The organism is Cognatilysobacter xinjiangensis (genome assembly GCF_014651995.1).
Taxonomy (GTDB): domain Bacteria; phylum Pseudomonadota; class Gammaproteobacteria; order Xanthomonadales; family Xanthomonadaceae; genus Cognatilysobacter; species Cognatilysobacter xinjiangensis.
The window spans coordinates 1-56,383 of record NZ_BMXY01000004.1 but is presented as its reverse complement, the minus strand read 5'-3'; the positions used below and the strand labels follow the sequence as shown (position 1 = coordinate 56,383).

Here is a 56,383-nt window from a genome sequence, read left to right as displayed (position 1 = left end):
GATGCGCTCGGCGGAGACGCCGTACTCGTCGGCCAGCTCCTGCAGCGTCACCTTCGCTTCGCTGTCGAGCCAGCGGCGCTTGATGATGTCGCGCGAGCGCGCGTCGAGTTCGGCGAGGCCTTCGCGCAGCACGCTGAGTTGGCTGCCTTCCTCGTCCTCGCGCTCGTACAGCTGCGAGGGGTCCTCGCCCTGCGCCGCGAGATACGCGACCGGGCTCGGCGGGCCGTCCTCGTCGCCGTCGTCGGGCATGTCGAAGCCGATGTCGCGGCCGGACAGGCGCGACTCCATCTCCAGCACCTCGCGCTCGGAGACGTTGAGGTCGGCGGCAACCGCGCGCACCTCGTCCGCATTCATCCACCCGAGGCGCTTCTTGCTCTTGCGCAGGTTGAAGAACAGCTTGCGCTGCGCCTTGGTCGTCGCGACCTTCACGATGCGCCAGTTCTTCAGGATGAACTCGTGCATCTCGGCGCGGATCCAATGCACCGCGAACGACACCAGGCGAACGCCCTGGTCGGGGTCGAAGCGCTTTACCGCCTTCATCAGGCCGATGTTGCCTTCCTGGATCAGGTCGCCGATGCCGAGGCCGTAGCCGTTGTAGCCGCGGGCGACGTGCACCACGAAGCGCAGGTGCGAATGCACCAGCTCGCGGGCGGCGTCGAGGTCCTCGTGGTCGCGGTAGCGGCGCGCGAGCGCCTGCTCGTCGTCGACGCTCAGCACCGGGATGCGGTTGACCGCACCGATGTAGGCCTCGAGCGAGCCGAGCGGGCTCAGCGCCGCCATCGAGGGCACGGGGAGGTTGTTGGTGACGAGAGCAGTGGTGGCTGTCGTGGTCATAGGCTCTAGGTTAGCAGTCGGGTACTTGGACTGCTAAAGGGTCCGGAAGTTCCGAAGCGTTGCATTCATGGCACGAATAACAGCGAATCATGCCGATCGACCCGTTCACTGCGGGTAAAACCGGCCGCACCGGCCTGAACCATGTCCATGCGGGCGTCGAAGCGGCTTTTCCAGCCATGACCCATGGCAGGGGTCGGCCACGGCCGCCGGCGGCCACTACACTCGATCCCGCATGACGACGCGATCCAGGCCGACCTCCTTCGACATCGCCTACCGGGCCGGCGTATCGCAGGCGACCGTCTCGCGCGTGCTGCGCGGCGGCGCGCGGGTGAGCGAGGAGACGCGCCGGCGGGTCGAGGCGGTGGTCCGCGAGCTCGGCTACCGGGTCGACCGTCGTGCTTCCGGCCTGCGCACGCGCAGCTCGGGCCTGCTGGCGCTGCTGCTGTTCGAGTCGGCCACGTCCGACGGGCCGCGCGTCGACCCGGCATTCCTGGCGCTGCTGGGGCCGATCAGCCGGGCCTGCGAGGCGCGTCACCGCGAACTGCTGGTGGCGGTCCGCCAGCGCTCGGACGGGTGGGAAATCGATTACGGCGACCCGACGCGGGCGGATGGGCTGATCCTGCTCGGTGACGGCGAAGACCACGCCGCGTGCGAGCGGCGGGCGGTGCTGGCGCGTTCGGGCATCCCGATGGTGGGCTACGCGGCACCGCCCGGGCACGGCGTGGCGACGGGCGGTGCCCTGGTCGACGAGTTGATGCGGAAGATCGGTGGCGGGACGCCGGTGCCGCCGGCAGCCGCGGAACCGGCGCCGGCCTGAGCCCGACCATGCAGTGAATGCCGCCTCGATCAGGCGGCTAGACGCGCGTTCGGGCGACGTCACGGTACCGGCGCCGCGACGCCTCGCATCGCCCGCGTGCCCAAGCTGAAGACTGCCGACGCCGCGACCCCGGCCGGCAGCGGTCCGCGTCTATGATGGCCGCATGATCCTGCAGCTCTCCCTGGACCACGCGCCTGTCACCCTGCTGCTGGTGTCGGCGGCCGCCATCGCCGTGCTCGGCGGCGTCTGGCTGGCGCGGGCGCTGTCCCGTCCGGGCCGCCGCGCGCGCTGAGGCGCCGCGTCAGGCCGCGCGCAGGACGGCCGCCTCGCGCGCGAGCCGTGCGATGCCGTCCCAGTCGCGCGAAGCCAGCGCATCGGTCGGCACCATCCACGAGCCGCCCACCGTCGCCACGTTCCTCAGCGCGAGATAGCCGCGGGCCTTCGACGCGTCGATGCCGCCGGTAGGGCAGAAGCGCACGTCGGCGAACGGGCCGGCGAAGGCCTTCAGCGCCGTGATGCCGCCCGCCGCCTCGGCGGGGAAGAACTTGAAGCGCCGGTAGCCGCGCTCCATGCCGCACATCAGCTCGCTCGCGGTCGCGACGGCCGGTATGAATGCGAGCGCGGTGAGTTCGGCGGCTTCGTACAGCGCGGGCGTGGTGCCCGGCGCGATGCCGAAGACCGCGCCCGTGGCCTCGACGGCGCGGAAATCCTCCGCGCGCAGCATCGTGCCGGCGCCGACGATCGCATCCGGCACCTCGTCCACGATCGCGCGCATGGCGTCGAGCGCCACCGGGGTGCGCAGCGTCACCTCGAGCACGCGCAGGCCGGCGTCGACCAGTGCGCGTGCCAGCGGCACGGCGTCCTCGACGCGGTCGATGGCGAGCACGGGCAGCACGGGCGCCTGCGCGAGGATGTCATCCACGCGCGTGGCGCGGGTTTCCGGTGTCCAGATCATCGTGTGTGCTCCAGTCGGTCGCGCAGCGCGGCGGCGGCACCCAGGAGGCCGGGCTGCGGATGGGTGACGACGTGGATCGCGACGTTCTCCACGTAGGCGGCGAAGCGGCCCTTGGCGAGGAAGCGTTCGCGGAACGCGCTGCGGCGAAGGAACGGTACGAAGCGCGGCACGATGCCGCCGGCGATCATCAGGGCATGCGCGCCGTGGGTCAGTGCGATGTCGCCGCAGACCGAGCCGAGGATCGCGCAGAAGCGTGCAAGCGCGCGGCGCGCCGAGTCGTCTTCGCCTTCGGTGGCGAGACGGACGATGTCGGCCGGCTCGCGCAGCGCGTCGCCGCCGGCATCGCGCAGCACCGCGTCGATGCGCGCGAGGCCTTCGCCGCAGAGCACGCGCTCGTTCGACGTACGCCCGTACAGCGCATCGACGCGGGCGACGATGCGCCGGTCCTCGTCGTCGATCGGCGCGAACGTCGCATGCCCGCCTTCGGTTTCGATGGCCTGCCAGCCGCGCGTCGCGTCGCCCAGCAGCAACGCGACGCCGAGGCCGGTGCCCGGGCCCATCACGGTGACGGGTGATGCGGGCGGCAGCGAGGTATCGCCGTAGAGAGGCACGACATCATCCGCCGCAAGCGCAGGAATCGCCCGCGCGACGGCACCGAAGTCGTTGAGCACGCACAGGTGTTCGAGGCCGAGTGCGCGCTCGAGCTCGCTGCGTCGGAACGACCAGGCGCGGTTGGTCATGCGCACCTCGTCGTCGCCCTTGATCGGCGAGGCGATGGCGAAGGCGGCGTGGCTCGGCGTGGCTTGCACACCGTCGAGGTAATGCACGCAGGCCTCGTGCAGGCTCGCGTAGTCGCTGCCGCGCAGCGCCTTCATGTCGTGCAGCCGCGGCGTGGGCGAATCGAGCTCGACCAGCGCGAAGCGCGCGTTGGTGCCGCCGATGTCGGCGACCAGCCCGACCGCCGTCATCCGGCGAGTTCCCGATCGCTCGCGTCGAGCAGCGCGCACGCGCCCTCCTCCGCGCTGCCGACTTCGCGGCGCATCAGCGCGAACAGCTCGCGGCCCATGCCGGTGCGGTTGGCGGAGAGGTCGGTGCGATGCGGCGTACGTGCGGCGAATGCGCCTTCGTCGACGAGCACGTCGACGGTGCCGGCGTCCGAATCGATGCGCACCACGTCGCCCGGCTGCAACCGTGCGATCGGCCCACCGTCGGCCGCTTCAGGCGTGAGATGGATCGCCGCGAGAACCTTGCCCGATGCGCCCGACATGCGGCCATCGGTGAGCAGCGCGACCTTCTGGCCACGGTCCTGCAGCACCGACAGCGTCGGCGTGAGCTTGTGCAGCTCCGGCATGCCATTGGCCTTCGGGCCCTGCCCGCGCACCACGGCGATGAAGTCGCCCTCGAGCAGGCCGGCGCGGAATGCGTCGAGCAGCGCTTCCTGCGCCTCGAACACCTGCACCGGCGCTTCGATGACACGATGCTCCGGCGCGACTGCCGACACCTTCACCACCGCACGGCCGAGATTGCCCTGCAGCCGGCGCAGGCCGCCCTCGGCATCGAACGGCTCGGCGAGCGATCGCACGACCGACGGATCGCGCGACTGCACCGGTGCATCGGCCCACTTCAGCTGCGTGCCATCGAGATACGGCTGCCGGGCCTGGTCGCGCAGGCTGCCGCCGTGCACCGTCCGCACGTCCTCGTGCAGCAGGCCGCCGTCGAGCAGTTCGCGGATCACGAAGGCGACGCCGCCCGCGGCCTCGAATGCGTTCACGTCGGCCTCGCCGTTCGGATAGACGCGCGCCAAGAGCGGCGTCACGCGGGAGAGTTCGTCGAGATCGTCCCAGTCGATGCGGATGCCGGCCGCGCGCGCGATGGCGACGAGGTGGATCGCGTGGTTGGTCGAGCCGCCGGTCGCGGCGAGGCCGACCATCGCATTGACGATCGAGCGCTCGTCAACGACGTCGCAGAGCGGCGTGTACTCGTCGCCCAGTGCGGTGATGCGCAGAACACGCTCGGTGGCGGCGACGGTGAGCGCGTCGCGCAGCGAAGTGCCCGGGTTGACGAAGGCGGTGCCCGGCATGTGCAGGCCCATCACCTCCATCAGCATCTGGTTGGAGTTCGCGGTGCCGTAGAACGTGCAGGTGCCGGCGGTGTGGTAGCTGGCGGCTTCGGCGTCGAGCAGTTCGTCGTAGCCGACCTTGCCCTCGGCATGCAGCTGGCGGATGCGCGCCTTCTCCTTGTTCGGGATGCCCGATGGCATCGGCCCCGCGGGCACGAGGATGCACGGCAGGTGGCCCCAGCTCAGCGCGCCGATCAGCAGCCCCGGCACGATCTTGTCGCAGATGCCGAGCAGCAGCATGCCGTCGAACATGTCGTGGCTCAGCGCGATCGCGGTGCCGAGCGCGATCGCGTCGCGCGAGAACAACGACAGCTCCATGCCGAAGCGGCCCTGCGTGATGCCGTCGCACATCGCCGGCACGCCGCCGGCGACCTGCGCGCTTGCGCCGTTCGCGCGCGCGATCGCGCGGATCAGCACCGGGAAGTTCTCGAACGGCTGGTGCGCCGACAGCATGTCGTTGTAGCTGGTGACGATGCCGATGTTCGGGCCGACCTGCCCGCGCAGGTGGGGCTTGTCCGCGCCGGCCGCGGCGAAGCCGTGCGCGAGGTTGCCGCAGCCCAGCGCGCCGCGCGCCGGGCCGTCGTGGCGCATCGAGGCCATGCGGGCGAGATACGCGGCGCGCGTGGCAGCGCTCCTGTCGCGGATGCGCTCGGTCACGCGCTCGACGGTGGGATGCAGGGACATCTCAGGGACTCCAATGGATATGCACCGTCGCCTCCGGCGCATGCAGCACGGCAGCGACCGGCCGCTCGAACGCGTCCGGATCCGCCATCGCCGCTGCGAGTACGTCGCGCTTGGCATCGCCCGCGAGGGCGAGGTGCAGCGCGCGGGTGCGCAGCAGGCGCGCGGCAGTGAGCGAGATGCGTGCGAATGGCGCTTCGACAGGCAATGGATCGGGGTCGATGCGCAGCGCATCAAGCGTTGTCGACGGATCCAGCCCCGCCGCCAGTTGCCCGGCGTTCGGGAACAGCGACGCGGTATGCGCGTCGCCGCCCATACCGAGGACCACCGCGTCGAACGGCTCCTTGTGCCCGGCAAGCATCGCGGCGGCGTAGCGCTCCGAGCGCGCGGGATCGCCGTCGTGCGTGGTGAGCGCTTCGATGCGCACGGCGGTTCCGCCGAATATTTCCCGCAACTCGCGCACGTTCGAGCTGGGGTGATCGTGGGGCACGCAGCGCTCGTCGGTGGGTATCAGCACGATATGCGCGGGGCCGGGCGTGTCGCGCCAGCGCCTGGCGAGCGCACGATAGGCCGGCAGGGGCGTGCGCCCGCCGGCGAGCGCGAGCAGCGCGCGTCCACGCGTGGCGAGCGCGGCCTGCACCGCGGCGTCCAGCTCGCGTGCCAGCGCGGCCGCCAGTGCGTCCCCGTCCGGATAGGCGTGTTCGACCCAGGCCATCGTCATTCGCGCCAGCTGTGTCCCTTGCGGTCGATCAACGTCGCCGCCGCGCTCGGGCCCCAGGTCCCGGCCGGATACGGCTTGGGCAGCATGCCGGTGGCACGCCAACCGTCGTGGATCGCATCGACCCACTGCCAGGCGGCCTCGGTTTCGTCGCGACGCACGAAGAGCGTGCCGTTGCCTTCGATCGCATCGAGGTACAGCCGCTCGTACGCGAGACGGCGGCGATGTGCGGCGAATTCCTCGTGCATGTCGAGGTCGAGCTCGACCGGCGAGAGCTGCAGGCCGCCGCGGTCGAGGCCCGGCGTCTTGCTCATCACCTGCAGTTCGATGCGTTCCTCCGGTTGCAGGCGGATCACCAGCGCGTTGGGCTGCGGCGCGGCGCCGAAGATCGAATGCGGCACCTGGCGCAGCTGCAGGTAGATCTCGGTCGATCGGCGTGGCATGCGCTTGCCGGTACGCAGGTAGAACGGCACGCCGGCCCAGCGCCAGTTGTCCACCTGCGCGCGGATGGCGACGAAGGTTTCGGTGCGGCTCGCACGTCCCAGCTCTTCCAGATAGCCCGGCACCGCCTGCCCCGCGATCGCACCGGCCGCGTATTGCCCGGCGACCGTCTCGGTGGCGACTTCGTCGCGCCCGATCGGCCGCAGCGAGCGCAGTACCTTGATCTTCTCGTTGCGTACCGCCGTCGGGTCGAAATGCGAGGGCGGCTCCATCGCGACCAGGCACAGCAGCTGCAGCAGATGGTTCTGCAGCATGTCGCGCATCGCGCCGTAGTCGTCGTAGTAGTCGCCTCGGCCTTCCACGCCGACGGTTTCGGCGACGGTGATCTGCACCTGCTGGATGTGCCGCGCGTTCCACAGCGGCTCGAACAGCGCGTTGCCGAAGCGCAGCGCGAGAAGGTTCTGCACGCCGTCCTTGCCGAGGTAGTGGTCGACGCGGAAGATCCGCGCCTCGTCGAACACCGCGGCCACCGCGTCGTCGATCGCGGTCGCGCTGGCGAGGTCATGGCCGATCGGCTTTTCCAGCATTACGCGCGTGCCGGGGCCGGCGAGGTCCATCGCGCCCAGCGCGCGGCAGATGTCGCCGTAGAAACGCGGTGCGGTGGACAGGTGGTAGACCGCGTCGCCGCCCTCGCGCAGCGCGTCGATGCGCTGACCCAGCGTGGCGAACGAGGCCTCGTCGCCGAGCGTCGCCGGCACGTAGTGCACGCGTTCCAGCAGGCCACGCAGCTCGGCGTCGTTGAGATCGCCGGCCGGCACGAAGCGGCCGATGGCCTGTGCGACGTTCTCGCGGAAGCCCGCGTCGTCGAACTCGCTGCGCGCGCTGCCGAGGATGCGCAGCCCGGGCGGCAGCAGCCGCTCGCGGTGCAGGCCGTACAGCGAGGGCAGCAGCATGCGCTGTGCGAGGTCGCCGGAGGCGCCGAAGATCGTCAGCAGCGAAGCGGGGCTGGGGCTCATGGACGCTCGTATCGAAACGAAGGGCCAGCCTAGCGGGCCGGCCATGAAGAAATCGGCGCCGGCCGTACGGCCGCTGCCTGGCATGTGTCGCGCCGCTCAGGCGCCCTGCCGCGCGTCGAGCATCGGCTGCAGCCCTGCAAGCGACGGCAGCGACCAGTCGATCGGCGTATGCCCGCGCCGCGCGATGTACTCGTTCGCCGCCGAGAAATGCCCGCAGCCGATGAAGCCGCGATGCGCCGACAGCGGCGAGGGATGCGGCGCCTTCAGCACACGATGCCTCGACATGTCGATGCGCTTGCCCTTGGCCTGGGCGTAGCTGCCCCAGAGCAGGAATACCAGCCCGTCGCGCTCGCGGTTGAGCACGTCGACGACATGGTCGGTGAAGCCTTCCCAGCCCTTGCCCTGGTGCGCGCCGGCACGGCCGGCTTCCACCGTCAGCACCGCATTGAGCAGCAGCACGCCCTGCCAGGCCCAGGGCAGCAGGCAGCCGTGGTCGGGCCGCGCGATGCCGAGGTCGCGCTGCAGCTCCACGTAGATGTTCGCGAGCGACGGCGGCACCGGCACGCCCGGACGCACCGAGAACGCGAGGCCGTGCGCCTGCCCGGGGCCGTGGTACGGGTCCTGGCCGAGGACGACCACGCGCGTGGCATCGAACGGCGTCGCATCGAAGGCGGCGAAGATCTGCGGCCCCGGCGGGAACACCTGCGCGCCGGCGCGCTTGCGCTCGCGCAGGAAGGCCGAGAGCTGCTGCATGTCCTCGCGCAGCAGGTAATCGCCGACATGCGATTTCCAGCCGGGTTCGAGCTTGATCTGGTCGGCGTTGGGCATCGCGCTATCGTCGGGCGTCGCCCGTCGCGGCGCAACGAACGGCTCAGGCTTCGACGGGCAGTCGCGACAGCCGCAGCTGGAACAGCGTCTTGGTCACCAGCAGGCGCTCCTCGATCGGCTTGAGCACCAGGTCGTTGGCGCCCGCACGCAGCAGTTCGCTCTGGTTCTGCGGATTGGCGTCGCCGGTCATGACGAGGATCGGCAGGCGGCGCTTGCCGTAGCCGAACTGCACGCGCAGGCGGCCGAGCAGGTCGTGGCCGGACAGCTCGCCCTTGAGGTAGACATCCGTGAGCACGAGGTCGGCGCCCACGTCGTCCTCGCCGCGATGCGCGTCGAAATGCGCGAGCGCTTCCTCGACGCCGATGAAGTGCAGCACCTTGAGCCCGTGGCGCTCGAGCATGCGCTTGGTGGCCACGGCAACGACCTTGCTGTCCTCGACGTAGAGCACGCGCGCGCCCGGGATCGGCTCGGGATGCACGTAGCCGCGGATGAAGGCGGCCAGCGCGTTGTGGCCGAGCGCCTTGTCGAAGTAGTCGGTGACGTCGTCGGTGAACGCGCGCGATTCCAGGTGCGACTGCGCATCGCCGGAAACGACGATGACCGGCACGTATTTCTGTCCCGCCGCCTCGCGCACGGTGCGCGCCAGCGCGATGCCGTCGCCGTCGGGCAGCGCGAGCGCGGTGGTGACGAGATCGACCGGGCCGCTCGCCAGCGCCTCGCGCGCCTGCGCGACGCTCTCGCAGGCCACGACGTCGACGCCCGGCACCTCGCGCTGCAGTACGTCGGCGATGAGCTTGCGCACCAGTCTGCTGCCGTCGACCACCATGATGCGGGCCGACGAGGCCGGGAGATGGCGAAGGTCCTGCGAGTGCTCCGTGCTCAAAGATCAGTCGCCGGTCGAGCGGGTCTGCCTCAGATAGTGACCGGTCACCAGCCCCGCGCCAAGCCAGCCGAGCACGCCCGCGCCCAGAACTGCGACGGCGGCCCGGATCGGGTCGAAGCCCTGCAGGCGGAACCCGCTGCCATACGCCTGCGCGAGATCGGCGATCGGCGCGCGCAGTGCCAGCTCGGCGCCGGTCAGCAGGCCGAGCGCGATCAGGCCCGAGAGCAGGCCGTAGCAGGCGCCGAGATACAGGAAGGGCCGACGCACGAAGCCATCGGTGGCGCCGAGCAGTTGCAGCACCTCGATCTCGTCGCGACGCGACTGGATGTCCAACCGCACCGTATTGCCGACCACCAGCAACCCGCCGAGGCCGAGCAGCACCGCGAGTACCCAGGCGATGCGCTCGCCCAGCAGCAGCCAGCGGTCGAGGCGCTGGCGCCAGGCCGCGTCCTGCTGCACGGCGTCCACGCCCGGCAGCGCCTGCAGCGAGGCGGCGAGCGCCGCGTCGTCGCCACGTGGCGTGACGCGCAGGAGATGCGGCAACGGGTTGTCGCCGAGCGCGTCGGCCGCGGCCGCGAGGCCGCCGGTTTCGCGCAGCTCGCGCAGGCCCTCATCGGCGCTCCGCAGCTCGACGCCCGCGACGTCGCCACGCGCGCGCAGCTGCGCGGCCAGCGACTGCGCCCGGTCGAGCGGCGTGCCGGGTTCGAGATACACGCCCACCTGCCGCGATTGCTGCACGTCGCCGGTGAACTGCGAAAGATTCGACAGCACGGCCCACAGCCCCAACGGCAGCGCGAACGCGATCGCCATGACGCCGACGGTGAGCCCGGTGGCCCACGGCTTGCGCAGCATGCGGCCGAGGCTCGCGACCAGACTGTAGACGTGGTGGTCGAACCAGCTGCCGATGCGCGAGCGCGTGCGCACGGCCTCGGTACGGACGGCCTTCGTGCTCATTCGGCGAGGTCTCCCGGCGCGATGTCGTCGACCAGCCGGCCGTGGTCCAGCACCAGCACGCGCTTCTTCATGCGCCGCACCAGCGCGAGGTCGTGGCTGGCCACCATCACCGCCGTGCCGCGCATCGACAGGGATTCCAGCAGCGCCATGATTTCGGTCGACAGCGCGGGATCGAGGTTGCCCGTGGGTTCGTCGGCCAGCAGCAGCTTCGGCTCGGCGGCGATCGCACGCGCGATGCCCACGCGCTGCTGCTCGCCCGCACTGAGCTGGCGCGGCAACGCGCGACCGCGATCGCCGAGGCCGACCTTCTCCAGCGTGGAGCGCACGCGCTTGGCGATCTCCGCGCGATGCATGCCGCGCAGGCGCAGCGGCAGCGCGACGTTGTCGTCGATGCTGCGGTCGGCGAGCAGGCGATGGTCCTGGAACACCACGCCGACGTCGCGGCGATGCAGCGCGATGCGCCGCCCGCCGAGCTTGCCGATGTTGCGGTCGGCGAAGATCACCGCGCCGCGCGTGGCGCGTTCGGTGAGGTGGATCAGCCGCAGCAGCGTGCTCTTGCCGGCACCGGAGTGACCGGTGACGAACAGCATCTCGCCGGGCGCGACGTCGAAGCTCACGTCGACGAGCGCATCGCGCCCGCTCGCATAGCGCTTGCCGACGTTGTCGAAACGCAGAAGGCTCATGCGGCGGAGTATCGCAGATGCACCGTCGCCGCCCGCGCGGCGCCGCAACGAAAACGGGCGAACCCGAGGGGCCGCCCGTCGTCCGACGCGAAGTCGCCCGATCAGTGCTGCGTGCGCGGCCCGCGCGTGACCAGCGACTTCAGCCCGCGCGCCACGCGGTGCAGCAGGCCCGGTTTCTTCGCCGCGGACGCCGGCGCGTCCGCATTGGCACGCGAGGCTTCGAGCTCCGCCTTCGCGCGCGGCGTGCGCGGCTGGGTCAGCGTGGAACGTGGCTCCGACGATGCGGGGCGCGGCGACGCGGCCTGCGCGCCGTTCTCCGCGACGGCGCCGTCCACCGGCTTGCCGCGACGACGGCGACGACGCTTGCGCGGCGCCAGCTCCTCGCCGGTGACCGGATCGATGCGCGGCGGACGCGGCGGCTTCGGCGCGGCGTCGGCAATGGCGGGCGTCGCCTCGACGGCATCGACCGCACCTTCCGGCTTCGGCGCACGCGGGCGACGCTCGCCCTCGGGCTTGGGTCCGCGCGGACGGCGCTCGCCGTCGCGGCCGGCCGAACGTCCACCGCTGCGCGGCTTCACGCCACGGCGCGCGTCTTCCTCGGCCTTGGCCTCGCGCGCCTCGCGGAAGATCGCCGACACGCTCTCCTCTTCCTCGCCTTCCACCTTCTCGCGCACCGGGCGCGGCAGCGCGACCAGCATCTCCGGCGTCACCTGCTCGGTCGGCAGCTTCTGCTCGATGTAGGCCTCGATGTCCGGCAGGCTCATCGCGTAGCGCTCGCAGGCGAAGCTGATCGCATCGCCCTCGGCGCCCAGGCGCGCGGTGCGGCCGATGCGGTGGACGTAGTCCTCGGCATCGAACGGCAGGTCGTAGTTGTAGACGTGCGAGACGCCGTCGATGTGCAGGCCGCGCGCGGCGACGTCGGTCGCGACCAGGATCTCGAGCTGGCCGGCCTGGAACTTCTTCAGCAGCGACTCGCGCTTCTTCTGTGGCACGTCGCCCGAAAGTACGCCGACGCGGTAGCCCGCGCGCTCCAGCGCACGCGCCACGCGCTCCACGAACGCCTTGGTGTTGACGAACACCATCGTGCGCGCGCCTTCGCTGCGCGACAGCAGCGCGATCAGCAGCGGGATCTTTTCCTCGTCCGACGGGTAGTACACCTTCTGGCGCACGCGCGCGGCAGTGATGGTCTCGGTCTCGACGACCAGCTTCTCCGGCTCGTTCATGTGCTCGTAGGCGAGCTCGAGCACGCGATGGCTGAGCGTCGCCGAGAACAGCAGCGTCTGTCGCGTGGTGCGCTCGGGCATGCGGCGCAGCAGGAAGCGGATGTCCTTGATGAAGCCGAGGTCGAACATGCGGTCGGCTTCGTCGAGCACGCACATCTCGCAGGCGTGCAGGCTGACCACCTTGTGCTGCTTGACGTAGTCGATCAGGCGGCCGGGCGTGGCGATGATGACGTCGGCGCCCGACTGCAGGATCGCGCGCTGCTTGTCGTAATCGACGCCGCCGTAGACCAGCGCGAACTTCAGGCCGAGGTCGGAGCCGAACTTCACGGCGTCCTTGTGGATCTGGATGGCCAGCTCGCGGGTCGGCGCCAGGATCAGCGCGCGCGGATCCTCCGGCTTGCGGTCGGCCAGCGCCGGGCGCGTGAGCAGCCGGTTCACCACGGCGACGAGGAAGGCGAGCGTCTTGCCGGTGCCGGTCTGCGCCTGGCCGGCGACGTCGCGGCCGGCCAGCGCCAGCGGGAGGGTGAGGGCCTGGATCGGCGTGCAGCGCGTGAAGCCGGCGGCTTCAAGGCCCGCGAGCAGCGCGGGGTGCAGGTCGAACGAGGAGAAGGTGACGTCGGTTAAGGGTTTGTCGCTCATCAGGATCCGGCGCGCCGGTGGGCGCTTGCGTAGGAGACGGCGGCCGGAAGACGGCGGCCGGCAAGGCGTCCGGGCGCGCGTGAGGGCGGCGACGGGGTGCATCCGCGGAACACTGCGGATGCGGCCGGACGGTCGTGCGGGGCTTGCGCCACCGCGTAGGGCCCCCAAGTGTAGCGCATGCCTGCACGGCGCCCGTGCGACCATGTCGGCCGCGCCCCGATCCGAGGAGACCTGTTCAGTGAGCGACAAGATCAAGCATGTCGGCGACGCCGACTTCGACCGCGAGGTCCTGCAGTCGGCCGAGCCCGTGCTGGTGGATTTCTGGGCGCCGTGGTGCGGTCCCTGCAAGATGATCGCCCCGGCGCTGGACGAGCTGGCCGCGACCTACGACGGCCGCGCGAAGATCGTGAAGGTGAACGTCGACAACGAGCGCCAGACGGCGCTGAAGTACCACGTGCGCTCGATCCCGATGCTGCTCGTTTTCAAGGACGGCCAGATCCACGGCCAGCAGATCGGCGCGGTGGGCAAGGCCCAGCTCGCGCAGCTGATCGACAAGGCGCTCTGAAGCGCCGCGGTCGCGCCGACGGCGTGACCCGCCCGTGAACCGGTGGACGGCGTGCCGCGCGATGCCGCCGTCTCTCCGGTAAGGTGACTCCCGACCCCGTCCGGCCTTCACGCGGCACAGCCGCTCGACGCGGTCGAATGCCTCCGCCCGAGCGCTTGCACGCCTCGTCGCGGCGGTGCTAGTTTCCTGCAGGCCCGGCGCGTTCGCGCTCGCCGCACCCCTCTGATTCTCCGAATCGATCCGATCCCGACCTCGCCCGCGCATCCGCGGGCGCTCGCCGCTTAGCGAGGAATTCCGCTTGTCCGACCAGACCCCCGACGCCGGCGAAGTCGCCGAGAAGCGCGTGCGCAAGACGCGCGTGGCCAAGGCCGACGCCGCCGACACCGCGCCCGCCGTCGCCACCCCCGTCGCCGAGGCGCCTCGCGCCGAAACGCCGCAGCCGGAGGCGCCGCGCGCGCCCGCCGACGCCCCCGCCCGCACCGAGTCCGCGCCGCGCAACGACGCAACGGCCGCCGAGGCCGCGCCGGTCGCCGGCGCGCCCGAGCCGTCCACCTCCGGCGAGTCCACCCCGTCGTCGCAGAACGGCGGCCAGCAGGGCCCGCAGGGCGAAGGCGGCCAGCGCATGAGCCGTCGCGAGCGCTTCAAGAATCGCCGCGAGCGCCAGCGCGAGCGCCAGCGCGACGGCGGCATGACCGACGAAGGCGCCGGCAACGGCGAGGGCTTCGTGCCGCGCCCGCACCCGCAGGTGCCGGAAGGCTTCCCGACCTATTCGCTCGGCGACCTCAAGCGCATGCCCGCGCCGAAGCTGCTCGAGATCGCCGACCAGCTCAACATCCACGAGGGCGTCGCCCGTGCGCGCAAGCAGGACGTCATCTTCGCGCTGCTGAAGGTGCTGACCCGCCACGGCGAAGGCGTCGCCGCCGACGGCGTGCTGGAGATCCTGCCGGACGGCTTCGGCTTCCTGCGCGCGGCCGAGGCGAGCTACCTCGCCGGCCCGGACGACACCTACATCTCGCCGTCGCAGATCCGCCGCTTCAACCTGCGCACCGGCGACCACATCGCCGGCCGCATCCGCTGGCCGAAGGACGGCGAGCGCTACTTCGCGCTCAACATCGTCGACACCATCAACGGCGAGCCGCTGGAGGCGTCGAAGAACAAGGCGCTGTTCGAGAACCTCACCCCGCTGTTCCCGCGCCGCAAGTTCCGCCTCGAGCGCGGCGACGGCAGCACCGAGGACATCACCGGCCGCATCCTCGACCTGATGGCGCCGCAGGGCAAAGGCCAGCGCGCACTGATCGTGTCGCCGCCCAAGGCCGGCAAGACCATGCTGATGCAGCAGGTCGCCAGCGCGATCACCTACAACCATCCGGACGTGCACCTCATCGTGCTGCTCATCGACGAGCGCCCGGAGGAAGTGACCGAGATGCAGCGCACCGTGCGCGGCGAGGTGATCTCGTCGACCTTCGACGAGCCGGCCGCGCGCCACGTGCAGGTCGCCGAGATGGTGATCGAGCGCGCCAAGCGCCTGGTCGAGCACAAGAAGGACGTGGTGATCCTGCTCGATTCGATCACCCGCCTGGCGCGTGCTTACAACAACGTCGTGCCGAGCTCGGGCAAGGTGCTGACCGGCGGCGTCGACGCCAACGCGCTGCACCGCCCGAAGCGTTTCTTCGGCGCCGCGCGCAACGTCGAGGAAGGCGGCTCGCTGACGATCATCGCCACCGCGCTGATCGACACCGGCTCGAAGATGGACGAGGTGATCTACGAGGAGTTCAAGGGCACCGGCAACTCGGAAGTCCACCTCAACCGCCGCATCGCGGAGAAGCGCGTCTACCCTGCGATCGACATCAACCGCTCGGGCACGCGCCGCGAGGACCTGCTGATCGAGCCGGAGCTTCTGCAGAAGATCTGGATCCTGCGCAAGCTGCTGCACGGCATGGACGAGATCGGCGCGATGGAGTTCCTGCTCGACAAGATGAAGAACACCAAGTCCAACGACGAGTTCTTCAGCTCGATGAAGCGCTGAGGCGCGGATCGATGCCAGAAAAAAGCCCCGCTTCGGCGGGGCTTTTCACATCAGAGCGTGCCGTCGCCGATGCGGCGGTAGCGCGATTTCGGCAGGCCGAAGCTGCCGTTCTCGCCGACATCCTCCACGCCCGGAATGCGGTCAGCCAAGGCCGGCGCCAGCCAGGGAATGGGGCGGCCGAGCGTGCGCGCTTCCCACGTCCAGCTGCCCTGCTCGGGCGTGCCCGCGTTGCCGATGGTGTAGACGAACGCGATGAACCCGGTAAGCGGTTCCGCATCGCCCGGCGCACGGGGCGCGAGCGTCAGGTCGAACTTCCAGCGGCGCATCGCGCGCACGCTCGCGGCCTCGAGGTCGGCCACGTAAGGCGCCAGGCGACGATCGCTGCCCTTGACGTTGTAGAGCGCGGTCTCGCGCGCGACCGCGTCGAGGACCTGCCCGTCCTCATCCATGCGCACGGCGACGAGAACGCGTCCGCTGACGCCCGCCCGCAGGGATGCGGTCGGATACTGCGGTGCCACGCGACGCGCGACCTTAGCCGACAGGATGCGGCTTTCGGATCCGCCTCCATCGTGTTCGCGCCCGTCGGCCTCGTCGGGGAAGGTCAGGTGCTCGATCTTCATCTCGAACGCGCCGTCCTCGCGCGGCACCGCGGCGAGCGACAGCCGCACCGGCGCGATCGCATTGACGACGCGGCCATCGACGACGACGGGCTCGAAGCGCCAGCGCATGACCATCGCGCGCAGGCTTTCGGCCAGAGAATCCTTGATGACCGTGGTGGGCGTGAAACCGACGACGGCGCCGCTTGTTTCGATCTCGAGCTTGCCGTCGACGCGCGTGGCGAGCACGGGTTCCTCGATTACGACGTCGGCGAGCCGCGCGGCATGGGCCGGGGCGATCGCGACAAGAAGCGCGAAGGCGAGCATGAGGTTGCGCATGGGTTCCTCCCTGAAGTCCCGCGGAGCATAGCGTCAGCCGGCGGCCGTTTCCCGGTCGACCACCACCCGATCCCGCCCCCGGCGCTTGGCTTCGTACATTGCGGCGTCCGCGCGCGCCAGCCACTCGGCGTTGGACTCCCCTTTGCGCAGCACCGCGCCCCCGATCGACACGGTGACCGCGCGGCCGCCCGCGCGCAGGCGCGTCGACACAGCGGCGCACAGGCTCTCGGCGAAGGCCTGCAGGTCGTTGACGCCGGTACCGGCGAGCAGCAGCACGAATTCCTCGCCGCCGAAGCGGAACAGACGGTCGCCGACGCGGCAGTACGACTGCACGAGCCGCGCGAACTCGACCAGCGCGTCGTCGCCCGCGTCGTGGCCGAGCGCGTCGTTGATCGCCTTGAAGTGGTCGAGGTCCATGACCACCAGCGCGGCGGGCACGCGATGGCGATGGAAGGCCTCGGCGGCGATGCGCAGTTCCTTGTCCATCGCACGCCGGTTGGCGACGCCGGTCAGCGGGTCGCGTGCCGCCAGCGCTTCGAGCTGGTCGCGCTGCAGTTGCGTGCGACGCGCGAATACGTAGGCGATCACGCTGGTGACGGCGGCGCTCGCCAGGTACATCAGGCGGTGCGCCATCGAATCGAACGCATGCGGCTCGAGCATCATCAGAAGCATGAGGGTCGAGGCCGCGACCAGTGCGCGGCTCCAGCGCAGCAGCAGAAAATACGAGGCGATCACCGGGTAGGACCACAGGGCGCCGGCGAGGTCGAGTACCCGTGCGATCAGCAGCAAGCCGATGGTGGCCACCGTGACCAGGAACAGGCTCGCGCGCTCGAGGTCGCCGCCGCGCCAGGCGTAGAGCCCGACGCCGCCGAGCGCGATGACGATGGCGCCGTCGAGCAGCGCGGCATCGGCATCGCCCTGCACCAGGCGGTAAACCGCGAAGGGCAGCACGCCGAGCAGGCCCGCCGCGCAGAACAGCACGACGACGGAGAACTGGAGCTCGTTGCGCAGCCGTTGCAGCGACATCGGGCCTCCCATACCGGATGACGGGATGCCGGCCCCTGTACCGGCCGTCGCAGGCTAGCGTGCCCGGTGCCGCGCCCGGGTGAGGGATGTCCGGGCGCGGTCGAGGGCCTAGGATGACCGGGTCCCGGATCCGGAAAACCCCATGCACGGCGGCGGCCTCGAACTCGCACTGGTGTTCCTGCTCGCCGCGGTTGCGGCCGCCCCGCTGTTCCGCCGTCTCGGCCTGGGCGCCGTGCTCGGCTATCTCGTCGCCGGCGTGCTGCTCGGGCCGCAGGCGCTGGGCGTGGTCGCCAATGCGGCGCCGGTGCTGGGTGCGTCGGAGATCGGCGTGGTGATGCTGCTGTTCGTGCTGGGCCTGGAGTTATCGCCGTCGCGGCTGATGGTGATGCGGCGGCCGGTGTTCGGCGCCGGCAGCGCGCAGATGGCGATGTGCGGGCTCGCGCTGGCGCTGGTCGCGCGGCTGGCCGGCCTGCCCTGGACGGCGGCGATCGTGGTCGGCCTCGCGCTCGCGCTGTCGTCGACCGCAGTGGGCCTGCAACTGCTGGCCGAGCGCCACGCGGTGCACAGCCAGCACGGTCGGCTGGCGTTCGCGATCCTTCTGTTCCAGGACCTCGTCGCGATTCCGCTGCTCGCGGTGGTGCCGCTGCTCGGCCATCACAGCGATGCGGACGCGATCGACCTGCGTGCGATCGGCGAAGCCGTCGGCGCGCTGCTCATCGTGATCGGCGGCGGGCGCCTGCTGCTGCGGCCGGCGTTCCGGCTGGTCGCCAAGAGCGGCATGCCGGAGGTGTTCACCGGCGCCGCGCTGCTCACCGTGCTCGGCGCAGCATGGCTGATGCAGCAGGCGGGGCTGTCGCCGGGCCTGGGTGCGTTCCTCGCCGGCGTGCTGCTGGCCGATTCCGAGTTCCGCCACGAGCTCGAAGCGCAGATCGACCCGTTCAAGGGTCTGCTGCTGGGCCTGTTCTTCATGGCCGTGGGCATGAGCATCGACATCGCGCGCGTGGCGGCCGAGCCGCTGCGCATCGCCGCCATGGTCGCGGGCCTGCTGGCGGTCAAGTTCGTGCTGATCACGCTGACCGGCCTTCGCCCGGGCCGGCTCGGCTGGCGCGACGCGCTGCAGCTGGCCGGCGTGCTCGCGTTCGGCGGCGAGTTCGGCTTCGTGGTGTTCTCGGAAGCCGCGCGCGCCGGGCTGATCGATGCCGCCACCCGGGACCGCCTCGTCGCCACCATCGGCCTGTCGATGGCGCTCGCGCCGCTGCTGCTGCTGTTCGTCGGGCGCCTGCTGCGCCATGCGCCGAAGGCGACGCCGCGCGCCTTCGACCCTATTCCCGACAACGGGCCCAAGGTGCTTATCGCCGGCTTCGGCCGCTTCGGCCAGATCGTCGCGCGCCTTCTCGGCGCGCAGAAACTGCCCTTCATCGCCATCGAGCCCAGCGCCGACCAGGTCGACTTCGTGCGTCGCTTCGGCAATCCCGTGTACTACGGCGACCCGAGCCGCTCCGAACTGCTGCGCTCGGCCGGCGCCGAATCCGCGCAGGTGTTCGTGATCGCGCTGGAAGACCCGGAAGCTTCGGTGCGTACCGCGCGCGCGGTGCGCCAGCTCTATCCCGACGCGATCGTCTACGCCAGCGCGCGCGACCGTCGCCACGCATGGGAGCTCATGGACCTCGGCGCCAAGGCCATCCGCGAGACCTTCCACTCCAGCCTGTACACCGGCGAGCGCGTGCTGGTCGATCTCGGCCTCGATCCCGAGACGGTGCATGCGCAGGTCAAGGGCTTCCGCGAGCACGACGAGCGCCTGCTGCGCGCGCAGTACGACGTGCGCGACGACGAGGCCGCGCTGATCCAGACCTCGCGCGATGCGCGCCGCGAGCTAGAGGAACTGTTCAATGCCGACGCCGGCGAAGGCGTGCTGGGCGGCATGCTGCGCGGGCGCGGCAAGGCGCCCGCGTCGTCGAACTGACGGCTCGCCGGTCCGGCAAGCGGACCCGAGCCAGCAGTACCTCAGGCGATGCCGTGCTGCACGCGCAGTTGCGCGATGCGCGCGGCGACGGCCGCGTCGATGCGGGTCTGCTCGGCCTGCGCGAAGATCGTGCCAAGCACGCGCTTCTCGTCCTCGTCGAGGACGCGATCACGCTCGGCGAGTTCGAGCAGGCGATCGAGCTCGGCCATGTCGAGCAGGCCGTCGTTGCCGAAGACGTCGATCGAGGCGAGTGCGATGTCGAGGTGGCTGCGCGAACCGCTCATGGGACGTCCTTGTTCGGGTGATTGAAGGTGGCCGAGTATGCGCGCGGCGCGCGAGCGGCCGTCAACGATCGCGCAGGAAGCGCGCCATCGAGATGTCGCGCGGCGAGGTGGCCGGTGCGAACTCGGCGGCGATGTCGACGAAGCCGCGCATCAGCGCGATCTCGCGCGGGCTGCGGTTGAGCGAGTCGCGAAGATCCGGGTCGGCGCCCGCCTTCAGCAGGTGCTGCACCACGCGCGACAGCCCGTGCAGCGCGGCCAGGTGCAGTGGGCCGAAGCCGCGCGGATCGCGCGCGTCAAGGCGCACGTCCTGCGCGAGCAGTTGATCCAGCGCGGCGAGCAGGACGTCCTCGTCCACCGCGGTGCCGGGCTCGGCGCGCGCGCCGAGCAGCAACAGCAGCGGCGTGACGCCGTTGGCGGCCTGGTCGGGCTCGACGCCGGCGAGCACCAGTGTGTCGAGCAGCGCGACCACGCGTGCGCGGTCGCGCGCGGTGAACGCGTACAGCGCGGCGCAGTGCAGCGCGTTGCGGCCCTGCGCGTCGACGGCCTGCACGTCGGCGCCGGCGGCGATCAGGCGCATCGCGAGTTCGGGCAGGCCGAGCGCGCTCGCCACCATCAGCACGGTGACGTCGCCGGGCAGGCGCTGCTCGAGCGCGACGCCGGCCGCGACGAGGCGATCGACGATGTCCAGGTGCCGCATCGACACCGCGGCCGACAGCGGCGTGGCGCCGGACTGCGCGGCGAGGCCCGGATCGGCGCCGCGCTGCAGCAGCAGCTCGACCACCGCGCGATGCCCGCCACCGGCCGCGCGCAGCAGCGCGCTGCAGCCCTGGCGGTCGACGGCGTCCACCGGCAGGCCGAGGTCGAGCAGGCGGCGCACGGCCTCGTCGTCGCCGGCCATCGCGGCGGCAGGCACGTCCTGCGCGCGCAGCGGGCGGCGCGGCAGCGGCCAGCTGCGCCAGTCCAGCCAGTCGGCGATGTCGCGACGGCCGGCGGCCAGCGCAACGCCCAGCGGCGTCTGGCCGTCGGTCGCGCGCAACTCGGTGCAGGCGCCATGCGCGATCAGGCGCTTGACGATGTCGACGCGGCCGAGCGCGGCAGCGAGGTGCAGCGCGCTCATGCCGCGGCTGTCGCGCGCATCGAGGCCGGTACCGATCTGCAGCAGGCGCTCGATCAGCGGCAGCCAGCCCAGGCGCACCGCGAGGGTGATCGCGGGATCGCCGCCGCGCGATGGGCCGAACGGATCGACACCGCGATCGAGCAGTTCCAGCGCGAGGCGCTCGCCGTGCACGTCGCCCGGTACGCAGGCGGCGAGGAATCGCGCGAGGCCACCGCGGCCCGCGGGCGACACGCCGGCGTCTAGCAGGCGGCGCAGCGCCGGCAGCGCAGCGGGGCCGCGGCCCAGCAGCACGAACAGCGCGGTCTGGCCCTGCCCGTCACGAACATATGGATCGGCGCCGCGCGAGAGCAGCCAGGCGACGTTGCGCGGGTCGGCGACGATGTCGTCGTCGTGCAGCAGCAGGCCGAGATCGCCCGGCGTGAGCAGGCGCACGATGTCGTCGAGCCCGCTGCGGCCTTCGCGCAGCCCTTCGCGCAGCAGCGCGATCGGCGCGCGATCGGGCAGCGGCGCGTCGTCGTCGTCGCGCAGCGCGGCCGGCAGGCGGTAGCCGGCGTCGAGCGCGGCGACCAGCGCCCAGCGGCCCGACTCGGCGGCCCGGTCGACCGGCCGGCGGCCCTGCCTGTCGGCCTGCGCGGGATCGGCGCCGAGTGCGATCAGCCGCGAGACCAGTTCCGACGTCGCACGATCGCTGTCGCAGGCCAGCGAGAGCAGCCCGCGACCCTCGCTGTCCACGCGCGCGGCCTGCGCGGCGCCGCCGTCGGGCAGCTGGCGCAGCAGTTCGTCGACGACGTCGAGATGGCCGCCGCGCACGGCTTCCATCAGCGGCGTGCGTCCGTTCGCGTCCGACAGCGTCGGATCGGCGCCGGCCTCGAGCAGCGCTACGACGATCTCGATGTGGCCCGCATGCGCGGCCACGTGCAGCGCGCTGCGGCCCTGGCGGTCGCGCGCGTCGACGCGGGCCCGGCTCTTGAGCAGCAGCACGACGCCGGCGGGATCGTCGTCCTCGCTGCCCGCGGCGGCGAGCAGCGCGGGCTGTCCGCCCGGCGGCTCGGGCCGCGCGCCGCGCTCGAGCAGGAAACGGGCGACGCGCCAGTTGCCGGCGGCGCAGGCCATGCCCAGCGGCGACAGGCCCTCGTTGTTGAGGACCTCGAGCTCGGCGGCGGCATCGCGCAGCAATGCGGCCACGCCCGGATCGGTGCTGCGCGCGGCGAAGTGCAGCGCGGTATTGCCGTCGGCGTCCTTCGCGCGCGGATCGGCGCCGTTGGACAGCAGCGTCATCACGGCCTCGGGGCGGCCGTGCCAGCTGTCGCGGGTGGCGGCCAGCAGCGGCGTCATACCGGCATGCGCGGCGTTGATGTCGACGCCTGCCGCGATCAGCGCTCGCAGCAGGCGCAGGTCGGGCAGCACCGCGGCCAGAACGGGCAGCGCGCGCTGGTCGCGGTCGCCGGGCGTCGGGAGCGCGCGCACGTCCGCGCCGGCATCGATCAGCGCGAGCGCACGCTCGACGCGCCCGCCGCGCGCCGCGGCATAGAGCTCGCGCGCGAGCGCCTGCGGATCGGCGGCCTCGGCGCGTGCCGGCAGCGGCTCGACCGGCGCGGCCTCGATGTGCACGTCGTCATCGGGTGACACCACGTGCGCGACGGCACGCGCCGGCGCGAATCGCTGGATCAACAGGTGCAACGCCGGCGTGGCGAACGCCAGCGCGATCGCGATGCCCCAGCGCGCCGGGCCCTGCAGCAGGCCGGGCCAGGCCAGCAGCAGCACGCCCAGCGCAGGCAGCAGCACGCAGGCGGCGATGCCGAGCCCGCGCCAGGCGCCGCGGTCGACGTCGTCGCGCACGGCCCAGTGCGTGCGCAGGTCGCCATCGCGCTCGGTGCCCGGCCACACGGGCCACGTCGGCCACAGCAGAAGCCAAGCGATGCCGACCGCGAGGCTGGTCGCGATCGCCGCCGACAGCGAGCCGCTGCGCAGCAATGCATCCAGCGGCCAGCCCACCAGCGCGGCACTGCCGGCGGTGGCCGCCGACCACAGCGCGAGCACGGCGAGCGCATGACGCGTCGACAGCCTGCGCACGTCGCCGCGGCGCAGCGCGAGGCCGAGCGCGGCGAGCGGTTGCGCGAGCAGCAGGCCGAGCGCCGCCGCCGGCAGCGCCACCACGGCGACCGCCGCCAGCGCCACCGCCGCGACGATCAGCGCGATCGCGCGTGGAGCCCGTCGATCAGGCATCGCGGCTCCGGTAGAACTCTTCGGCGTCGTAGGCGGCCGCGTCGGGCGGCGGCGGCATCTGCAGGAAGAAGCCGCGCGTCGCCAGCGCCTCGCGCACCTGCACGGGATTCGCGCGTGCCAGCCGGCGCTCCGGCGTCAGCTCGATCTCGAGCACGAACTCCAGCCCGCCCAGCTGCGCGCGCACCGGCTCGGGCAACGCGTCCAAAGCGTCGCGCGCGGCGAGGTAGACGTAGGTATCGGCCTTGCGAAGGCTCTTGTAGACGTAGGCGTGCATCGCGACGACGCTCGGTGCGGGCGTCGGCACAGCATACCCGCTGCGCCGCGCGCTTCCGTCGCGGAATCAGTGGTAGCCGGCGTCCGCGGAGACCTTGCCGGCGAACACGCGGTACGACCACCACGTGTAGCCGAGGATGGCCGGCAGCAGGATCACCATGCCGACCAGCATGAAGCCCTGCGAGGACGGCGGCGAGGCGGCGTCCCAGATGGTCAGGTTGGGCGGGATGATGTTCGGCCAGAGCCCCAACACCAGCCCGACGAAGCCGAGCACGAAGAAGCTCAGGGTGAGGATGAACGGGGTCGCGTCGCGGCCCTCGCGCAGCGAGGCGCGCCACAGCCACAGAGCGTTGGCGAGCGCGGCCACCGGCACCGGCGCGAGCCACCAGAAACTGCCGCCCTCGAACCAGCGCGCCATGATCCGCGAGTCGAGGAACGGCAGCCACGCGCTGACCAGCCCCATGAACGCGACCACCACCAGCACCAGCGGCCGCGCCATGTAGCGCGAGACGCGCTGCAGGCGGCCCTCGGTCTTGAGGATCAGCCAGGTGCTGCCCAGCAGCGCGTAGCCGAACACCAGCGCCACGCCGGTGAGCATCGCGAACGGGCTGAACCAGCCGAACGCGCCTTCGACGTAGCGCCCGTCGCGCAGCGGCATGCCTTCCACGATCGCGCCGAGGATCACCCCCTGCGCGAACGCGGCGAAGGTGGAGCCGGCGGCGAACGCGCCGCCCCAGAAGCGTTTGGCGCGCGTGGCCTTGAAGCGGAACTCGAAGGCGACGCCACGGAAGATCAGCGCGATCAGCATCAGCAGCACCGGCAGGTACAGGCCCGAGAGCGCGACGCTGTAGGCGACCGGGAACGCGGCCAGCAGGCCGGCGCCGCCGAGCACCAGCCAGGTCTCGTTGCCGTCCCAGATCGGGGCGGCGGTGTTCATCATCAGGTCGAGGTCCTGCGAATCGCGCGCGAACGGCGCGAGCACGCCGATGCCGAGCACGAAGCCGTCGAGCAGCACGTACATGATCACGGCGAAGCCGATGATGAAGAACCACACCACCGGCAGAACGGTGACGGCGTCCATCAACGGGCCTCCCGGATTTCTTCGTCGTCGAAGTCGTCGCCCACCGACAGCGGGCGCTTCGGCCGCCGTTCGCCGTCGTCGGCCTGCGGGCCCGGATCATGCGGCACGGGGCCATGCTTGACGAGCTTGACGATGTACCAGATGCCCGCGCCGAACACGATCGCGTAGACGATGCCGAACGCGGCGAGCGAGGCGATCACGCTGCCGGCCTCCACGTTCGGGCTGACCGCCTGCGCCGTGCGCAGCAGGCCGTAGATCACCCAGGGCTGGCGGCCGATCTCCACCACGTACCAGCCGGCCAGCAGCGCGATGAAGCCGCTGAAGGTCATCGCACGCCAGAAGCGCAGCAGCGCGCGCGATTCGTACAGCCGCTTCCTGCGCAGCGCCCACAGCGAGGCCGCCGACATCAGCAGCATCAGCATGCCCAGCCCGACCATCACGCGGAACGACCAGAACACCGGCGCCACCGGCGGGCGGTCCTCGCGCGGCACTTCCTTGAGGCTGCGGATGTCGCCGTCCCAGGAGTGCGTGAGGATGAGGCTGCCCAGGCGCGGCACCGCGACCTCGTAGTGATTGCGCTCCGCTTCGCTGTCGGGCAGGCCGAATACCACCAGCGGCACGCCTGCGCCGGGCTGCGTGGGCTCCCAGTGGCCCTCGATCGCGGCGAGCTTGGTCGGCTGGTGCTCGCCGACGGCGAGGCCGTGCAGGTCGCCGACGAATATCTGCAGCGGCACGGTGATGCCGGCGAACAGCACCGCCATGCGCAGCATCCGCTTGGCCGCCTCGACGTGCGTGCCGCGCAGCAGATAGCCCGCGCTCACGCCGCCCACCACCAGGCAGGTGGTGATGAACGCGGCCAGCGCCATGTGCACCAGCCGGTACGGGAACGAGGGATTGAAGATGATCGCCCACCAGTCGGCGGGCTCGAAGATGCCGTCTGCGGTGATCGTGTAGCCCTGCGGCGTCTGCATCCAGCTGTTGGCCGACAGGATCCAGAACATCGAGATCAGCGTGCCCAGCGCCACCATGCAGGTGGCGAAGAAATGCAGCTTCTCCGACACCCGCTTGTGGCCGAACAGCATCACGCCGAGGAAGGTCGCCTCGAGGAAGAACGCGGTGAGCACCTCGTAGCTCATCACCGGCCCGAGGATGTTGCCGGCCTTCTCGCTGAGCACCGCCCAGTTGGTGCCGAACTGGAAGCTCATGACGATGCCGCTCACCACGCCCATGCCGAAGCTGATGGCGAAGATGCGCAGCCAGAAGAAGTAGATGTCCTGCCAGACCGTGTCGCGGGTGCGCAGGAAGCGCCAGTTGCAGAACGCCAGCCAGCTGGCGAGGCCGATGGTGAAGGCCGGGAACAGGATGTGGAACGAGATGACGAATCCGAACTGGATCCGTGACAGCAACAGCGCATCCATCGAGGGCTCTCCCTACGATCGTGGTCGTCTATTCGCCGGCGTATTGTGCGCCTGTCGCTGGGCGATGTCAGTGAAGCCGCCCGGGCGCAGGCGCAGCCGGGCATGCGCAGCCTGTCGCCCGTGCCCCGGATGCCGCGGGCGCGACGCTGAACGCGCGCAATGACGGATGCCACAGCCGACCCGGTGCAGCGGCTGTTACCCTCCGGCGACTTCGTTCCACGGACCCGCCGATGCGTCGCAGCAGCCTCGTCACCGCCCTCCTCCTCGCCGGCCTCGCGCCGCTCGCCGCCGCGCAGACGGCGCCCCGCGTCACCCTCGACCAGGCCATGGCCGATCCGGACTGGATCGGCAACGGCATCGAGCAGGCCTGGTGGTCCTGGGACGGGCAGTCGGCCTACTACACGCAGAAGCGCACCGGCGCGACGATCCGCGACACCTTCCGCCTGCCGATCACCGGCGGCGCCGCGACGAAGCTCGACGGCGCCGATCGCGCGGGCATCGACGGCGACGGCGTGGTCGACGCGAGCGGCACGCGCATGGCGTTCGCGCGCGGCGGCGACATCTTCGTGCGCGACCTCAGGACCGGCGCGCTCACGCAGGTGACGCGCACCGCCGCGCAGGAATCGCGCCCGCAGTGGGGCCCGCAAGGGCAGCTGGTGTTCCGCGCCGACAACGACTGGTTCGCCTGGCGCGCCGGCGCCGGCATCGCGCAGGCCGCCTTGCTCAAGGCCGAGGAGGATCCGGACAAGGCGAAGAAGGACGACGACCTGCGCGCGCGCCAGCTGCGCATGATCGACACGCTGCGCACCGACCGCGAGAAGCGCGAGGCGGCCAAGGCGCAGGACAAGGCCTGGCGCGCGGCCGATCCCACCGCCGCGCCGCCGGCGGCCTACCTCGGCAAGGACGTCGAACTGGTCGACAGCGCGCTCTCGCCCGACGGGCGCTGGCTGCTCGCGGTCACCTATCCGAAGGACGCGAACCTCGGCCAGGCCACGAAGATGCCGAAGTACGTGACCGAATCGGGCTACGAGGAATTCGAGGAAGGCCGCACGCGCGTCGGCCGCAATCCGCCGGCCGCGCATTCGCTGTGGCTGGTCGAGGTCGCCACCGGCGCCGTCTCGCCGCTCAAGTTCGACGACCTGCCGGGCATCAAGACCGACCCGCTCGCCGAGCTGCGCAGGAAGGCCGGCCAGAAGCCGCTCGAGGGCGCGCGCGCCGTGCGCATCGAGACCGACGGCGACGGCAGCGGCCCGGCCATCCACTGGAGCGACGACGGCCGCGACGCCGCGGTGCTGGTGCGCGCGGTCGACAACAAGGACCGCTGGATCGCGCAGGTCGACACCGCGGCGAAGAAGCTCGTCGCGCGCGACCGCCTGACCGACCCGGCGTGGATCAACTGGAATTTCAACGAGTTCGGCTGGCTGCCCGGCAACGGCCGCAACCGCCTGTGGTTCATGTCGGAGAAGAGCGGCTACGGCCATCTCTACATCAGCGACGCGCCGGGCCAGGCGCGTGCGATCACCAGCGGCAAGTGGGAAGTGTCGAACCCGCGCCCGGCGCGCGACGGCCACCGCTTCTTCTTCGGCTGCAACCGCAACTGGCCGGGCGACTACGAGGTCTGCGCGGTCGACGTCGATGGCGGCGCGGTGCGCGAGCTGACCAACCTCGACGGCGTCGAGGACTTCGCGCTGTCGCCGGACGAATCGAAGCTGCTGGTGCGGCATTCCTCGGCCTATGTGCCGGCGCAGCTCGCCGTGCTCGACGCCAACGGCGGCGAGGCGCGCACGCTCACCGACAGCCGCACGCCGCAGTACAAGGCGATCGATTTCATCCAGCCGGAGATCGTGCAGATCCCGAGCAAGCACGGCGCCGGCACCATCTGGGGCAAGTTCTACGGCCCGAAGAACTACGAGCCCGGCAGGAAGTACCCGGTGGTGATGTTCGTGCACGGCGCGGGCTACCTGCAGAACGTGCACGCGCGCTATCCGAACTACTTCCGCGAGCAGATGTTCAACAACCTGCTCGTCGACTCGGGTTACGTGGTGCTGGACATCGACTACCGCGCCTCCAGCGGCTACGGCCGCGACTGGCGCACCGCCATCTACCGCCAGATGGGCGTGCCGGAGCTGCAGGACCACCTCGACGCGCTCGACTGGGCCGTCGCCAACCGTCAGGCCGACCGCGACCGCGCCGGCATCTACGGCGGCAGCTACGGCGGCTTCATGTCGCTGATCGCGCTGTTCAAGAGCCCCGGCACGTTCAAGGCCGGCGCGGCACTGCGCCCGGTCACCGACTGGTCGCAGTACAACCACGAGTACACCAGCAACATCCTCAACACGCCGGAGATCGATCCCGAGGCGTACCGGATCAGCTCACCGATCGAGTACGCGAACGGCCTGCAGGACCACCTGCTGATCGCACACGGCATGATCGACGACAACGTGTTTTTCAAGGACTCGGTGATGCTCACGCAGAAGCTCATCGAGCTGCGCAAGGACAAGTGGGCGATCGCGCCGTACCCGATGGAGCGCCACGGCTTCACCCATCCGGACGCGTGGTACGACGAGTACCGCCGCATCCGCGAGCTGTTCGGGGAGGCGCTCGGCCAGTAACGCCGCGCTGCCCGCTTCAGCCTGAAACACGCCCGCCGGCACGACCGGCGGGCACGATCCATGCGCCGCGCCCGAGCGGCCGGCACCGAAGGGAATCCCGATGTCACGCCACCGCCTGCTTCCGCTCGCGCTCGCCTGCGCGCTCGTCCTGTCGCCCGCGTTCGCCGCAGATACCCCCGCGCTGCCCAAGGGCATGAGCGCCGGCCCCTGCATCGAGGGCATCTGCGAGTACCGCCTCGCCAACGGCCTTCGCGTGCTGCTGTTCCCCGACGCGAGCAAGCCGACCGTCACCACCAACATCACCTACGGCGTGGGGTCGGTGCACGAGAACTACGGCGATTCCGGCATGGCGCACCTGCTCGAGCACCTGCTGTTCAAGGGCACGCCCACGCACCGCGAGATCCCGGCGGAGATGAAGAAGCGCGGCATCGGCTTCAATGCCACCACTTCGCTCGACCGCACCAACTACTTCGGCTCGTTCCCGGCCAGCGACGAAACGCTTGACTGGATGCTCGCGCTGGAAGCCGACCGCATGGTCAATTCCTTCGTCGCGAAGAAGGATCTCGACAGCGAGATGACGGTCGTCCGCAACGAGATGGAAGCGGGCGAGAACAATCCGGGCGCCGTGCTTGGCCAGCGCGTGCGAGCCGCCGCCTACCAGTGGCACAACTACGGCAACAGCACGATCGGCGCGCGCAGCGACGTCGAGAACGTGCCGATCGAGCGCCTGCAGGCCTTCTACCGGACCTGGTACCGCCCGGACAATGCCACGCTGGTGATCGCGGGCCGCATCGAGCCCACGCGCACGCTCGCGCAGGTCGCCAGGTCCTTCGGGGCGGTCAAGCGCCCGGCCGCGCCGCTACCGCGCTTCTACACGAAGGATGCGGCGCAGGACGGCGAGCGCGAGGTCACCGTGCGCCGCACCGGCGACCTGCGCTTCGCGATGCTCGCCTACCACCTGCCCGCCTACACGCATCCCGACAGCGCCGCACTCACCGTGCTGTTCGACGTGCTGGGCGACACGCCGACCGGCCGCCTACACAAGGCGCTGGTGGAAACGCGCCTGGCCGCCGGCACCGGCGCGGGCGCGAGCCTGCTGCGCGACGCCGGCCTCGCGACGCTGGTCGCCGCGTATCCGAAGGATGGCGATCCATCGAACGTGGAGGCCGAGCTGCTGAAGCAGATCGAACAGCTCGCCGCGCGCCCGGTCACCGACGAGGAGGTCGCGCAGTCCAAGCAGCGCATCGCCAACGGCTTCGAGCTGCTGATGACCGACGTCAACGCGGTCGGCATGTCGCTCACCGGCGCGGTGGCCAACGGCGACTGGCGCCTGCCGTTCCTGCAGCGCGATCGCATCGCCGCGGTCACTGCCGACGACGTCAACCGCGTGGCACGCACCTACTTCAAGTCCAGCAACCGCACGCTCGGCCGCTTCGTGCCGACCGACGCGCCCGACCGCGTCGAGCTGCCGGAGGCGCCCGACGCCGACAGCCTGCTCGCGGGCTACACCGGCAAGGAAGCGGTCGCCGCGGGCGAGGCCTTCGACGCCACGCCGGAGAACATCCAGGCGCGCACGCAGACGTTCACGATCGGCGATGGCCTGAAGGTCGCGCTGCTGCCCAAGGACACGCGCGGCGACACCGTGGTGCTGCGCGCGACCTTCCGCTTCGGCGACGTCGAGCAGCTCAAGGCGAGCCCGCGCGCGGCCAGCGGCGCCGCGGGCGCGCTGCTCGCGCGCGGCTCGCAGTCGCTCACGCGCGACGAGATCGCGCGCCGCTTCGAGGCGCTGCGCACCGAATGGGGCATCGGCGGCGGCATGCAGTCGGCCAACATCTCGTTGACCTCGCGCCGTGACAGCATCGGCGAGGCGCTCGTGCTGGCCGCCGACATCCTGCGCAATCCGGCCTTTTCCGAAGCCGAGTTCGAGCAGTACCGCCTGCAGGCGATCACCGGGCTGGAATCGGCGCGCAAGGAACCCGGCACGCTCGCCGCGCAGGCGCTGGCCGAGCACTTCGACATCTGGCCCGAAGGCCATCCGCTGCGCCATCAGTCGATTGACGAGGCGATAGCCGACCTGCGCGCGCTCAAGATCGAGGACGTGCGCCGCTTCCACCAGCGCTTCTACGGCACCGCCGAAGGCGAGATCAGCGTGGTCGGCGATTTCGACGCCGAGGCGATGCGCACGCAACTCGAAACGCTGTTCGCCGGCTGGCGCTCGCCGGTGCGCTACGCGCCGATTCCCACGCACCATGTCGACATCGCACCCGAACGCCAGCGGCTGGAGTCGCCCGACAAGGCGAATGCCGTCGTGCTCGCGCGGCTGAACATCTCGCTCAACGATCGAGACGCCGACTACCCCGCGCTGCTGGTCGCCAACTCCATCCTCGGCGGCGGCGGCATGAAGTCGCGCCTGACCGACCGTATCCGCCAGAAGGACGGCCTGAGCTACGGCGTGGGCAGCAGCCTCAGCGCCGATGCCAGCCGCGAGGGCCGTGACGATGCCGGCAGCCTGTCGGTGCAGGCGATCGCCGCGCCACAGAACGCCGAGAAGGTGGAAGCCGCGCTGCGCGAGGAAATCGAGCGCCTGATGCGCGACGGCGTCAGCACCGACGAGTTGCGCGACGCGGTCGCCGGCCTGCTGACCCAGCGCCGCCAGTCGCGCGCCGCCGACGGCAACGTGGCCGCCACGCTCGGCAGCAACCTCTACTACGCGCGCGACATGCGTTTCCAGGCCGGCATCGACGCGCGCCTGGCCGCGCTGACGGCCGACGAGGTCAATGCCGCGATCCGCCGCCACATCGACCCGGCGAAGCTGAGCGTCTACCTCGCCGGCGATTTCGCCAAGGCGACGCCCGCGAAGTAGGCGACGATGGCCGCGACGGACGCCCCGTCGCGGCCTTGGGCGCGCGGGTTCAGCGCGACGACGCGATACTGCGCGCCCCGCCGCTTCCGTTTCACGCGCGCCGCGCCATGCACGATTACGACGTCCTGATCATCGGTGGCGGCGCCGCCGGCCTGATGTGCGCGTTCACCGCGGGGCGGCGCGGCCTGCGCGTGGCGGTGATCGAGCACGCCAACCGCGTCGGCAAGAAGATCCTGATGTCCGGCGGCGGGCGCTGCAATTTCACCAACACCGGCACCACGCCCGCGAACTACCTGTCGGGCAATCCGCATTTCTGCAAGTCGGCGCTGGCGCGCTACACGCCCTGGCATTTCATCGAGATGGTGGAGCGCCATCGCATCGCGTACCACGAGAAGGAACTCGGGCAGCTGTTCTGCGACGAGTCATCCAAGCTCATCGTGAAGATGCTGATGGACGAGTGCACGGCGGCCGGCGTGCGCGTGCTCACCTCGTGCGGCGTCGATCGCGTGGAAGCGATGGGCGAGCGCGACTTCCGCGTGCATACGGCCGCGGGCACGTTCCGCGCGCCGGCGCTGGTCGTCGCCACGGGCGGGCTGTCGATCCCGAGCATGGGCGCGACCGGTTTCGGTTACGAGCTCGCGCGCAGCTTCGGCCACGCGGTGCTGCCCACGCGCGCGGGTCTGGTGCCGCTCACGCTCAGCGGCACGCACCAGCAGCGCTTCGCGGAGCTCAGCGGCGTGGCGTTCCCGGTCACCGCCGAGGCCAACGGCGCGAGCTTCAGCAACCAGATGCTGATCACCCATCGTGGCCTGAGCGGGCCCTCGATCCTGCAGATCTCGTCCTTCTGGCAACCCGGCGACGCGCTGGTGCTCGACCTGCTGCCGGGCCTCGACGCGCTCGATTTCCTCGAGGCCCAGCGCGCCGCACGCCCCGCCGCGATGCTGCACACCGTGCTCGCCGAGGTGCTGCCCAAACGCTTCGCGCAGCGCCTGTGCGAGGTCTGGCTGACCGACCGGCCGATGAAGCAGTTCACCCCGCCGCAGCTGCGCGAGGCGGCCGCGCTGCTGCAGCGTTTTCCAGTCACGGCGAGCGGCACCGAGGGCTATCGCACCGCGGAGGTCACGCTGGGCGGCGTCGACACGCACGAGCTGTCGTCGACCACAATGGAATCGCGCCGCGTGCCCGGGCTCTACTTCGTCGGCGAGGTGGTCGACGTCACCGGCTGGCTGGGCGGCTACAACTTCCAGTGGGCCTGGGCCGCGGGCCATGCCTGCGGCGGGGCGGTCTGCGCCTGATCAGCGACGCGGCCAGCCCGCGCGCAGCGCCCACAGGCCCGCGACGCCGGCGATCCACGCCGCCGCCGGGACCGACAGCAGCTTCGGCCCGCCCGCCTCCAGCGCGTACAGCAGCGCGGCGACGATCATCAGGCCGGTGCCCAGCAGCGCGGCCACGGTGCGGCGCTGCATGCGGCGCACCTCGTCCACGAGATGCGTCAGCTCCGCCGAGCGCAGCGTGAGTTCGTGACGGCCTTCCACCTGCTGGCGCAGCCAGGCGTGCAGCAGGCGCGGCATCTCCGGCGCATGCGTGACCAGTTCCGGCAGGCGCTTGCGGAACTCCACCGCGAGCCGCTTCGGGCTGTAGCGCTGGCGCAGGATGCGCGCCAGCACCGGCTCGGCCACGCCCCAGATGTCGATCTGCGGATCGAGCAGGCGCCCGACGCCCTCGATGTTGAGCAGCGTCTTCTGCAGCAGGATCAGCTGCGGCTGCAACGTGAGTTCGTACTTCTGCGCGGTGCGGAACAGCTTGACCAGCACTTCGGCCAGCGGCACTTCCGACAGCGGGCGGGTGAAGTACGGCTCGCAGACGGCGCGCGCAGCGGCCTCGAGTTCGTCGATGCGCGTGTGCGCCGGCATCCAGCCGGCGTCCACGTGCAGCTCGGCGATGCGGCGGTAATCGCGGTTGAAGATCGCCATGAAGTTCTCGGCGAGCCAGTACTGGTCCTCGTCCGAGAGCTGGCCCATGATCCCGAAATCCAGCGCGATGAAGCGCGGATTCGCGCGCCGCGCCGGGTCGCTGTCGACCCAGATGTTTCCCGCATGCGCATCGGCATGGAAGAAGTTGTCGCGGAACACCTGCGTGTAGAACACGCGGACGCCCTTGGCGGCGAGCGCGCGGCGGTCGATGCCCGCGGCATCCAGCGCGGCGATGTCGTCCGACGGGATGCCGTGCACGCGCTCGAGCGTCAGTACGCGATCGCCGCTGTGCGACCAGATCACCTCGGGCACGTAGAGATCGTCGCTGCCCTCCCAGAACCGGCGCAGCACGCTGGCATTGCCGCCCTCGCGCTGCAGGTCGAGTTCGGCATCGAGCGTGTGCTCGATCTCGTCGACCACCGCATGCGGGCGGATCTTCTCGGCCTTCGGATGGGTGCGCTCGACCACGCCGGCGAGCGCGCGCAGCAACGAGATGTCCTGCGTGATCTGCGTGCGGATGCCGGGCCGCAATACCTTGACCACCACTTCGCGACCGGTGCCCGGCAGCGTGGCTGCGTGTACCTGCGCGATCGAGGCCGAGGCCAGCGGCGTCGTGTCGAAGCTCGCGAATGCTTCGGCCACCGGGCGGCCGAGCGACTGCTCGACGATGCCGCGCGCGATCTCGCCGTCGAACGGCTTGACGCGATCCTGCAGCAGCGCGAGTTCCTCGGCCACGTCGTGCGGCACGAGGTCGCGGCGCGTGGAGAGGATCTGCCCGAACTTGACGAAGATGGGCCCGAGCTCCTGCAACGCCAGGCGCAGGCGCGCGCCGCGCGGCAGCGCTTCGACCTCCGCGCTCGCACGCGGCACGAACGGGCGCCCGAGCTTCAGCCAGCGCTCGGCCGGCGTGCCGTCGAGCAGCGCGTCGAGGCGGTAGCGCAGCAGCACGCGGCCGATGCGCCAGGCACGCAGCACCGGCGTCATGCGCGTCGCCCGGACAGGCGCGCCACGCGTGCGGCAAGTCGATCGACGTCGTCGCGCACGGTGTCGATGTCATCAAAGAAGGCGGCGAGCTCGTCGCGGCCGACGACGTCCTGCGATTCGTGCTGCACGTAGTCGGCGGCGTTCGTCGCGACGACGCCGGCGGCGTTGCGTGCGGTGCTCAACGCAGCGCGGATCAGCTGCGCGACCTGCACACCGAGCACGTCGCCGAAGGCCGCCACGAACGGGCGCTGCCAGTCGGGATCGAAGCGCTCGGCCAGGCGCTGCAGGCGGCGCGCGAGGTCGGCATCGCCCTCGATGCGCAGCTTGCCGACCGCGGGCGCGTCGTCGCGGCGCATGAAGGGCAGCTGCGCCAGCAGGCCGCCCAGCGTCGCGCGCACCGACAGGTCCGGCTCGGCCTCCCCGGCCACGGGCCCGACGCGCAGGCGGTCGCCGTCGACGTCGATCTGCAGCGCCAGCGGCGGCGTGGCCACGCGCAGCACCAGGCGGCGGCCATCGAGGCCGCGCAGGCCGTCGCGGGTGTCGGGATCGAGCGCCAGCGCGCGGTTGAGCGCCGCCTCCAGCGCGCGCCCGGCCAGCGGTTTCAGCGAGTCGAGCGGCGTTCGGCGTTCGTCCATGCCGGCATTCTAGCCGCGCGCCTGTTTGCGCCCGTTACGCGCCCTGCCAGGCCGCGCGCAGGCGGCGCAGGCCTTCCTCAAACGACACCGCGGGCACCCAGCCGAAGTCGCGTCGCGCCGGTTCCATCGAATACCAGTGCGTGGTGACCAGCTGCTCGGCGAGAAAGCGCGTCATCGGCGGCTCGCCCTTGAGCGGCAGCAACGACCACGCGGCCTCGCAGGCGGCGCCGATCGCATAGGCGACGCCGAACGGGATCGTGCCGTTCGCGCGCGGCGCACCGGCGGCATCGAGCAGCGCGTCCATGGTCTCGCGCATCGAGCGCGGATCGCCGTTGCTGACGAAGTACGCACGGCCCGCGCAGGCCGCACCCGGTCCCAGCGCGTCGAAGGCCGCGAAATGCGCATCCGCCGCATTGTCGATGTAGGTGGTGTCGACGAGATTTTCGCCGTCGCCCACCAGCTTCAGGCGGCCGACGCGCGCGCGCTCGACGATGCGCGGCAGCAGCTGGTTGTCGCCCGGGCCCCAGATCAGCCGCGGACGCAGCGCGACGACGGCGAGGTCCGTGTCGTTCGCCGCCAGCACGCGCTGCTCGGCGATCTTCTTGGTCGACGCATAGGGCGACTTGAGATGCTCGCCGTAGGGCACTTCGTCGGCGCCGAGGCCGGCGACGGGATGCGTGGCGCGATGGGTGACGCTCGGCGTCGAGGTGTAGACCAACCGCCCGATGCCGTGCTCGCGGCAGGCGTCGAGCACGTGCTGCGTGCCGGCGACGTTGGCGTCATGGAACTCGCGCGGCTCGCGGCTCCACGCGCCGGCCTTGGCGGCGTTGTGGAAGATCGCGTCGCAGCCGCGCGCAGCGGCGATGACGTCGTCGCGGCGCGCGAGGTCGCCGCGCATCTGCGCCACGCCCATCGCCTCGAGCGCCGCGTAATGCCCACGATTGAAACTCACCACCTCGTGCCCGCGTGCGCGCAGGCCGCGACAGAGCGCCTGGCCGAGAAAGCCGCCGCCGCCGGTAACCAGGACTCTCATGCACCGATCTCCTTCGCGGCCCATGCCGCAAGCTTCTCGCGGCCGATCTTGGCGTTGTGACGGATGTCGACGGGGAAGCCGTCGTACCGCAGGAACACGTCGATGCTCGCGGTGTTCGCATGGCCGCGGCCGATGTCGCGCAGCCCGGCTTCGATGCGCGGCCATTCCCGCACATCGACGCCAGGCTTGAGTTCTACGCAGAGCACCGGCCGTTGCGCGCCCGCCGCGCCGACGCCGACGAGCGCCGTGCGGTGCACGTCGGCATGGGTGTTGAACACCGGTTCGACCTGTTCGGTGTAGAGCGCGCCGGTCGCGGTCTCGACGCGATGGGTCTTGCGGCCGCAGAACCACAGGCGGCCCTCGGCATCGAGCCAGCCGACGTCGCCCATGCGATGCACCACGCGCTCGCTGCCGTCCGGCGCTACTTCCCGGATCTTCGCGAGCTTCGTCGACGCGTCGCGACGGAAATAGGTATCGGTGGCGGTCGGGCCGGCGACGGTGATCTCGCCGATCACGCCGGTGTCGACGACGAGATCATCGGACCAGCGCTCGATCGGCGCATCGTCGATGCGGATGATGCGCACCTCGTTCGGCGCCACCGCGCGGCCGACGCAGGTACCGGCGCCGGCTTCCGTCGCCGCGCGCGTGGCCTGCAGCTCGCGGCTCTCGATCACCGCGACGGGCAGGCATTCGGTCGCGCCATAGGGCGTGTAGAACGCCGCATCCGCGGGCAGCAGTGCGCGGATGCGTGCCACCACCTCGGCAGGCACCGGCGCGCCGGCACTGGTGACGCGGCGCAGCGTCGGCAACGGCTTCCCGTACTCGGCCAGTACACGCATCAGCGCGGGCGAGCCGAACAGCTGCTGCGCGCCGAAGCGCTCGATCGCCGCATGCAGCCTGCGCGGATCGGCCTTGGCCGGGCGCGTGGCGTCCATGTCGGGAATGATCGACGTGAGCCCGAGCGCGGGGCCGAACAGCGCGAACGGCGGGAACGTCGGGAAGTCGACCTCGCCCTCGCGGATGCCGAGCGCGGTTCGCATCAGCTCGATCTGCGCGACGAAATGCCGGTGCCGGTAGATCACGCCCTTGGGCACGCCCGTCGAGCCGCTGGTGAACAGGATCGCGGCGACGTCATCGGGTTCCGTATCGGCGAGCTGCGGGCCCGCGCCCGCGCCATCGGCCTCGACGCGCGCGAGCGTGTCGTCGGCGAGCCACGCGCGCGCGCCGGTGGTGATACGCAGGCGCGCGCTGCGCGACCAGCGCAGCAGCACGCGCGCGAGCTGCGCGAGCGGGATGCCGATGAAGGCCTCCGGCGCGGCCTCATCCAGGCACTGCCTCAGCGCGCGCCTATCGATGCCGGGATCGACCAGCACCGGCACCGCGCCGGCCTTGAACAGCGCGAACATCAGCAGGAAGAACTCGGGCGACGGCTTGACCATCACCACGCAACGCGTGCCGCGCGTGACGCCGCGCCTGGCCAGGCCCGCCGCGATCGCGTCGCTGCGTGCATCGAGTTCGGCGTAGCTGAGCGCGACGTCGTAAGTCGCCAGGCCGTCGGCCCCGCGCGTTCCGGGGCAGCGCATCGCGATGCGCGCGGGCTCGCGCGCGGCCATGTCGGGCAGCGCGGCGGCGATGTTGCAGGGCGTGCGTGCGGACCCGCTCATGCGCGCGGCTCAGGCCAGCGGATGGGTGTCGAGGAAGCGGCGGATGGCGGGCACCAGCACCTCGTGCTTGTCGGCCAGCACGTAATGGTTCGCGTCCTCGAACGCGTGCACTTCCGCGTTCGGCAACGCGCGGCGGAAGCCGTCGAGGAAGTGCCTGTCGAACACGAAGTCGCGCAGGCCCCAGCCGATGAAGGCGGGGCGATCGGCGAACGAGGGCAGCGCGTTGCCGACGCGTTCCAGCAGCGGCCACGCGCGGTCGCCGGGCGCGAGCGGAATGTCCTGCATGAAGCGGATGGTCGAGATCGCGTTCGCCCAACCGTGGTACGGCGCGTCGAAGGCATCGCGCGCCGCGCGCGGCATCGGCCGCGACACGCCCAGGCGCGAGGCGCCGCGCGCGAACAGGTTGAAGCGACGGATCGCCCAGGCGCCGAGCGTCGAGTCGCGCCCCACCGAGAGCCGCCAAGGCATCGGCTTCGCAGCCGGCAGCGGGAACGCGGCGGTGTTGAGGATCACCAGGCGCTTGACCTGTGGCATGTGCGACAGCGCCCAGCCGAAACCGATCATGCCGCCCCAGTCGTGCACCGCGAGCGTTACGTCGCCGGTGACGCCTGCATGCGCGAGCAGCGCGGTGAGGTCGTCGACGCGCGACTGCAGCGTGTAGTCGTAATGCGCCGGATCGGTCGACGGCGTACGCGCCGGCCGGACGCCGCCGCCGTCGTCCGGCTTGTCCGACAGCCCCATGCCGACGTGGTCCGGCACGATGCAGCGGTAGCGGTCGCGCAGGCCGAGCACGAGGTGGCGCCAGTAGTAGCTCCACGACGGATTGCCGTGGACCATCACCACCACCTCGCCTTCGCGCGGGCCCTCGTCGAGGTAGGACATCGAGATACCCGGCCGCACCTCGAAGCGTTGCGGCGTGAACGGGTAGTCGGGGAAGGAAGCCGTGGCGGTCATGGTGTTCGGGGGCCTGAAAGCACACGGCCGCACGAGGCGGCCGGTGGTGTCGCGATCAAGGTGTCGGGCGGATTACCAGACCACTTCCGCCATCGAGCAGTTCAGGCCCGAGCCGATGCCGAGCAGCGCGACGCGGTCGCCCTTCTTCAGGCGGCCCATCTCGCGGAGCTTGGAGAGCACGATCGGCACCGAGGCCGGGCCGATGTTGCCGTGCTCGCCGAAGATGGTCAGGACCTTCTTCGGGTCGATGCCCATCGCCTTGGTGAAGGCGGCGGTGTGCACCTTGCTCACCTGGTGCACGACGAACTCGTCGAGTTCCTCGGCGACCCAGCCGAGCTTCTGGCGCGCGACTTGGAAGGTCTTCTGCGCGAGCTTGACGCCTTCGATCAGCAACTGGCGGGTGTCGGTGACCATGCCGTCGAGGTTGCCGCGGCAGAGCTTGTTCCACTCCGTGGCCGCGCGCGTTACGCCGCCCCGGTAGCGCGGCGCGCCCGGCGCGAGCTCGGCACGGGCCATCACCATCGCGGCGGCGCCGGAGCCCAGCGTCAGCGTGGCGAGCTCGTTGCGGAAGGCTTCCTCGGTGACGTCGGCATGGGTCAGGCGCTCGAGCGTCTTCTCATAGGCGAGGTCGGCGGTCTCGCCGTCGACCACCAGCGCATATTCGATCTCGCCGCGCTCGATCATGCGCGCCGCGATGTCCATGCCGTTGATGAAGGCGAGGCACGCGTTCGCGACGTCGAAGTTCTGGCAGGTGTCCGGCAGGCCCAGGTTGCCGGAGACGATCGAGGCCGTCGACGGCTCGAGGTAATCGCGGCTGACGGAGGTGTTGACCAGCAGGCCGACGCGGCCGGGCTCGATCCCGGCATCGCCCAGCGCCTTGACGGCGGCGAGGGTGGCGGCGTCGGAGGCCAGCATCGGGCCGTCCCACAGGCGACGCTCGTTCACGCCGGCGATGTCCTTGATCACGTCGGTACGGATACCGAGGCGATCCAGCGTGGGTCGCAGCCTTGCGTTGATTTCGTCCGTCGTGAGGCGGCGCGGCGCGTCGATGTGCGCGAGGCCGGCGATGGCGACGTGTTGGAACAGCATGGGCGACAGCTCGTGGGCGACCGGAACACACAAGCTTAACGCGCGGGGCAGTACGGCGCACACCCGCGTACGGGGGCGCACGGTTCAGGAAACCCCGTTCAGGCGGCGATTCAGCCCGGGCAGCGCCAGGCCGAGTAGCGCTGGCGGCCGTCGCGGGGCGGCTCCAGCGGCAGCACGGTGTTGGCGCCCAGGCTCACTGCCTCGTTGCGGGCCATGGTTTCCAGCTCCTCCTGCACGCGCAGCGGGTTGCGCTCGTAGAGCGCGACGCGGTCGGTGACGTTGCCCTCGATCTCGCCGAGCTTGGTGCAGCCCGCGGTGGACGCGCCGGCCGCGAGCACGCGCACGCTGGCGGCGCCGGTCTCCATGGGCACCCAGGTGCAGGCGCCGGCGAGCAGGCAGAGGGCGGCGATGGCGGTGATGCGGATCATCGGCAGGGTCCGGAAACGACGACGCGCGGGATTGTCGCCCCGCGCGTCGCCATCGCAAAGCCCGGCCGCTTACTTCGCGACCGGCTTGCCGTCCGCGTCGACCACCTTGACCTCGCCGAGGCCGAGCTCGCGCACGCCGGACTCGATCTTCGGCAGGTCGCCCACGACCACCCAGGTCAGCGCGTTCGGGTCGATGCGCTTGGCGGCCTCGGTGACCATCGCCGGCGTCATCTCGCGGTTGCGCTCGGCGAAGCGCACCACGTAGTCCATCGGACGGCCGTAGCGCAGGTTCGACGCCACCTGCGAGAGCACGGCCGAACCGGTCTCGTACGCGCCCGGCAGGCTGAGCGTGTTGGTCGCGCGGATCTTCTCGACCTCCTTCGCCGTCGCCGGCTTCGTACCGCTCGCGAACTCGGTGACCTCGCGGCGCAGCTCCTTGATCGACTCGACGGTCTTGTCGCTCTGCACGGCGGCCGAGGCGATCCACGGGCGCTGGCCGAGCGTGTTGCTCGCGCCGCTGTAGGAGCCGTAGGCCCAGTGCTTGTCCTCGCGCAGGTTCATGTTCAGGCGCGAGGAGAACTCGCCGCCGAGCACGCCGTTGGCGAAGTCGAAGTCGATCGTGCCGGCGTCGGCGGTCGGCGGCACCAGGCCGGCGACGTAGACGTTGCTCTGGATCGCGCCCGGCTGGTTGACCAGGTAGACGCGGCCGGCGGCCGGCTTGGCGACGGTCGGGACCGTCGGCAGCTTCGGCGCGTTGGCGGGGGTCTTCCAGTCGCCGAAGCGCTTCTCCAGCTCGGGCAGGATCTGCGCGAGCGTGGTGTCGCCGACGATGACGATGCGCGCGCTCGACGGCTGCAGCCAGTTGGCGTGGAAGTTGACCAGGTCGTCGCGGGTCAGCGACTTGATCGAGTCCTCGGTGCCGGTGCCGGTGAACGGGATCGCATACGGATGGCCGTTGCCGTAGAGCAGCGGCGGCAGCACGCGCAGCGCGGCGGTCTGCGGACGCGCCTTCTCCTGCTTGATGCCGGCCAGCCACTGCGCGCGCACGCGTTCCATCTCGGCGGCGTCGAAACGCGGGCGACGCACGACGTCGGCGAACAGGTCCAGCGACTCGGGCAGCTTGTCCTTCAGCGCCGACAGGCCGACGGTGGCCTGGTCGAGGCCCGCGCCGGCGCCGATCTGCGCGCCCAGCGCCTCGCTGCGCGCCTTGAGCTGCAGCGCGCCCAGGTCGCCTGCGCCCTCGTCGAGCATGCTCATGGTGAAACTGGCGGTGCCGAGCTTCTTGCCGAGGTCCGCGGTGTAGCCGCCCGGGAACTCCATGGACAGCTGCACCACCGGCACTTCATGGCGCTCGACCAGTGCGACGGTCATGCCGTTCGACAGCGTGGCCATCGCCGGCTGCGGGAACTGGAGTTCCGGGAACGACGACGGCATCGGCACGCCGGTGCCGCGGTCGACGTCGGTCTTGACCGTCTTGAACTTCGGATCGGGCTTGGGCAGCGGGGCCGGCGCCTTGGCCGGTGCGGCGACCACGCGCTCGGGGATCGACGAGGCCGGCGTCTCGCTGGGCTCGACCAGCAGCGTGTGCGAGCCGACGCCGAGCCACTTGCGGCCGATGTCGCGCACCTGCTCGGGCGTGGCCGCCATCAGCACGGCGAGGTCTTCCTTGAAGCAGTCCGGCTTGCCGGTGTAGACGGTGCATTCGGCCAGCGCGTCGGACTTGCCGCCGAAGCCGCCGATGCGCTCGATGCCGCGCACGAAGTCGGCGCGGATCGCGGTCTTGGCCTGCTCGAGTTCAGCCTGCGTCGGGCCTTCGTTGACCAGGCGCTTGAGCTCCTCGTCAATGACCGCCTCGACCTTCGCGGGCTCCACGCCCTGCTTGACGTCGGCGGTGATCATGAAGGTGCCGGAGATCTCCTGGCTCCACAGCGCCGTGCCGGTGTTGTCGACCAGCTTGTCGCCGTAGACCAGGCGCGTGTCCAGGCGCGAGGTCGCGCTGCCGCCGAGGATCTGGCTGAACATCGCGAGCAGCGTGGAGTCGCGCGTGCCCGTCTCGGCCACCGGCCAGGCGCGGTAGATGCGCACCTGCGGCACGCGATCCGGGATCGTCTCGCGGGTGTCCTGGGTGCGCTTGGGGATGTTGGTCTGCATGTCCGGCAGCGTGGCGCTGGCCGGGATGTCGCCGAAGTAGCGCGTGACCTTCTGCTTCGCGGTGGCCACGTCGATGTCGCCGGCCAGCACCAGCACGGCGTTGTTGGGGCCGTACCAGCTCTTGAACCAGGTCTTGACGTCGTCGAGCGTGGCGGCGTCGAGGTCGGCCATCGAGCCGATCGTCGACCAGCTGTACGGATGGCCCTGCGGATAGATCGCCTCCATCAGCTTGCTGATGATGCGGCGGCCGTAGGGCTGGTTCTCGCCCTGGCGCTTCTCGTTCTGCACCACGCCGCGCTGCTCGTCGAGCGTCTTCTGGTCGATCGCGCCGAGCAGGTGGCCCATGCGGTCGGACTCCATCCACAGTGCGGTGTCGAGCGCGGTGGTGGGCACGTTCTGGAAGTAGTTGGTGCGGTCGGAATTGGTGGTGCCGTTCTGGTCGGTCGCGCCCACCATCTCGAACGGGCCGAAGAACTCGTCGCGATGGTTCTCCGAGCCGTTGAACATCAGGTGCTCGAACAGGTGCGCGAAGCCGGTGCGGCCCGGCGATTCGTTCTTGCTGCCCACGTGGTACCACAGGTTCACCGCCACGATCGGCGCCTTGCGGTCGGTATGCACGATCACGCGCAGGCCGTTGGGCAGGGTGAATTCCTCGTAGGGGATGTCGACGGTCGCGGCGGGCGCGCTGCGGGCCGGGGCGGCGGCGACGGGCGCGGCCACGCCGGCAATGGCGGCGGCCACGGCGAGCGCGAGCAGGGCGGCGCGCGGACGGCGCGACAGGGACTGGGACATGCGGAACTCCGGTAGGGCCGGCCCCCGCCGGCAACCGCCGGATGCTAGCCCAGCGGCAGGCGAAGCGGACCGGGCCACAAGTACCGGCCCGCGCATGAACGCGCTCATGCACGCCCGCGCCTACACTCGCGCGACCGTCGCCCGGAGCCCGCCATGTCCCGTCGAAACGTGCTGATCACCGGTGCCAACCGCGGCATCGGCCTGGAATACGTCCGCCAGTTGCTCGCCCGCGGCGACCACGTGATCGCCACCGCGCGCCACCCCGCGCAGGCGCACGACCTCAACCGCCTCGTCGCCGAGCACCCGGGCCGGCTGCACGTGTTCCCCCTGGACGTGATGGACCCGAAGGCCGAGGCGGAAGTCGCGCGCGAGCTGCCGCTGGTCCTGGGCGACGAGCCGCTGCACCTTTTGATCAACAACGCCGGCCTGCTGCATTCGGGCGAGCGCTTCGGCCACGTGCCGGCGGCGAACCTCGAGGACAGCTTCCGCACCAATGCGATGGGCCCGTTCCTGCTCGCGCAGGCCATCGAGCCGCGCCTGGCCGACGGCGCGAAGGTCGCGAACATGACCTCGCAGCTGGGCTCGATCGCCAACACCACGCGCTTCGGCACGCCGACCTACGCGATCGGCAAGGCCGCGCTGAACATGGTCACGCGCCTGCTGGCCGCGGCGCTGGCCGATCGCCGCATCGCGGTGGTCTCGCTGCATCCGGGCTGGGTGCAGACCGACATGGGCGGCGCGCAGGCGCCGCTCGCGCCGCAGCAGTCGGTCGCGGGCCTGCTTCGCGTGATCGACGGCCTCGACATGGCGCGCTCGGGCAGCTTCCTCGACTGGCAGGGCGAGACGCTGCCGTGGTGACGCGCAGGCTGCGGCGATAATCGCCGCATGTTCGACGTCGTCCTCTACCAGCCCGAAATCCCGCCCAACACCGGCAATGCGATCCGCCTGTGCGCCAATACCGGCGCGCGGCTGCATCTGGTCGAACCGCTGGGCTTCGACATGGACGACCGCCAGCTCAGGCGCGCCGGGCTCGACTACCACGAGTACGCGACGGTGAAGGTGCATCGCGATCTCGATGCCGCGCTCGCGCATCTTCGCGACGTGCATGGCGACGGGCTGCGGGTGTTCGCCTTCAGCACGCGCGGTCGCGTGCGCTTCGACACGCCGGCCTATCGCGTGGGCGATGCCTTCCTGTTCGGCCCGGAAACGCGCGGCCTGCCCGACGACGTGCTCGACGCCCTGCCCGGGTCGCAGCGCCTGCGGCTTCCCATGCGGCCCGGCGTGCGCTCGCTCAACCTGTCCAACGCGATCGCGGTGACGGTGTTCGAGGCCTGGCGCCAGCAGGGCTATGCCGGCGGCGGCTGACGCCTCGACGCCGCGCATCGCGCGCGCCCCGTAGTCTCGCCCGCGGGCCGCAGGGCGGCGAAGGAGATCGGCATGCGCATCCTCGTCACCGGAGCGACGGGCTTCATCGGCGGCGCGGTCGTCGATGCGTTGCTCGCGCGCGGCCACGTGCCGGTGCCGGCGGTGCGCGACGTGGCGGCGGCGAAGCGTCGCTGGCCGACGCTGCAACCGGTCGCGGTGGATTTCGCGCGCGACACGCGGAGGTCGGCCTGGTCGCCGCGGCTCGCCGGCGTCGACGCCGTGGTCAATGCCGTCGGCATCCTGCGCGAAAGCGCGGTGCAACCCTTCGATGCGCTGCACGACGCCACGCCGCGCGCGCTGTTCGATGCCTGCGTCGACGCCGGCGTACGCCGCGTGGTGCAGGTCTCCGCGCTCGGCGCCGACGACGCGGCCGCGAGCCGCTACCACCTGTCCAAGCGCGCGGCCGACCGCCACCTGCTGTCGCTGCCGTTACAGGCCACCGTCGTGCAGCCGTCCGTCGTGTTCGCACCACAGGGCGCGAGCGCCGGCATGTTCCTGATGCTGGCGACGCTGCCACTCGCGGCATTGCCGGGCGGCGGCGTGCAGAAGGTGGCGCCGGTGCATCTGGACGACGTGATCGAGGCGATCGTGCGGGCACTGGAAAGCGATGCACCGCCGCGGATGCTGGCCGTGGTCGGCCCCGAGTGCATGAGCTTGCGCGACTACCTCGACACGCTGCGCCGCGGCCTCGCGCTCGGCCCGCTGCGCGCCGTGCGGGTGCCGATGCCACTGGTGCGGTGGTCGGCGCGACTGATGCAGCACTTGCCCGGCTCGCTGGTCGAACCCGAAACCATCGCGATGCTGGAGCGCGGCAACTGCGCGCCCGCCGACGACCTCGCCGCCCTGCTCGGCCGCCCGCCGCGCGCGGCGAACACTTTCGTACTCTCGGCGACGCGCGCGATGACGCGTCGCGACGCGCAGCTGCGCTGGGCGTCGCCCCTGCTGCGCGTGTCGCTGGCGATCGTGTTCCTCGTCACCGCGGCACTTTCGTTCGGGTTGTATCCGGTCGAGCGCAGTTACGCGCTGCTCGCGGACGCGGGCCTGCATGGCGCTGCGGCCACGCTCGCGCTGTACGCGGGCGCGACGCTGGATCTCGCGCTCGGCATCGCGATGCTGCTGCCGATCCGTCGCGGCGCGGTCTATCTCGCGGCGATCGCGCTGATCCTCGGCTACACCGCGATCATCAGCGTCGCGCTGCCCGCGTTCTGGCTGCATCCGTTCGGCCCGGTGCTCAAGAACCTGCCGATCCTCGCCGCCCTCGTACTGCTGCATGCACTGGACCGCCGCCCGTGAACGATTACCTGCTCGTCAAGACGCTGCACATCCTGTCGGCGACGTTCCTGTTCGGCACCGGCGTGGGCACCGCGTTCTACCTGCTGGTCACCACGCTCGGCCGCGACGTGCGCGTCGTCGCCAGCGTGACGCGCTGGGTGGTGATCGCCGACTGGCTGTTCACCGCGACCACCGCCGTGCTGCAACCGCTGACCGGCATCTGGCTGGCGCATCGCCTCGGCATGCCGCTGCACGTGGGCTGGCTCAAGTGGTCGCTGGCGCTGTATGCGGCGGCGATCGCCTGCTGGCTGCCGGTGGTCTGGCTGCAGATGCGCCTGCGCGACCTCGCCCGCGCCGCGCTCGAGGCCGGCACGCCGCTGCCGCCGGCCTACTGGCGCGCGTTCCGGGCCTGGGTGCTGCTGGGCGTGCCCGCGCTGTTCGCCTTCCTCGCGATCTTCTGGCTGATGGTCGCCAAGCCGGTGCCGTAGCGCCGGGCCCTGCCGCCATCGTGGGTTTCCCGCCGTGCCGGAACGCGATCGCGCAGGCGCGAGGGCGCCGAGGCGGCCGTCGACCTGAAGCCGCCTGAGAAGTTCCTAAACCGGTGAGTTCAGGATTAAGGAAGCGTTGTGAAGCGCTGCGGATACTTCGCTGCACCGGCCGGTCAGCGGCCGGCCACCAATAACAAGAGGCACCCCATGAAGCGCACCCTGCTTGCCCTCACGCTCCTCGCCGCCCTGCCGTTCGCCGCCTCCGCGGCCGAGGGCGTGTCGTACAACTACGTCGAAGGCGGCTACGTCCGCACCGACCTCGAGAACACCGGCACCAACAACGATGCCGATGGCTGGGCCCTCAACGGCTCGGGCGCGATCGCCCCGAACTTCCACGTGTTCGGCGGCTACTCGAAGCAGTCGATCGACGGCGTCGATGTCGACCTCGAGAACTGGCGCCTGGGCGTGGGCTACAACCGCGAGATCAACACGCGCCTCGACCTCGTGACCCGCGTCGCCTACGAGAACTACGACCTCGGCGGCCTGCCGGGCGACAACTCCGCCGACGGCTTCAGCGTCGAGGCGGGCGTGCGCGGTGCGTTCACTCCGAACCTCGAGGGCTATGCGCTCGCCGGCTACGAGAAGACCGAGGACTTCGACGGCGACTTCTACGGCCGCGTCGGCGCGCAGGTGAAGTTCAACCCGACCTGGGGCGTCAATGGCGAAGTGAAGTTCGCCGACGGCGACACCCAGGTGTTCGTGGGTCCCCGCATCTCGTTCTGACGGATCGACTCTCTCCCGATCCTGAACGAAAGCCCGGCTCCGGCCGGGCTTTTTCTTATGTGCAATGTGACGGCCCTGTTAAAATTACGTTCTGCGGCGGAACTGAGCCGCAGCGAATTTCAACAAGAACAGGGACTTACATGAAGACCAAGATTCTCGCGCTGGCGCTGGCGCTCGCTCCGTTCGCCGCCTCCGCTGCACCGCTGTCCTACACCTACGTCGAGGGCGGCTGGAACAAGCTGCACGTCGAAGACGACCTCCTCGACAACCCGGAAGCCGACGGCGGCTTCATCCGTGGCTCGTACGACCTCGGCTCGGGCGTGAACGTGTTCGGCGGCGTCTCGCGCGCCTCCGAGGACTTCGGCCTCGCCCCGGGCGTCACCGCCGACCTCGACCTGACCCAGTACGAACTCGGCCTGGGCTACCACCAGTCGATGTCCGACCGCGTCGACTTCATCGCCGAGCTGGCGTACGCGCGCCTCGATGCGGACCTCGACGTCAGCGGCTACGGCAAGATCGGCGACGACATCAAGGGCGGCCGCGCCGCGCTCGGCGTCCGCGGTCAGTTCAACGACGCGCTGGAAGGCCTGCTGAAGGTCAACTACTACGGCGGCGGCGACTTCGACGAGACGTTCACCGGCGTGATCGGCGCGCAGTACAAGTTCAACCCGACCTGGGGTATCACCGCCGAAATCGAGCACGGCGAGCTGGTGTCGAGCAACGAAGACACCCGCTACATGGTCGGCGTCCGCGCCAGCTTCTGATCTCGGTCAGCGCATAAAGAAAAAGCCCGGCTCCGGCCGGGCTTTTTTGTTGGCGAAGCTGCGCGGCGTCAGCCGAACAGCTCGTCCGGGTACTCGGGCTTCTGCTCGCGCGCGAGCAGCCGGCGCAGGCCGTCGGCCGGGGTCATCCGCCCGTGCAGTACCGCGCGCACGGCCTCGGAGATGGGCAGCTCGACGCCGGCCCGCTCGGCCTGGCGCATCACCTCGTCGGCGGTCTGCACCGACTCGACCACCTGCCCGATCTCGCGCACCGCGTCGGCGATCGACTGCCCGCGGCCGAGCGCGAGGCCCAGGCGGCGGTTGCGCGAGAGGTCGCCGGTGCAGGTCAGCACCAGGTCGCCGAGGCCGGCGAGGCCCATCAGCGTCTCGGCCTTGCCGCCCAGCGCCTGGTTCAGGCGCAGCATCTCGTTGAGCCCGCGGGTGATCAGGCCCGCGCGTGCGTTGAGGCCGAGCTGCATGCCGTCGGCGACGCCGGTGGCCACCGCGAGCACGTTCTTCATCGCGCCGCCCAGCTCGGCGCCGAGCATGTCGTCGCCGGTGTAGGCACGGAACGCCGGGCCGTGCAGCGCCTCGGCGACCGTCTTGGCGAAGCCGGCGTCGTCCGAATGCACGGTGAGCGCGGTCGGCAGGCCCTGCGCGACTTCCTTGGCGAAGGACGGGCCGGTGACGACCGCGAGCGGCACGCCCTCGCCCAGCACCTCGGCAGCCACCTCGTGCAGGAAGCGGCCGCTACCGGGCTCGAAGCCCTTGGTCGCCCAGGCCACGCCGGCGTCGGCCGGGCGATGCGGCGCGAGCGCGCGCAGCGTCTCGGCGAAGGCATGTGAGGGCACGACCACCAGCACCAGGTCGGCGTCGGCGAGCGCGGCGGCGAGGTCGGTGGTGGCGGCGAGCGTGTCCGGCAGCGGGATCCCGGGCAGGTAGCGCGGGTTCTCGTGCGCGGTGTCGATCGCCTGCACCACCGCGGCGTCGCGGCCCCAGAGCACGGTGTCCTCGCCGTTGCGCGCGATCAGCGCGGCCAGCGCGGTGCCCCAGGAGCCCGAGCCGAGTACCGCGACGCGCCGGACGGCGCGCGCGGTATCAGCCATGTCCACGTCGTTTCCGGTCATCCCGGATCAGGCGTTGCCGACGGCCTCGGAGGACTCCAGGCCCTGCGTGGCGCGCTGGCGCAGGCCTTCGGCGTACAGCGCCTCGAAGTTCAGCGGCTGCAGCAGGAACGGCGGGAAGCCGCCGGCCTGGATCAGGTCGGAGATCAGCTGGCGCGCGTACGGGTACAGCACGTTCGGGCAGTGCGTGCCGAGCACGGCGTCGAGCGTCTGCGCGTCGAAGCCGGCCAGGCCGAACACGCCGGCCTGCTTCACCTCGGCCAGGTACATCGGCTTGTCGTCGGCGGTGCAGGTCAGGGTGATGCCGAGCACGACCTCGAAGGCCGCGTCGTTCAGGCGCGTGACCTGCTGGTTGAGGTTCATCGAGAGCTGCGGCTGGGCCTGCTCGTTGAACACCGCCGGGGCGCCCGGAACCTCGAACGAGACGTCCTTGACGTAGATCTTCTCGACGGTGAAGGACGGGCCGGTGGCGGCATTGTCGTCGGTGGCGCCGAGGACGGCGTCGTTCTGGATCTCTTCGGTCATGGCTGCGCTCCGGCGCGGATGTCGATGCGAAAGGGGCGGGATTATGGCACGCCCGGTTTTGCCGGACGCCGGGCGCTCAGGCGCGGCCCTTCACCAGCGGCAGGCCCGCCTGCTGCCAGGCGGCGACGCCGCCGTCCAGCCAGTACACGTTCTGGAAGCCGGCCTTGCGCAGCTTGCCGGCCGGCGCGGCCGAGGCCTGTCCGCTGCGGCAGACCAGCACCACCGGGCGCTCCTTGGCGCCCGCGAGCAGCTTGTGCTCGGGGCCGAAGGCGCTGGCCTGCACGTTGCGGCTGCCGGCGATGTGGCCCTTCTCGAAGTCGCCCGTGGCCGAAAGGTCGACGACCAGCGCATCCTCGCGGTTGACCAGCGCGGTGAGCTGCGGCGGGGTCAGCGCCTTGTAGGGGCGGAACAGGCGCGCGATCTCGGTATAGACGAGCGCGAGGCTCAGGCCGACGAAACCGATGGCGAGCATCTGGTGTCGGCCTGCGAAATCGAGGAGTTCCTGGAAGGTCACGGACGATCGCCCACGTTACGGGGCGCGGATTGTCGCATGGCGCGGCCGCGGCTCAGCGCCCGCCCCATAGATCCGGCAGCCCGCTGGTGATCCACCAGGCCTTGGCCTTCGGGTCCCAGCGCCAGACCTCGCGGTAGCGCACGGTGCGTTCGGCCAGCGTGTTGCGGTTGATCACGCCGATCTCGACGTCGCGCACCGCGGTGCCGGCCTTGTAGTCGACGGTGGCGCCGAGGTCGCGGTAGGACGAGATCTGCACCTGGCGGTAGCGCTCGGCCTCGATCGAGCCCGGCGCCTGCTCGGCGCGTCGCTCGGGGTCGAGCAGGTTGACCGCGCCTTCGAAGTTGCCCCAGCGGATGGCGGCGGCCCAGCCGTCCTGGGCGGCGGGCAGCGCCCGCTGGGCGGGGCCGGCGACGGCCAGGCCGACGAACAGCAGCAGCGCGAACGGCAGGCGGCGAAGCAGGCGGTGCATGGCGGTCTCCCCTTGGTGCGCCGATCGTAGGCCGGCGCGCGCGCCGCGCCCAGCGGACGGCGTCGCAGCCCGGCGAACGGTTCAGCCGGCCGGCGGGCGGGCGATCGCCGCGAAGCGCGCCTCGAAGGTGGTGGCCGCGCGGCCGTCGGGCAGGTCCACGCGCGCGACGAGCTCGATGCGGCCGCGGCCCTTCTGGCGGATCGCGTCGAGGAAATCGTCCCAGGATGCCTCGGGCGCGGCGACCGCCTCGGCCTCGAGGTCGTCGTAGAGCGGCGCGAGGTAGCGGATGCGGCTGTCGGCGACGTAGATGTCGCAGTCCAGCCCGGCCGCCTCGACCGCGAGCCACACGCGGCCCCAGCAGGCCAGCGTCATCAGCGAGGCCAGCGAGCCGCCGAACGCGCAGCCCTTGTCGTTGACGTTGAGTGCGAGCGGCGCGCGCAGGCGCAGGCGCTCGCCGTCGAAGCCCGCGATCGACAGGCCCAGCGCACGCACCGGCGGCATGCCCTGGTAGTGCGCATCGAGGTGCGCGAGCGCGTCGCCGCTCATGGCGACACCGTGCGGTATGCGAAGCTGCGCGGCATGCACGACTCCCTGTCGACGGGCCCGCGATGGTACGTGATCTCGCTGCGCCCGCGCGGTCAGCACCAGCGCCTGCGCGACGTCGCGCGGCGTGCGGGGCATGCGGTGATCGCGCTGTCGCCGCTGCGCATCCGCGTACATGAGGACACGGCCTCGCGCGACGCGCTGCGCGAGGCGCTGGGCTGCGACGTCGTGCTGTTCACCAGCCCCAACGCGGTGGCCGCGGCGCGCGCGCTCGAACCCCTGCCCGACGACCTGCCCGCGATCGCGATCGGCGACGGCACGCGGCGCGCGCTGCGCCGCGCCGGCGTCGATCACGTGGAGGCGCCCGCGCGCATGGACAGCGAGGGCGTGCTGAACCTGCCGCGGCTTTCGGACGTGACCGACCAGCGCATCGGGCTGGTGAGCGCGCCGGGCGGACGGGACCGCATCGCGCCGGCGCTGCGCGCGCGCGGTGCGCAGGTGCTGCGCGCCGACATCTACAGCCGCGAGCCCTGCGGCCTGCCACGCACCGGGCTGCGCGCGCTGCGCGGCGCGCAGGGGCGGCTGGCGCTCGCGCTCACCAGCGGCGAGGCGCTGGACCTCGCCGTCGCGCAACTCGAGCCCGCCGACCTCGCGCGGCTGCGGCAGGCGCGCGTGCTGGCGGCGAGCGATCGCCTGGTCGAGCACGCCAGGCGCCTGGGTTTCGCCGACGTGCTGCGCGCCGACGGGCCGCGACCGTCGCAACTTGTCGCCGCGCTGAACCGCGCGCCGGGCTGAAGCGGCTTTTCACGGCGCGTCCCGCGGCCGCTGCCGAGACTCGCGGGGTCCGCCGTCTCGGGAAATCCATCATGGCCTTCGTACGCAGCCTGCTGATCTGGACGGTCGTCGTGCTCGCCGTCGCCCTCGCCGCCCAGGTGCTCCTGCCCGAACCCGGGCTGGTGCTGCTGCGCTACGGCGGCCTCGACTACACCACCACCGTACCGCGCGCACTCGCCATCGGCCTGGCCGTATTCGCCGGCCTGTGGCTGCTGCTGAAGCTGTTCGCAGCGCCCGGCTCGGCGCTGCGCCGTCGCCGCGAGCGCAACGAGCGCTCGCGACTGAACTCTGCGCTGGAGGACCTGCACCTGGGCCGCTGGGAGCGCGCCGAGCGCACGCTCGCCGCCACCCGCGATCCGGATTCGGTCGCCATCGCCCGCCTGCACGCGGCACGCGCCGCCGCGGCGCGCGGCGAGACCTCGGTGGCCGTGCAGCATCTGGATGCGCTGTCGGCCACGCATCCGGCATTGCGCGCGATCGGCCAGGCCGAGCTCGCGCTCGCGCAGGGCCGCCCGACCGACGCGCTGGTCGCACTCGAGATGCAAGCCGCACAGCCGCTGCCGCCGCGCGGACTCGCGCTGCGCGCACAGGCGTTGGCCGAGATCGGCCATTACGACGAGGCCTACGGAATGCTCGGCGCGCTGCGCAAGCACGATGCCGTGCCCGCCGCCGACCTGCCGCGCCTGGAAGCCCGCTGGGCGCGTGGCGCGCTCGCCCATGCGCGCGACGGCAACGCGCTGGCCGCGCAGTGGGACGCAATGCCGGCGACGCTGCGCCGCGATCCCGCCGTCGCCGCCGCCTATGCGGAGCGCGCCGCCGTGCTGCACTGGGACGATGCTGCGGCACAGGCGATCGAGCAGGCGCTGGAAGCGAACTGGGACGAGTCGCTGGCCGCGCAGTACGGCCGGCTGCCGGTGGGCCGGCTCGACGAGCGCCTTGCGCGCAGCGAGCGCTGGCTCGCGCAGCATCCCGACAGCCCGGGCCTGCTGCTGAGCCACGCGCGGCTGCAGCACGCGCATGGCGACTGGACCGGCGCCGACGCCACGCTGCGCCGCGCGATCGCGCGCGGCGCGGGCCCCGAGGCATGGGAGCTGCTCGGCCACGGCCACGCCGCCAATGGCGAGGACGCCGCCGCGCGCGTCGCCTATGCCAATGCCCTGCGCAGCGCGCGCGGCGAGGAGCCGCTCGACCTGCCCGTCGACGCGACGCGCCTGCCGCGCGATTACGAGCTGCGCGACGGCCGGGGGCCGACGCGCCTGCAATGAGTGTGAGGGAGGGTGCCTGCGTCGCCTCCGGGCGGCGCAGGCCTCGTTTCAGCGCCGACGCAGGCGACGCACGACGATCACGACGATCGCCGCCGCAAGCCACAGCGGCCAGATCGTGATCGCGATCAGCACGAGTTCCAGCACACCGCGCCACCCGTCCGCGAGCGCGCCGCCGACCCGCGAAACGAAACCCGGGCCTTCGTGGCGCAGCACCGCGTCCACGTCCGGGCGCTCGGCGCGACGCACGCGCTCGGGCTGGCGCATGGTGATGTCGAGCGTCGCGAATTCGACGCGGTCCTCGAAGCCGCGCTGTTCGACGACCGCTTCATCGCGGGCGGCCTGCTGCGCCGCACGACGATCGATGACGTCGGCGCGGACAGCGGGCCTGCCGTCCTGCGCGACGTCGCCCAGCGCGGACTGCGCGCGATCATGGCGCAGGCGCGCGAGTTCGCGTCGCAGCAGTTCGAACTGCGCGTCCACCGCTTCGTAACGGCGGCGGTCGAGGAACTCCATCTCCGACGCGATCGCACGCAGGAAGGCCTGCGCGCGGTCGCTGGGCACGCGCACCTGCAGCTCGCCGCGGGTGACGTAGGTGCTGAGTTCGACGAGGCGCGCATTGCCGATCGGGCGGCGTTCGGTACGCCGCACGTCGGCCGTGACCTCGCTGCGCGTCACGAAACCGCCGAAGCGCGCGGCGAGATCCTCGATGCGCACGGTGCTGCGCTGCACGTCCGCCACCTGGCAGTCGACCTGCGCGGTGCGCACGAAGCGGCGCGTGCCGGACGGCTGCGTCATCGCGGCGGAACCCATCGCGTCGGCGCCGACGCCAGGGCCGCTGACGGCAGGCTCGGCGGCGGCGCGTGGCGCAGCCGGGGCGGCATCGGCGGCGGCGACTGCCGCACGGCTTTCGACCTCCGCCTGCGAGGCGGTCCCGCCATCGGCGGCCTGCTCCTTCGAGCATGCCCCGGCGAGCAATGCGACCGCGAGCGCGGCCGCGAGAGGAACGGTAGGACGACGGCTCATGTGCGGCTCCGGGTGGACGTGTCGTCGAGGTTCAACGACCCGGCGACGGTAACGGGGTTACCGCCGGCTCCGCACCGGCCGCGATCAGCGCTCCAGGATCGCCACCACGCCCATGCCGCCCGCCGTGCAGATCGAGATCAGGCAGCGGCCGCCGCCGCGCTGGGCGAGTTCCTTCGCCGCGGTGGCGACGATGCGCGCGCCGGTGGCGGCGAACGGATGGCCGGTGGCCAGCGACGAGCCGTTGGGATTGATCTTCGCCGGATCGATCGCGCCCATTGCGCCTTGCAGCCCCAGGCGCGTGCGGCAGTACGCCTCGCTCTCCCAGGCGCGAAGCGTGCACAGCACCTGGGCGGCGAAGGCTTCGTGCAGCTCGTAGAAGTCGAAGTCCTGCAGCGAAAGGTTGTTGCGCGCGAGCATCTCGGCCACCGCGATCGTCGGTGCCATCAGCAGGCCTTCGCCGGCGACGAAATCCACGGCCGCCACGTGCGCGTCGCGCAGCCAGGCCAGCGGCTCGATGCCGCGTGACGCCGCCCAGTCCGCCGAGGACAGCAGGCAGGCCGACGCACCGTCGGTGAGCGGCGTGGAATTGCCGGCGGTGAGCGTGCCACGCCCGCTCGTGCGGTCGAATGCCGGCTTGAGCGAGGCCAGCTTCGCCATCGTGGTGTCCGGGCGCATGATGTTGTCGCGCGAAACGCCACGGAACGGCACGACGAGGTCGTCGAAGAAGCCGCGCTCGTAGGCGGCGGCGAGCTTCTGGTGCGACTCGTAGGCGAGCTGGTCCTGCGCCTCGCGCGGAATGCCCCATTCCTTCGCCATGTCCTCGCAGTGCTGGCCCATCGACTTGCCGGTGCGCGGCTCGGCCACGCCGGGGAAATCGGGCTTGAGCTCGCGCGGCGAGAAACCGGCGAACGCACGCAGCTTCTCGCCCGGCGTCTTCGCCGCGGCCATCTTCAGCAGGCGGCCGCGCAGCTTCGCGCCGTAGACGATCGGCACGTCGGAGGTGGTGTCCGAGCCGCCGCCCACGCCCGAGTCGATCTGCCCGAGCGCGATTTTGTTGGCGATGTGCACGATGGTGTCGAGCGAGGTGCCGCAGGCGCGCTGCATCGTGATGCCCGGCGTCAGCGGCGACAGGCCGGAGGACAGCGTGGCCTCGCGGCCGAGGTTCCAGTCGGACGAGTGCTTGATCACCGCGCCCATCGCCACCTCGCCCAGGCGCTGGCCCTGCAGGCCGTACTTCTCGACCAGCGCGCCCAGCGCGCGGACCGACAGGCCCAGGTTGCCGACGTCGGCATAGGCGGTGTTTTGGCGGCAGAACGGGATGCGGACGCCGCCGAGCACGGCGACGGGACGATGCAGCTGCATGGCGGACCTCATGGACGACGACACGGCCCGTCGAAGGCCGTCGGTATGATGCGGCGAGTGTAGCGCCACCAAACGCCAGCGTACTGATGACCGAATCGCCGACCGACAACGACGCCACCGCCGTGCACGTGCTGGGCGCCCTCGCGCTGGAACTCTCCGGCACGTCCGCACCGCGCCGCGACCGCCTCGCGCAGGCGGAAGCCGGCGAACTGGCCTCGTTGATCGCCGCCGACCTCGCCGCGTTCGCGCCGGACGCGGCGGAGCTGGAGCTGGTCACCGTGGGCGCGCACTACGACCCCGTGGAGCTGCTGCGCCCGGGCTGGCCGCTGCACGGGGAACTCGATGCGCTGGCCGCGCGCGCGCCCGGCCGCAGCCGCGGCCGCATCGTCGCGTTCGGCGCGCACGACGATCGCCTGCCGGGCGACCTCACGCCCTCGCCCGACCTGACGGGGGGCCCGCTGCGGCTGGTGCCCATCGTGCTGGGCGGCGACCCGGCGCGTGTCGGCCCGGTCGGTGATCTCTTCGAGCAGGAACTGCTCGAGCGCGGCATGGCCGGCGCGGCCACCGCGCTCGCGGCGCAGTCGATGTTCGGCCTGCAGGTCGAGCACGCGCGCTACCTCACCGTGCACGACCTCGCCGCGATGACCTCGCTGCAGTACGAGCACGCGGGTCTCGGCGCGCTGTGGCCGGTGATCGAGACGGCGCTGCTCGCGCCGGAATCGGATGCCTGGCTCGATGCGCCGCCCGAGCCGCTCATCCGTTATGTGGACGGCGAAGCGCGCATCGCGCTGTTCTCGCCGCCGGCGTGGCAGAAGCGTTACGCGGTGGGGCTCGACTGCACCACGGAAGAGTGCCGCGAGCAGGCCTACCGCCAGCACCAGCATTTCGAAGCGCGCCAGCGCCAGCTCGCCGCCGTGCTGCAGGCACACGGCGTCGTGGTGAACTTCGTGCACTGCGATCGCGACGTCGACTGCGTGGCCGCGCTGGGCTGATCGACATGCGAACGGCGCGACATTCGCCGCGCCCGTCGCATCGAAACCTTCGAACGCAAGCCCGGCCGCGATGCGTCGCGGCCGGGCTTTTTCTCAGCGTCCCGCCTGCGCGCGCGTCTC

The 56,383-nt window shown here is 71.3% G+C and carries 50 protein-coding genes (1 of these 50 cut by a window edge); 17 read left to right on the top strand and 33 right to left on the bottom strand.

What is annotated here, in order from left to right:
- A protein-coding gene (gene rpoH / locus IE066_RS12670) for an RNA polymerase sigma factor RpoH (protein WP_189450499.1) crosses the window boundary here: on the bottom strand, positions 1 to 834 show its 5' portion. Its footprint begins 54 nt before the window's first position; only the first 834 of its 888 coding nucleotides appear in the window; its start codon is at positions 832 to 834; its stop codon lies off the left edge, out of view.
- A 232-nt stretch (positions 835 to 1,066) separates the two neighbouring features.
- Here rpoH and IE066_RS12665 point away from each other — a divergent pair, with 232 nt between their 5' ends.
- Positions 1,067 to 1,651, top strand: coding sequence for a LacI family DNA-binding transcriptional regulator (locus tag IE066_RS12665; RefSeq protein WP_189450497.1), 585 nt, complete (start codon positions 1,067 to 1,069; stop codon positions 1,649 to 1,651).
- Between the two features lie 163 nt (positions 1,652 to 1,814).
- Entirely contained in the window at positions 1,815 to 1,943 is a 129-nt protein-coding gene (locus IE066_RS14900) for a hypothetical protein (RefSeq protein WP_268244887.1), read from the top strand.
- Between the two features lie 9 nt (positions 1,944 to 1,952).
- Here IE066_RS14900 and IE066_RS12660 read toward each other — a convergent pair whose 3' ends face one another.
- The 10 genes from IE066_RS12660 to rhlB all read right to left on the bottom strand — a co-directional run bounded on the left by IE066_RS12660 (position 1,953) and on the right by rhlB (position 12,791).
- The gene (locus IE066_RS12660) at positions 1,953 to 2,606 is read right to left on the bottom strand and encodes a bifunctional 4-hydroxy-2-oxoglutarate aldolase/2-dehydro-3-deoxy-phosphogluconate aldolase (RefSeq protein ID WP_189450495.1); all 654 of its coding nucleotides are present in this window, start codon (positions 2,604 to 2,606) and stop codon (positions 1,953 to 1,955) included.
- Complete coding sequence (gene glk / locus IE066_RS12655; protein WP_189450493.1) at positions 2,603 to 3,574, bottom strand: glucokinase; 972 nt, start codon at positions 3,572 to 3,574, stop codon at positions 2,603 to 2,605. Before glk ends, IE066_RS12660 begins: the two co-directional genes overlap by 4 nt.
- Positions 3,571 to 5,409 carry a phosphogluconate dehydratase gene (edd, locus tag IE066_RS12650; protein WP_189450491.1) on the bottom strand — a complete coding sequence of 613 codons (1,839 nt, stop codon included), beginning with the start codon at positions 5,407 to 5,409 and terminating at the stop codon, positions 3,571 to 3,573. The genes glk and edd overlap by 4 nt, the downstream gene beginning before the upstream one ends.
- A 1-nt stretch (position 5,410) precedes the next feature.
- A complete protein-coding gene (gene pgl, locus IE066_RS12645) occupies positions 5,411 to 6,127 on the bottom strand; it encodes a 6-phosphogluconolactonase (RefSeq protein WP_189450489.1) in 717 nt (238 codons plus the stop codon).
- Entirely contained in the window at positions 6,124 to 7,581 is a 1,458-nt protein-coding gene (zwf, locus tag IE066_RS12640; protein ID WP_189450488.1) for a glucose-6-phosphate dehydrogenase, read from the bottom strand. Before zwf ends, pgl begins: the two co-directional genes overlap by 4 nt.
- A 96-nt stretch (positions 7,582 to 7,677) precedes the next feature.
- Positions 7,678 to 8,409 (bottom strand): uracil-DNA glycosylase, encoded by a 732-nt coding sequence (ung, locus tag IE066_RS12635; protein ID WP_189450486.1) that lies wholly within the window; start codon positions 8,407 to 8,409, stop codon positions 7,678 to 7,680.
- A 43-nt stretch (positions 8,410 to 8,452) separates the two neighbouring features.
- Complete coding sequence (locus IE066_RS12630) at positions 8,453 to 9,235, bottom strand: response regulator (protein ID WP_189450874.1); 783 nt, start codon at positions 9,233 to 9,235, stop codon at positions 8,453 to 8,455.
- 60 nt (positions 9,236 to 9,295) lie between these two features.
- Entirely contained in the window at positions 9,296 to 10,246 is a 951-nt protein-coding gene (ftsX, locus tag IE066_RS12625) for a permease-like cell division protein FtsX (protein WP_189450484.1), read from the bottom strand.
- Positions 10,243 to 10,929 carry a cell division ATP-binding protein FtsE gene (gene ftsE, locus IE066_RS12620; protein WP_189450482.1) on the bottom strand — a complete coding sequence of 229 codons (687 nt, stop codon included), beginning with the start codon at positions 10,927 to 10,929 and terminating at the stop codon, positions 10,243 to 10,245. Before ftsE ends, ftsX begins: the two co-directional genes overlap by 4 nt.
- A 101-nt stretch (positions 10,930 to 11,030) precedes the next feature.
- Complete coding sequence (gene rhlB / locus IE066_RS12615) at positions 11,031 to 12,791, bottom strand: ATP-dependent RNA helicase RhlB (protein WP_189450480.1); 1,761 nt, start codon at positions 12,789 to 12,791, stop codon at positions 11,031 to 11,033.
- 238 nt (positions 12,792 to 13,029) lie between these two features.
- On the opposite strand from rhlB, the gene trxA reads away from it, so the two are divergent.
- On the top strand, positions 13,030 to 13,356 hold the full coding sequence (gene trxA / locus IE066_RS12610; protein WP_189450478.1) for a thioredoxin: 327 nt from the start codon (positions 13,030 to 13,032) through the stop codon (positions 13,354 to 13,356).
- 298 nt (positions 13,357 to 13,654) lie between these two features.
- On the top strand, positions 13,655 to 15,382 hold the full coding sequence (gene rho, locus IE066_RS12605; protein ID WP_189450477.1) for a transcription termination factor Rho: 1,728 nt from the start codon (positions 13,655 to 13,657) through the stop codon (positions 15,380 to 15,382).
- A gap of 50 nt (positions 15,383 to 15,432) precedes the next feature.
- Here rho and IE066_RS12600 read toward each other — a convergent pair whose 3' ends face one another.
- Positions 15,433 to 16,317: an energy transducer TonB gene (locus IE066_RS12600; protein ID WP_189450475.1), complete on the bottom strand. Its 885-nt coding sequence runs from the start codon at positions 16,315 to 16,317 to the stop codon at positions 15,433 to 15,435.
- Between the two features lie 33 nt (positions 16,318 to 16,350).
- Entirely contained in the window at positions 16,351 to 17,343 is a 993-nt protein-coding gene (locus IE066_RS12595; RefSeq protein WP_189450473.1) for a GGDEF domain-containing protein, read from the bottom strand.
- Between the two features lie 142 nt (positions 17,344 to 17,485).
- Here IE066_RS12595 and IE066_RS12590 point away from each other — a divergent pair, with 142 nt between their 5' ends.
- Positions 17,486 to 19,306 (top strand): monovalent cation:proton antiporter-2 (CPA2) family protein, encoded by a 1,821-nt coding sequence (locus IE066_RS12590; protein ID WP_189450470.1) that lies wholly within the window; start codon positions 17,486 to 17,488, stop codon positions 19,304 to 19,306.
- A gap of 41 nt (positions 19,307 to 19,347) precedes the next feature.
- Here the strand turns inward: IE066_RS12590 and IE066_RS12585 are convergent, their stop codons facing one another.
- The 5 genes from IE066_RS12585 to IE066_RS12565 form a co-directional block, all read right to left on the bottom strand.
- Positions 19,348 to 19,590 carry a hypothetical protein gene (locus IE066_RS12585; protein WP_189450469.1) on the bottom strand — a complete coding sequence of 81 codons (243 nt, stop codon included), beginning with the start codon at positions 19,588 to 19,590 and terminating at the stop codon, positions 19,348 to 19,350.
- 61 nt (positions 19,591 to 19,651) lie between these two features.
- A complete protein-coding gene (locus tag IE066_RS12580) occupies positions 19,652 to 22,933 on the bottom strand; it encodes an ankyrin repeat domain-containing protein (RefSeq protein ID WP_189450467.1) in 3,282 nt (1,093 codons plus the stop codon).
- The gene (locus tag IE066_RS12575; protein WP_189450465.1) at positions 22,926 to 23,207 is read right to left on the bottom strand and encodes a YcgL domain-containing protein; all 282 of its coding nucleotides are present in this window, start codon (positions 23,205 to 23,207) and stop codon (positions 22,926 to 22,928) included. The genes IE066_RS12580 and IE066_RS12575 overlap by 8 nt, the downstream gene beginning before the upstream one ends.
- A 66-nt stretch (positions 23,208 to 23,273) precedes the next feature.
- The gene (gene cydB, locus IE066_RS12570; protein WP_189450463.1) at positions 23,274 to 24,287 is read right to left on the bottom strand and encodes a cytochrome d ubiquinol oxidase subunit II; all 1,014 of its coding nucleotides are present in this window, start codon (positions 24,285 to 24,287) and stop codon (positions 23,274 to 23,276) included.
- On the bottom strand, positions 24,287 to 25,705 hold the full coding sequence (locus IE066_RS12565) for a cytochrome ubiquinol oxidase subunit I (RefSeq protein WP_189450460.1): 1,419 nt from the start codon (positions 25,703 to 25,705) through the stop codon (positions 24,287 to 24,289). Before IE066_RS12565 ends, cydB begins: the two co-directional genes overlap by 1 nt.
- 230 nt (positions 25,706 to 25,935) lie before the next feature.
- Between IE066_RS12565 and IE066_RS12560 the strand changes: the two genes are divergently transcribed.
- From IE066_RS12560 to IE066_RS12550, 3 genes are all read left to right on the top strand, one after another.
- Positions 25,936 to 28,317, top strand: coding sequence for a S9 family peptidase (locus IE066_RS12560; RefSeq protein ID WP_189450458.1), 2,382 nt, complete (start codon positions 25,936 to 25,938; stop codon positions 28,315 to 28,317).
- Between the two features lie 100 nt (positions 28,318 to 28,417).
- Entirely contained in the window at positions 28,418 to 31,180 is a 2,763-nt protein-coding gene (locus tag IE066_RS12555) for a M16 family metallopeptidase (protein WP_189450456.1), read from the top strand.
- A gap of 107 nt (positions 31,181 to 31,287) precedes the next feature.
- Positions 31,288 to 32,475: a BaiN/RdsA family NAD(P)/FAD-dependent oxidoreductase gene (locus IE066_RS12550; protein ID WP_189450454.1), complete on the top strand. Its 1,188-nt coding sequence runs from the start codon at positions 31,288 to 31,290 to the stop codon at positions 32,473 to 32,475.
- Here IE066_RS12550 and ubiB read toward each other — a convergent pair whose 3' ends face one another.
- The 8 genes from ubiB to IE066_RS12510 all read right to left on the bottom strand — a co-directional run bounded on the left by ubiB (position 32,476) and on the right by IE066_RS12510 (position 42,883).
- Positions 32,476 to 34,137: a ubiquinone biosynthesis regulatory protein kinase UbiB gene (gene ubiB, locus IE066_RS12545; protein WP_189450451.1), complete on the bottom strand. Its 1,662-nt coding sequence runs from the start codon at positions 34,135 to 34,137 to the stop codon at positions 32,476 to 32,478.
- Positions 34,134 to 34,772: a ubiquinone biosynthesis accessory factor UbiJ gene (locus tag IE066_RS12540; RefSeq protein ID WP_189450448.1), complete on the bottom strand. Its 639-nt coding sequence runs from the start codon at positions 34,770 to 34,772 to the stop codon at positions 34,134 to 34,136. Before IE066_RS12540 ends, ubiB begins: the two co-directional genes overlap by 4 nt.
- 34 nt (positions 34,773 to 34,806) lie before the next feature.
- Entirely contained in the window at positions 34,807 to 35,805 is a 999-nt protein-coding gene (gene oleD, locus IE066_RS12535) for a 2-alkyl-3-oxoalkanoate reductase (protein ID WP_189450446.1), read from the bottom strand.
- On the bottom strand, positions 35,802 to 37,469 hold the full coding sequence (gene oleC, locus IE066_RS12530; RefSeq protein WP_189450444.1) for an olefin beta-lactone synthetase: 1,668 nt from the start codon (positions 37,467 to 37,469) through the stop codon (positions 35,802 to 35,804). The genes oleD and oleC overlap by 4 nt, the downstream gene beginning before the upstream one ends.
- A 9-nt stretch (positions 37,470 to 37,478) precedes the next feature.
- On the bottom strand, positions 37,479 to 38,423 hold the full coding sequence (locus IE066_RS12525; protein WP_189450442.1) for an alpha/beta fold hydrolase: 945 nt from the start codon (positions 38,421 to 38,423) through the stop codon (positions 37,479 to 37,481).
- 72 nt (positions 38,424 to 38,495) lie between these two features.
- Positions 38,496 to 39,512: a 3-oxoacyl-ACP synthase III gene (locus IE066_RS12520; RefSeq protein WP_189450440.1), complete on the bottom strand. Its 1,017-nt coding sequence runs from the start codon at positions 39,510 to 39,512 to the stop codon at positions 38,496 to 38,498.
- Positions 39,513 to 39,622: 110 nt separating this feature from the next.
- Complete coding sequence (locus tag IE066_RS12515) at positions 39,623 to 39,937, bottom strand: DUF4156 domain-containing protein (protein WP_425488945.1); 315 nt, start codon at positions 39,935 to 39,937, stop codon at positions 39,623 to 39,625.
- A gap of 72 nt (positions 39,938 to 40,009) precedes the next feature.
- Entirely contained in the window at positions 40,010 to 42,883 is a 2,874-nt protein-coding gene (locus tag IE066_RS12510; RefSeq protein ID WP_189450436.1) for a M16 family metallopeptidase, read from the bottom strand.
- Positions 42,884 to 43,036: 153 nt separating this feature from the next.
- Between IE066_RS12510 and IE066_RS12505 the strand changes: the two genes are divergently transcribed.
- The 6 genes from IE066_RS12505 to IE066_RS12480 all read left to right on the top strand — a co-directional run bounded on the left by IE066_RS12505 (position 43,037) and on the right by IE066_RS12480 (position 47,615).
- The gene (locus tag IE066_RS12505) at positions 43,037 to 43,741 is read left to right on the top strand and encodes an SDR family oxidoreductase (RefSeq protein WP_189450434.1); all 705 of its coding nucleotides are present in this window, start codon (positions 43,037 to 43,039) and stop codon (positions 43,739 to 43,741) included.
- Between the two features lie 27 nt (positions 43,742 to 43,768).
- The gene (locus IE066_RS12500; protein WP_189450431.1) at positions 43,769 to 44,248 is read left to right on the top strand and encodes a tRNA (cytidine(34)-2'-O)-methyltransferase; all 480 of its coding nucleotides are present in this window, start codon (positions 43,769 to 43,771) and stop codon (positions 44,246 to 44,248) included.
- Positions 44,249 to 44,320: 72 nt separating this feature from the next.
- On the top strand, positions 44,321 to 45,601 hold the full coding sequence (locus IE066_RS12495) for an SDR family oxidoreductase (protein WP_189450429.1): 1,281 nt from the start codon (positions 44,321 to 44,323) through the stop codon (positions 45,599 to 45,601).
- Positions 45,598 to 46,068 carry a DUF2269 family protein gene (locus IE066_RS12490; RefSeq protein ID WP_189450427.1) on the top strand — a complete coding sequence of 157 codons (471 nt, stop codon included), beginning with the start codon at positions 45,598 to 45,600 and terminating at the stop codon, positions 46,066 to 46,068. Before IE066_RS12495 ends, IE066_RS12490 begins: the two co-directional genes overlap by 4 nt.
- Before the next feature lie 207 nt (positions 46,069 to 46,275).
- Complete coding sequence (locus tag IE066_RS12485) at positions 46,276 to 46,851, top strand: outer membrane beta-barrel protein (RefSeq protein WP_189450425.1); 576 nt, start codon at positions 46,276 to 46,278, stop codon at positions 46,849 to 46,851.
- Positions 46,852 to 46,991: 140 nt separating this feature from the next.
- Positions 46,992 to 47,615: an outer membrane beta-barrel protein gene (locus IE066_RS12480; protein ID WP_189450423.1), complete on the top strand. Its 624-nt coding sequence runs from the start codon at positions 46,992 to 46,994 to the stop codon at positions 47,613 to 47,615.
- Between the two features lie 68 nt (positions 47,616 to 47,683).
- On the opposite strand, the gene IE066_RS12475 is transcribed toward IE066_RS12480, so the two are convergent.
- The 5 genes from IE066_RS12475 to IE066_RS12455 form a co-directional block, all read right to left on the bottom strand.
- Positions 47,684 to 48,718 (bottom strand): NAD(P)H-dependent glycerol-3-phosphate dehydrogenase, encoded by a 1,035-nt coding sequence (locus tag IE066_RS12475; RefSeq protein WP_189450420.1) that lies wholly within the window; start codon positions 48,716 to 48,718, stop codon positions 47,684 to 47,686.
- Positions 48,719 to 48,745: 27 nt separating this feature from the next.
- Positions 48,746 to 49,261 (bottom strand): protein-export chaperone SecB, encoded by a 516-nt coding sequence (secB, locus tag IE066_RS12470; protein WP_189450419.1) that lies wholly within the window; start codon positions 49,259 to 49,261, stop codon positions 48,746 to 48,748.
- A 76-nt stretch (positions 49,262 to 49,337) separates the two neighbouring features.
- Complete coding sequence (locus IE066_RS12465; RefSeq protein WP_189450417.1) at positions 49,338 to 49,775, bottom strand: rhodanese-like domain-containing protein; 438 nt, start codon at positions 49,773 to 49,775, stop codon at positions 49,338 to 49,340.
- A 52-nt stretch (positions 49,776 to 49,827) separates the two neighbouring features.
- On the bottom strand, positions 49,828 to 50,244 hold the full coding sequence (locus IE066_RS12460; RefSeq protein ID WP_189450415.1) for a hypothetical protein: 417 nt from the start codon (positions 50,242 to 50,244) through the stop codon (positions 49,828 to 49,830).
- A gap of 81 nt (positions 50,245 to 50,325) precedes the next feature.
- Positions 50,326 to 50,790, bottom strand: coding sequence for a YiiD C-terminal domain-containing protein (locus IE066_RS12455; protein WP_189450413.1), 465 nt, complete (start codon positions 50,788 to 50,790; stop codon positions 50,326 to 50,328).
- 33 nt (positions 50,791 to 50,823) lie between these two features.
- Here IE066_RS12455 and IE066_RS12450 point away from each other — a divergent pair, with 33 nt between their 5' ends.
- Positions 50,824 to 51,582: a uroporphyrinogen-III synthase gene (locus IE066_RS12450; protein WP_189450411.1), complete on the top strand. Its 759-nt coding sequence runs from the start codon at positions 50,824 to 50,826 to the stop codon at positions 51,580 to 51,582.
- A gap of 71 nt (positions 51,583 to 51,653) precedes the next feature.
- The gene (locus IE066_RS12445) at positions 51,654 to 52,886 is read left to right on the top strand and encodes a heme biosynthesis protein HemY (protein WP_189450409.1); all 1,233 of its coding nucleotides are present in this window, start codon (positions 51,654 to 51,656) and stop codon (positions 52,884 to 52,886) included.
- 48 nt (positions 52,887 to 52,934) lie between these two features.
- On the opposite strand, the gene IE066_RS12440 is transcribed toward IE066_RS12445, so the two are convergent.
- Both IE066_RS12440 and IE066_RS12435 read right to left on the bottom strand, forming a co-directional pair.
- Positions 52,935 to 53,909 carry a DUF4349 domain-containing protein gene (locus IE066_RS12440; RefSeq protein ID WP_189450407.1) on the bottom strand — a complete coding sequence of 325 codons (975 nt, stop codon included), beginning with the start codon at positions 53,907 to 53,909 and terminating at the stop codon, positions 52,935 to 52,937.
- A gap of 84 nt (positions 53,910 to 53,993) precedes the next feature.
- A complete protein-coding gene (locus tag IE066_RS12435) occupies positions 53,994 to 55,271 on the bottom strand; it encodes an acetyl-CoA C-acetyltransferase (protein WP_189450405.1) in 1,278 nt (425 codons plus the stop codon).
- An 86-nt stretch (positions 55,272 to 55,357) separates the two neighbouring features.
- Between IE066_RS12435 and IE066_RS12430 the strand changes: the two genes are divergently transcribed.
- Positions 55,358 to 56,263 (top strand): hypothetical protein, encoded by a 906-nt coding sequence (locus IE066_RS12430; RefSeq protein ID WP_189450403.1) that lies wholly within the window; start codon positions 55,358 to 55,360, stop codon positions 56,261 to 56,263.
- The last annotated feature ends 120 nt before the right edge of the window (positions 56,264 to 56,383 follow it).

Coding starts and splice junctions, on each gene's coding strand:
- IE066_RS12665 (WP_189450497.1), top strand. CDS start 1,067: ATGACGACGCGATCCAGGCCGACCTCCTTCGACATCGCCTACCGGGCC.
- IE066_RS14900 (WP_268244887.1), top strand. CDS start 1,815: ATGATCCTGCAGCTCTCCCTGGACCACGCGCCTGTCACCCTGCTGCTG.
- IE066_RS12660 (WP_189450495.1), bottom strand. CDS start 2,606: ATGATCTGGACACCGGAAACCCGCGCCACGCGCGTGGATGACATCCTC.
- glk (WP_189450493.1), bottom strand. CDS start 3,574: ATGACGGCGGTCGGGCTGGTCGCCGACATCGGCGGCACCAACGCGCGC.
- edd (WP_189450491.1), bottom strand. CDS start 5,409: ATGTCCCTGCATCCCACCGTCGAGCGCGTGACCGAGCGCATCCGCGAC.
- pgl (WP_189450489.1), bottom strand. CDS start 6,127: ATGACGATGGCCTGGGTCGAACACGCCTATCCGGACGGGGACGCACTG.
- zwf (WP_189450488.1), bottom strand. CDS start 7,581: ATGAGCCCCAGCCCCGCTTCGCTGCTGACGATCTTCGGCGCCTCCGGC.
- ung (WP_189450486.1), bottom strand. CDS start 8,409: ATGCCCAACGCCGACCAGATCAAGCTCGAACCCGGCTGGAAATCGCAT.
- IE066_RS12630 (WP_189450874.1), bottom strand. CDS start 9,235: ATGGTGGTCGACGGCAGCAGACTGGTGCGCAAGCTCATCGCCGACGTA.
- ftsX (WP_189450484.1), bottom strand. CDS start 10,246: ATGAGCACGAAGGCCGTCCGTACCGAGGCCGTGCGCACGCGCTCGCGC.
- ftsE (WP_189450482.1), bottom strand. CDS start 10,929: ATGAGCCTTCTGCGTTTCGACAACGTCGGCAAGCGCTATGCGAGCGGG.
- rhlB (WP_189450480.1), bottom strand. CDS start 12,791: ATGAGCGACAAACCCTTAACCGACGTCACCTTCTCCTCGTTCGACCTG.
- IE066_RS12600 (WP_189450475.1), bottom strand. CDS start 16,317: ATGCGCAACCTCATGCTCGCCTTCGCGCTTCTTGTCGCGATCGCCCCG.
- IE066_RS12595 (WP_189450473.1), bottom strand. CDS start 17,343: ATGTCGCTGCAACGGCTGCGCAACGAGCTCCAGTTCTCCGTCGTCGTG.
- IE066_RS12590 (WP_189450470.1), top strand. CDS start 17,486: ATGCACGGCGGCGGCCTCGAACTCGCACTGGTGTTCCTGCTCGCCGCG.
- IE066_RS12585 (WP_189450469.1), bottom strand. CDS start 19,590: ATGAGCGGTTCGCGCAGCCACCTCGACATCGCACTCGCCTCGATCGAC.
- IE066_RS12580 (WP_189450467.1), bottom strand. CDS start 22,933: ATGCCTGATCGACGGGCTCCACGCGCGATCGCGCTGATCGTCGCGGCG.
- IE066_RS12575 (WP_189450465.1), bottom strand. CDS start 23,207: ATGCACGCCTACGTCTACAAGAGCCTTCGCAAGGCCGATACCTACGTC.
- cydB (WP_189450463.1), bottom strand. CDS start 24,287: ATGGACGCCGTCACCGTTCTGCCGGTGGTGTGGTTCTTCATCATCGGC.
- IE066_RS12565 (WP_189450460.1), bottom strand. CDS start 25,705: ATGGATGCGCTGTTGCTGTCACGGATCCAGTTCGGATTCGTCATCTCG.
- IE066_RS12560 (WP_189450458.1), top strand. CDS start 25,936: ATGCGTCGCAGCAGCCTCGTCACCGCCCTCCTCCTCGCCGGCCTCGCG.
- IE066_RS12555 (WP_189450456.1), top strand. CDS start 28,418: ATGTCACGCCACCGCCTGCTTCCGCTCGCGCTCGCCTGCGCGCTCGTC.
- IE066_RS12550 (WP_189450454.1), top strand. CDS start 31,288: ATGCACGATTACGACGTCCTGATCATCGGTGGCGGCGCCGCCGGCCTG.
- ubiB (WP_189450451.1), bottom strand. CDS start 34,137: ATGACGCCGGTGCTGCGTGCCTGGCGCATCGGCCGCGTGCTGCTGCGC.
- IE066_RS12540 (WP_189450448.1), bottom strand. CDS start 34,772: ATGGACGAACGCCGAACGCCGCTCGACTCGCTGAAACCGCTGGCCGGG.
- oleD (WP_189450446.1), bottom strand. CDS start 35,805: ATGAGAGTCCTGGTTACCGGCGGCGGCGGCTTTCTCGGCCAGGCGCTC.
- oleC (WP_189450444.1), bottom strand. CDS start 37,469: ATGAGCGGGTCCGCACGCACGCCCTGCAACATCGCCGCCGCGCTGCCC.
- IE066_RS12525 (WP_189450442.1), bottom strand. CDS start 38,423: ATGACCGCCACGGCTTCCTTCCCCGACTACCCGTTCACGCCGCAACGC.
- IE066_RS12520 (WP_189450440.1), bottom strand. CDS start 39,512: ATGCTGTTCCAACACGTCGCCATCGCCGGCCTCGCGCACATCGACGCG.
- IE066_RS12510 (WP_189450436.1), bottom strand. CDS start 42,883: ATGTCCCAGTCCCTGTCGCGCCGTCCGCGCGCCGCCCTGCTCGCGCTC.
- IE066_RS12505 (WP_189450434.1), top strand. CDS start 43,037: ATGTCCCGTCGAAACGTGCTGATCACCGGTGCCAACCGCGGCATCGGC.
- IE066_RS12500 (WP_189450431.1), top strand. CDS start 43,769: ATGTTCGACGTCGTCCTCTACCAGCCCGAAATCCCGCCCAACACCGGC.
- IE066_RS12495 (WP_189450429.1), top strand. CDS start 44,321: ATGCGCATCCTCGTCACCGGAGCGACGGGCTTCATCGGCGGCGCGGTC.
- IE066_RS12485 (WP_189450425.1), top strand. CDS start 46,276: ATGAAGCGCACCCTGCTTGCCCTCACGCTCCTCGCCGCCCTGCCGTTC.
- IE066_RS12480 (WP_189450423.1), top strand. CDS start 46,992: ATGAAGACCAAGATTCTCGCGCTGGCGCTGGCGCTCGCTCCGTTCGCC.
- IE066_RS12475 (WP_189450420.1), bottom strand. CDS start 48,718: ATGGCTGATACCGCGCGCGCCGTCCGGCGCGTCGCGGTACTCGGCTCG.
- secB (WP_189450419.1), bottom strand. CDS start 49,261: ATGACCGAAGAGATCCAGAACGACGCCGTCCTCGGCGCCACCGACGAC.
- IE066_RS12460 (WP_189450415.1), bottom strand. CDS start 50,244: ATGCACCGCCTGCTTCGCCGCCTGCCGTTCGCGCTGCTGCTGTTCGTC.
- IE066_RS12455 (WP_189450413.1), bottom strand. CDS start 50,790: ATGAGCGGCGACGCGCTCGCGCACCTCGATGCGCACTACCAGGGCATG.
- IE066_RS12450 (WP_189450411.1), top strand. CDS start 50,824: ATGCACGACTCCCTGTCGACGGGCCCGCGATGGTACGTGATCTCGCTG.
- IE066_RS12445 (WP_189450409.1), top strand. CDS start 51,654: ATGGCCTTCGTACGCAGCCTGCTGATCTGGACGGTCGTCGTGCTCGCC.
- IE066_RS12440 (WP_189450407.1), bottom strand. CDS start 53,909: ATGAGCCGTCGTCCTACCGTTCCTCTCGCGGCCGCGCTCGCGGTCGCA.
- IE066_RS12435 (WP_189450405.1), bottom strand. CDS start 55,271: ATGCAGCTGCATCGTCCCGTCGCCGTGCTCGGCGGCGTCCGCATCCCG.
- IE066_RS12430 (WP_189450403.1), top strand. CDS start 55,358: ATGACCGAATCGCCGACCGACAACGACGCCACCGCCGTGCACGTGCTG.